Source organism: Sporosarcina sp. P1 (assembly GCF_002743155.1).
In the GTDB taxonomy this organism is placed as follows: domain Bacteria; phylum Bacillota; class Bacilli; order Bacillales_A; family Planococcaceae; genus Sporosarcina; species Sporosarcina ureae_B.
This window is the reverse complement of record NZ_PDYS01000003.1, coordinates 115344-173014: the sequence shown is the minus strand read 5'-3', so window position 1 is coordinate 173014 and position 57671 is coordinate 115344. Positions and strand designations below refer to the sequence as shown.

Below are 57671 nucleotides of genomic sequence, written 5' to 3'. Positions count from 1 at the left end.
AGCATATTGTTCTACATATTCCTTACTCGCTTCACTTTTTTCTTTATAATCATTTAACAGTTCAAATCCTTTTTCACGCATTTCTTCAATATCTTCTTCAGGCAACTGAATGAATTCGATGTTTGGATTATTCATCCATTCAGTCTTTGCTTTTGAACTTTCTACGCCATATGCAATAGCAGATTCATAGCGAACTTTATCTCTTGCCACCTGCACAATCGCCTTCAAATCATCCGGTAACTCTTCCCAAGATTTCGGATTCGCGATCAGCTCTTTATCGGAACTTGGTCCAACATGTAAAGCAGGCTCGATAATATATTTTGATACTTCATCTAATCCCATTTCACCGTTCACCAAATAATCATTAAATTCAGCCGCGTCCACTGTACTCAGTTGCAAACCTGTATAGATTTCAGGTGCAGATAATGAAATAGCAGAGGCACCGAGTTTTCCATAAAATAGACTCGCCACTCCGGCAGCACGAATGTTCTTTCCTTTGAAGTCATCAGCAGAACGGATTGGTACTTGAGACATCAAGATTTCTTCAGGTGCATAATCGAATGCCCCTAAGCTATTAATTCCATGCTTTTCATAGGCTTTATCCATAATGGGCTGTAGCTTTTCCGAACGATAGAAATGTTCTTCAAAGCCTGAAATCGGATCACCAGGAATCGTCCCTCCACCTAAAGCAAAAACAGGATCTTTACCTGTCCAGAAACCTGTATAGACAGCAGCTACATCAACAACACCATTTTTTACCATATCAAATGTTTCATTTGTCGGGAATAAAATATTGGCACCAAACGGCTCAATCACTAAGCGGCCACCTGACATTTCTTCTACTGCTTTGACAAATGGCAATATCGTTCCATCGTACCGTGCAGTTCCTGGTATTTGATGTGTGACCATACGCCACTTATAAACTCTCTGTTCTCCTTTAGGTATTGTTTCATTAAGTTGACAGCCAGTTAAAATCATTAGAAAGATGAGTAGCAAACTAATCAGCGGTAAACCTTTCTTTAACATATTACTCCTCCTTTTGGAATCGCTTACATTCTGATAATTACGTCTAATTATTAGAGTTAATTTATTATAATTACAGTGTGAGTGTAAAGTCAACAATATTTTCTTCTTTACTGTAATCATGATGGATTGGTAGTACTCAATACATTCTTATATTACAAAAGTAATTCCAAACAAAAAACAGTCTCTGAAAATCTGATAATCCAGACTTCCAAGACTGTATGTCCTATAATTTGAATTCATTCTAACACGGGTTACATTATTCAATTTCTAACTTCAATTGATGTAGAAACTGGACCATGAATTCATGTCGTTCTTGTGCCAAACGCACGCCTTCCTTCGTGACCATCAATTCGCTAAGCAATAATAACTTCTCGTGAAAATGCGTAACAGTAGAAGTTTCTTTTTTACGGTATTCAGACTCAGACATATCCTTTCGGGCTTCTTCTTGCTGATCGTAAAGTTTCCTACCACGTGCTCCGCCAAATGCAAATGCCCGTGCAATTCCTACCGCGCCAATGGCATCCAAACGGTCAGCATCTCTGACAATTGCGCCTTCAATTGATGTAATATCTTTTGCGTTACCACCACTGAATGATACACTTTCAATCGCGGACATCACATTATTTGCAATCTGTTGTGTTGCACCTATTTTTTCAAGTAACTCTATCGTAGTGACTTCATGCATCTCTTCATATTTCGCATCTTCCACATCATGCAACAGAACTGCTAAACGCACGACTAGTTCATCAGCACTGGGTTCTGCAGTTAATATTTTCTCTGCATTTTTCATTACACGATCAATATGATCGAGATCATGACTCGCGTCAAATTTCTTATAAATACCTTCAACTTCCGTTCTACATTTCGCTATCATTTCTTGCATTAAATTCCTTCCCCTCTTTTTCATTAGTTATATGAATATACAGCCTAGAAAACCTATCCTTTTATATGTCGAATGAAATTCATTTCATTATTAGCAGAACTTACTGAAGCTCCATATTCTTCACCGTTATAGAGTTTAACATGCATTTCGAAGTTGGGAATACCTATACCGCCTTGTCGTACTATATACTAATTGGACAACGATTCTGATCACAGCTTGTCGAGATAGTCCACGAATTGCATAATACAATGCGTTTACCACCATCTACGTTAACAATCGTGTGAAGAAGGAAAGAAAGCTAGAGTGGCTCCTTTCCTTCTATTGGGATTCAGCATATATTATTTTACATAACTTATCAGATAGCCATAGCCTTTAGCTTCCATTTCTTTTAGCGGTACGAATTCAATCGATGCGCTGTTAATACAGTAACGTAATCCCCCGCGATCTTTTGGTCCATCTTCGAATATATGTCCTAGATGGCTATCCCCTGCACGGCTTCTCACTTCAGTTCGCACCATATTGAAACTTCTATCTATATGTTCCGTCATTACTTCGGGAACGATTGGTTGCGTGAAGCTTGGCCAACCGCACTGTGAGTCATACTTATCAGCACTTGAGAATAGCGGTTCACCTGTTGCGACATCGATATAGATGCCATCTTCAAACGTATTCCAATATTCATTAGAGAATGCCGTTTCTGTATTGTTACCTTGTGTTACTTGATACTGTTCTGTCGTTAACTTCTCTTTTAATTCTTTGTCGCTTGGCTTAGGATAGTTCGCAGCATCAATTACAGATGGAATTTCCTGATCTTCCAATGTATCGAATTCAACATGACAATAGCCATTTGGATTTTTCTCTAGATAATCTTGGTGGTTCTCTTCTGCTAGCGTAAAGCTTGTCAACGGTTCTACTTCCGTGACAATTTCTGCGTCATAGCGTTCCTGTTCGGCAGCAACGACTTCGTCAATAATCGCTTGATCTTCTGGCTTCGCGTAATAAATGCCCGAACGATATTGTGTACCACGGTCATTTCCTTGCTTATTCAAAGAGGTAGGATCAACAATCATGAAAAAGTGCTCCACAATCGTTTTCAAATCTGTATGTTTTGGATCATATTGTACATGAACCGTTTCTGCATGACCGGTTTTGCCCGTAATAACTTGATTGTATGTTGGATTTTCTGTCGTGCCATTTGCAAAGCCCGACGTCACATCATACACGCCATAGACCCGTTCCATATAGGCTTCAACACCCCAGAAACAGCCCCCCGCCAAGTAGATGTCCTGAAGATTATTTTCATCAAATTCTATATCATCATTGGGATTGGCGGGATATACGGTACCTGAAGAAGCAGTCAGTGAACTTGGGCTAGATGAGGAATCTGTTTTACCTATGCCACATCCTGTAAGTAACAAAATACCGAGTAAACCAAGTATCATTTTCAATTTCATAAAATGATCTCCTTTCGTTAATCAATTTGTGACATAGCATCGATAATTTGATCGTTTGATAGGTGGCCTGGCTGTGATCGAACCAAATTCCCTTTCGTATCAATAAAAGCCGATGTTGGATAGCCTTTTACATTGAATTCTTGGGCTAGACTTCCGCCATCATTTAAAAACACCGGCAAAGCATCTACATGTTGAACACCTTTGAACCATCTGATAAATTCATCGTGTTTCTTTTCATTATTAAATCCAGGTGCTACGACAGTCAGCACTTCAAAATCAGTTGAATCTTTAGCCAACGTATTGACTTCATCTAGGCCTGCAAGACAGATCGGACACCAAGAAGCCCAGAACTTTACATACACTTTTCGGCCTTCATAGTCGGCAAGGCTAACGGTTTCCCCTTTAATATCTTGCAAGGTAATGCTATTTGCGCCACTTTCTTTTTCGACAGAAGAACAAGCGCTCATAACAGCAACGATAACTAACAACAAAGCGATTTTTTTCATCATGGTGATTCCTCCTTTTATTGTGGAATATTTACTATGAACCACTTTAAATTATTCGGTATAAGGAATATTCTGTTAATGATTAACAGAACACCAGCAAGACGTATAGTTGCTAAAAGCCGTTTCTATTATTTCGTTCGATCCATTTGAACATGAATGAAGATGGATAACATGAGGATTGCATTTGGCAATAAAAATGAAGCGTTCCGCATCAAAAACCTGATTGGCTATCATTCGATATCCTCTCTTTCTATATATCTATTATAAAATAACCGTTCGATAAAACCTATCGATTAAGATTCGGCCACACTTTAATATGTTCAGCTGCAGACGTTTTTCGACAAAAAAAGATCCTTGTTTATAACTGTTGACAATTTGTCAACAAACATTTATTATTTTGAGAGAAGTAAATATTTTTACCGTCGTTGTAGAAATGGAGGGGTAGTGTCATGTCAGAAGCTAGTCTTGGTCTGTCTGTCGGGCAGTTATTGCGTGAAGTGTTAGAAGAACGTTCATTGTCCATGCGCAAACTAAGCGAACTTACAGATATTGATACTTCAACCATCTCTAGGATCATCAATGACAAGCGCAAAGCAACACTAGACCATCTGGAGAAATTCGCGATAATTTTAGAAATTCCATTAGCCAAGTTACTTCAAGCGGCAGGCTATCCGGTTGATGATAAACAGATGGTACATTCTGCTTATGATGAAACAATTCAACAACTGGTCGAAACATCAGAACTTCTATCTTCGGATATCTCCATTGAAAAAGTTGAACTTCAACTTGCCAGTTATGAAGCATATGTTCAGACCACTGAAGGAAGAGAAAGAATTCTACATGACTTTGATAACAAGTTAAAACTGGCTGGCGGAGTAGGTCCATTCGTCGATCAAATGAAAGATTTATTTGCACGGTTTAAAATGCAAGATGTTGCAAAACGTGATCTAGCCATTATCGGCAGCGCATTATTATACTTTATCATTCCTGTGGATGTCATCCCGGACTACATTTTCGCGGTCGGGTATCTGGATGATGCGATCGCGGTCCAAATTGCTTCAAGCGTACTAACAAAGAATTCATAATCAAATGAATAGGTGTGACATTAATGGAAAACAGAGAAACTGGAAAGCGTCGTAAGAAAAAACTAAAAAGAAAATATAAACGATTAATATTCATGGTATTCACTTTGCTACTATTAGCGGGTGGCGGATACGTCGCAGCACAGTATTCAAACGGCCTTTCGTTTGCGAACGGTGACAAAACAAATGAAATACATACAGAACTAAGCGACAGCAGTAATACTTTTTCTACTAACGATTCTGCTTTTGATGACTTTGAAGGTGGCGAATCTCAATTTGGAGAAATTAACGTATTGTTGATTGGTGATGACGCAAGAGGCGACGAAGATGACACTCGTTCAGACGCTCTGATGATTGGTCACTACGATCAAACAACAAACAAAGTGAAGTTAATTTCTCTGATGCGTGATATATACGTCGACATCCCAGGTCACGGTATGGAAAAGATCAATGCCGCTTATGCACTTGGAGGTCCTGAATTAGTACGACAAACGATCAAGCAGAATTTCGATGTAGATGTCCAATATTATGCGATTGTTAATTTCGAAGGTTTCTCAAAAATCGTCGATGTAATCGCTCCCGACGGTATTGAAGTCGATATTCCATATGAGATGTCACACGGACTAGGTTTAACTCTCTATCCCGGCCAACAAAAATTGAACGGGGAACAATTACTCGGTTACGTACGATTCCGCCACGACATCCACAGTGATTATGGTCGCGTGGAACGGCAACAAGAAGCGTTAGGGAAACTGAAGGATGAAGCGATGAGTTTACAAACACTTGTCAATATACCGAAATTAATGGGCGTTATTGATCCATACATTGATACGAACATCGACAGTAAAACGATCTTTACAATTGCTAAAGGTATGTTGACCGGTGGGAAGAATAACGAAATGGAATCACTGCGCATTCCCGTAGAAGGATCGTTTGGAGATCTACGCACAGAAGTTGGAGCTGTTCTCGAGATTAACTTAGAACAGAACAAACAAGCATTACGAGAGTTTTTATCATTAGAGGATGAATCAGTAGAGGACGAAAGCGAACAAAACGGACACTATGCAGAAGTTCAAACAGAAAATCAAGATCCACAATACTAGAGCGATATAGTTACTCAAAAAAATAAGCTGTTCCAGTCATTCAACCGACCGGAACAGCTTATTTTTACGATACACTACTTATAAAATGATAAACATCATGTAAATATTAAGAAATTCTATGCACAGAATCAGCAAAGTCAAATCTATATTCTTTTTCTATAGTTCACTATTTTCCCGTATGATCTTTAATCAACGCTTAAACATAAAAGTCTTTTATGTACTACCCTGTTGATATGTTCAAGTTTAAGTTGAGGTTAAAATATAATTAGGTGCTATATTAGAACGGCTTATGCCACCGTATGGATAGTCCAATGAGAAGTCCTATTCATACTAGAATATTCGTAATTCTCATGATAAGAAAGCGCGAAATATACAAGACCAGGTTATCATCACTTATAGTGCAACTAAGACAAGGTTGAGATTGATCATTTTATTGATACTAGTCACTTATTTATAACTGAGCTTAAAGGAATGCCAATTTATTTGAACCTTATTCCACTCTGTAAAGTTCTATCTTTATATAGTTCTTGAAATGATTTCACTTGAGAATAATAATATTTGCCAGCGTGTTCCACTCTTTTAACTTGACCAATAGATTCCAAGTAAATTAAATTTGTAATCGTTTGCATAAAGGCAGGTAAAAGTTTTCCATTTGAATATCCTTTATAAACAAGTTGACATGCATCAAATGCAGTCTTTCCTTCTTCCCCTATCGCCTCAAAGGTCTGTCTCCATCTTTTTTGATAATGTACTTTCATTTCTGCCACTCTATCGGGTAAACTAACGATTGCTTTTCCGTGACCCGGTAAAGCAATGCCTGTTTTATAACTAGCAACTTTATCTAATGACATCATATATTCTTGTAATGGATTATCATTAATATGCTTTGATGTCACTAATGGATTCATAGAACGTAAAATATGATCACCTACAAAAATAGTGCCACTTTCTCTTTCATAAAAGCAATAATGATCGATAGCATGACCTGGTGTCCAAATTGCCTCAAACAGACCATCTCCAATCTTTAATAAGGAGCCTGTTTCAAATATATGGTCAGGTTCAAATTGATAAGTGTCCAGTTTATAATACGGTTCAATTTCAGCTTCATCGTCACGATAATGAATGGCCCCATTCCTGATCGCGAAAGACCTCATGGGATTAACGTAATCTTCATCAAATGTTTTGCGAGACTTTAATATTTCTTCATATCCTTTAACAGATAGCCAAATGGGTAAGCCATAATTGAGCTGAAACCAACCAGCTAGACCTAAATGATCAGGATGTGCATGAGTGATAACCACTTTTTCGATTTTCATCCCCTTACAAAGAACCTTTTCCCACAAAGCTTTTGCTTCTTCAGTATTGTCTCCTGTATCTACAATGGTATATCCATTTTCACCTTCTACTAAATAGCTATTGGTATACCCCATATTAAAAGGCATAGGCACCTTTAATCGCAGTATTTTGTTAGCAACTTCCTCTAGCATTTCAAAAACTCCTCTCGCAACCTCAACTTCAAAAACATGTAGTTGTTTATTATCGAGCCATGATTGTACCGCCATCTACCATGATTGTTTGACCGGTAATATAATCAGCATCATTACTTGCAAGAAACACTGCAGTTCTTCCAATATCTTCTTCACAATCCCCTAGACGTTTCAAAGGAATGAGAGACACCATTTTTTGATATGCATTTGGCTGATTTTGTTCCATTTGTGCAACGCCAGGAGAGCTAGCGATTGGAGAAATAAGATTGACAGTAATTCCATGTCGACCCCATTCATTCGCTGCTACTCTCGAAATCCCCCGTATCGCTTCTTTTGCAGCAGCATAAGAAGATTGCCTGCTTAAACCGACCAACCCAGCGCCAGATACAAAATTTATTACTTTTCCTTTTGTTTTTATTAAATATGGTAAGCTATGTTTCATTAATAAAAATGTCGGCCAGAATCCTGTGTCAAATGAGTATTCCATATCCTCTTCAGTCGTTTCTTCCAAAAGAACATTATTGGTGGCGTGTGCATTATTGATCAATACATCCAATTTCCCAAAACGTTCAATGGTTTGATCAATTAGTTTAGGCAATTGTTCTCTATTTCGTAAATCCGCTTGGATATAGAAAGCATCGCATCCTAAATCCAGCAGTTCTTTTTCTGTTTTTCTTCCTTTATCTGCATTTAAGCCAACAAACACAATAGAAGCTCCTTCCTTTGCGAAAGCATGACAAATCCCTCTTCCAATTCCTGAAGAACCACCCGTTATAAAAGCAACTTTTCCTTTTAATTTCATTTTCAACATCCTTCCCGCGACATTTTATTTTGTCAAATTGTTGTATATAAAAGTTATGTTATAATTATGACAGTAACCATAGTATGGAAATGAGGTCATAAATAATGGAAGCACTTTGTCCAGCTGATTTGCTAATTGAAAATGTAACAGTCATTACAATGGATCCGCAATTTCCGAAAGCATTCGGCATCGCTATTGCAAAAGGCAAGATTGTAGGACTTTTGCCATCTTCTTCTAGCTCTTGGCCTTTGACTCCAACAGGGTTGCGCATGAATGGTAATAACTTAGTTATATTACCTGGCCTTATAGATGCACACTGCCATCTTCGGGCATTACTTAGTCAAAATAATGCTGTCTCATGTACTAGCCAAGACGTACGTTCGATAGCGGACATCTTGAAAGCGATTCATTCAAAAACATTACAAGTATCAACTAGTACTTGGATTCGCGCTTTCGGATATGATGTTTCTCAGTTAGATGAAAATCGTCATCCCACCCGCTATGATTTAGATAAAGTTGCGCTAGAACATCCTGTTCGCTTACGCCATGTGACTCGGCATGTATCTATATTAAATAGCGTAGCATTGAATATAGCAGGAATCAGCGCTAACACAGTCGATCCTCCTGGCATACATATCGAAAGAAATTCAGAAACTAACGAGCCAACCGGAATGATTCACGGCGGCGATGCTTGGCTCTCGCAACACATTGTACCTAATGCTACTTATAGTGAACTTCAAAAGGGGGTCCCGAATTTAAAAACCCGCTTGTTAAAATATGGAATTACAGCTGTTCTGGACGCAACACCTACCAATCGTTTGGAAGATGCGAAGTTTTGGTATACCGCACTCCAGAACAATTGGCCCATTACTATTCAATTGATGACTGATTTTGAGCAACATGTTGAAGTTGCTGCTTATATTAAACAAGAACTTCCTTGTTATTTTCGTGAAAAACTAGAAATTGGACATATCAAAATTGTAATGGAAGCCTTGCCTGAGATTGTGCCTACGCTCGATAACTTATCTAAACTTGGCCAAGAAGCATTTGAAAGAGACGGTAGTTCTTTGGCTATTCATGTGGTTGATCCTGAAATGACATGGACAGCCATAGAAGCGATCAGACAAATACAATCTAGATTTCCAAATGCTCACCATCAACATCGTTTCGAACATTTAAGTTTATCCCCTGAAGCATTTCTTCCAGACATTGCAGCTTTAGGAATACGCGTTGTGACGAATCCTAGTCTGATATATGATCATGGAGACCGTTATTTAGCAGATGTTGAAGTTTCAGAACATGAATGGTTATATAGAATGCAAAGCCTTTATGAAGCAGGAATCGCCATGGCTGCGGGATCAGATGCACCAGTTGCTTCACTCAATCCTTGGCTCGGTATCCAAACAGCTTGTACGCGTAAAACTTCCAAACAGCAAGCTGTAAATCCAAAAGAAGCATTGGACCGTTGGAACGCTTTACATCTTTATACAGCAGGTGCAGCGGAAGCAGCGGGATGGAAGAATAAGCGCGGAATGATCAAGCCCGGTTTTCAAGCCGACCTAGTGGCTGTTAATCAAAATCCCCTTACTTATCCTATCGATAAGTTACATTCTATCGCTGTTAAAGCAACATGGATTGCTGGAAAACTTGTATTTTCAGATATTTAAATAAACTTTTTGTGAAACCGCATACATTAAATCGTTTTCTCTAAAGGTTTGCGTTATAATTGAGTAATTAATATACAAGGCATTTTTTTGTAAAAAAGTTAATGGAGTGATGAAATGACAGCAGAGAAACCAGTGCAGCGTTTAAATACAGTTAACAATGCAATTTCCCTTTTGACTATGTTTATTAAACATGATTCAATCGGCCTCGTAGAAATTGAAGACGAAATTGGTATTAGTAAAACCGCTGCTTTTCGTTTAGTCGCAACTATGGCAGATCGCGGTTTGTTAATGAGAGATAAAAAAACGAAGCGCTATCATCCAGGCCCCCTACTATTTCAATTAGTACGGAAGTCAAAAGTAAATGATATTGTATCAATTGCTCAACCATACATACAGGAATTAGCGCAGATTACAAATGAATCTATTTATCTTTCGATTCGAAGTGGCTATAAACATATTTTTTTATCGGGAATATATAGCCCTCAACTTCTTAAAGTAATGATTCCTATCGGAGAAGAAACCGATCTACATATTGGTGCAGCTGGAAACCTACACTTAGCGTATATGTCACCTATAGATGTTGAAAACTATTTTAAGCGTAAAATCTTTGAACCCTTTACACCTAACACAATTACAGATCCGGCACTTTTCAAAGAAAAATTAGTCAACATTCGAAGTATGGGTTTTTCCACCAGTCTCGGAGAAAGAATGCAGGACTCTGGAGCTGTGACAGCCCCCATTTGGGAACATACTGAAGAACCCGTTGCAGCAATAGGAATCTATTTTCCGATGACGCGATTTGATGATCAGAAAAAACAGCATTATATTGAATTAGTTAAAACATATGCACAAAAAATTTCTGAAGAAGTTGTTTTGGGGCGGGACTAAGTGCTTCCGCCTTTTTACTTACTCAGAAACTTCTTGATTTTTTAGCTGCCAGCTACGTTTGAATAGAACGCCTTCTCTAGCAATACCATCAGCTTCTGGCATATCGTTACTCGTTGCGACTAATGTTTTAATCCATCGAGCGTTTTGAGGGTATTGGGTTACTATTTTTTTCATATAGGAGATGGTTTGTTCAACCAATATATCTTTTTCAATGATACCGCTAATCATTCCTATACCAACACCTTCTTCTGCGGTGATTCTTCTGCCGCTGATTGCCAAATCGTGTGCTTGCCCTTGTTTCACAAGGCGGGGCAAGCTTTGCGTTCCGCCTGCAGCGGGTAGCATTCCAATTTGCGCTTCAGGTAGTGAAAGTTTTGTCCCTGGCGAAGCAAAACGAAAATCGAAGAGCATTGCCATTTCCAATCCAGAACCGATGGCAAAACCATGCATGGCGGCCGCTATCGGTTTTTGCATACGACGGATGTCTTCCCATAAATCATGCTGCAATCGGATTCTTTTTTTCTCAATGACCGTCGATGTAGTTCCAAATTCCGTTAAGTCAGCTCCAGCGCAAAATCCACGCCCTGCCCCACAAACAACGATTGCATCAATAGAAGGATCTTCATTCACAATGTGAACATAATGATATAATTGGTCTCGTATTTCTACATTGAATGTATTTAAAGCATCAGGTCTATTCAGCGTTAAAATTGCTATATTTTCATCTTTTTCCATTAAAACCGCACTATTATTCATCTTCCATCCTCCATTCTCACGTCCACGGATAGTATCAAAATTCTTATGTTTATTTCCCCGTAAATTGTGCAGGACGTTTCTCTAAAAAGGCCTGTACGCCTTCCATTCGATCTTCGCTTGTGGATAATAGCATATAGATATCTAATTCCAAACGCAATGCTTGTTCAAATGACAACTCACTGCCCCTTAACAAACATTCCTTCGTATATTGCATAGATAGACTAGATAACTTGGCAAGCTCTTGGGCTTCTTGACATGCCGCTTCCCAAACGGATTGTTTATCTACAATTTTATTGATTAGTCCCAACTGCTTCGCCTCTGATGATTGAATAACTTCTCCACCAAGCAGCATAGACATTGCAGGCCCTTTCCCTATAATACGTGGTAGGCGTTGCGTAATCCCCCCTGTTGGAATTAGGCCGTGTTTAGATTCAGGAACTGAAAAAAAAGCCGTGTCGGATGCATACCTTACATCAGCAACACATGCTAAACTAAGCCCTAGTGAAGAGCATTCTCCTTCAATTGCTACAATAACCGGATGTGGAATACGCGCCCATTGTTCAATTGCATTGTTAGACAGGGCAATAGTTGCATATAGATCATCTTCTATTGTCGGGTTTTCTATTTGAGGGTTCCAACAGCTAAAACTTTTTCCCCGAGCCCCTAGAACAACTACTTTAATATCTTCACGATGTGATAACTCTGTAGCTATTGCTGCCAACTCTTGAGCCATTTCTGCATTTAATACATTTCCATTTTCCCCATTGTTTAGTAAAACTTGGGCAACTTCGTTTTCAATAGATACATCAATAATACAATATTTCATAGCGGTCACCCTTTTTTCTTTTTTTTATTTCATCATTATGTTCACCGAGCAGTGGTGCTGCCAATTTAGAATGTCTCTCCCAGCCTTCACTTTTCCACGGCATTCCTAGTGTTGGTTCCCCTTTTATGCCAATGTAGAAGTCTAATCTTAGATTTCTCACTAAATCGGCTATTGATTGTTCAAAAACTTTTTTATCTGGTGGCTGTGACTTATTCCCTTCTATTATACGGTCTCCTATAAATTGAATGGCTGTTTCATATTGTGATACGTCAATGGTAAACCCTGCTCCATATATGCTTCTAGAGAATAAAGTAGCCCCTAAAGCAAAAGCGCCGTGTATCCCAGCTCCAATATCACTAATCGAAAATCCAGGAAGCCACGGAGTTTCATCTTGATAAAATGTAAGGGAAGCAATGCCAGACATCGCTTCCAAAGTTGGTCCGTATCCCACGAAATCCCTGTAGGGTCCTGTCTGGCCAAATGCAGAAAGTGAGATAATGATGAGTTGTTCATTTCTCTGTCGTAAAACTTCTGACGTCAATCCGAAGTTCTTCATTACACGCGGACTATAGTTTTCAATGAGTACATCGCTTGATTCAATCAAATCCATTAATATTTCTTGATCTGATTCCTTTCGTAAATCAAGTGTAACTCCTTTTTTATTACGATTTAGTTCCCTAAAAAAAGGAGCTTGATTATCTTGATTCGCACGAATGCCGTCTGGACGATGGGGAGCCTCCACTTTAATAACTTCTGCACCTTGATCAGCTAATAGTCGAGAACAGTAAGGACCAGACCACATACTAGTTAAGTCGATAATGCGAAGTTTATTCCAAGATTCAACTGGTGGTTTTGAATATGAAGTTGAACTGTTTAATTGGTGCTTCGAAATTTTAAAAGGAGGTAGAATGTACTTCCCCCCATTTTTATGGGATATAAGTTGTCTATGTTGTAATTGAGGACAGTCATCTAATTCTTCAAAAGTTTGCACTTTCCCAAAAGGCATTCTAAACGCTTGACCAGTTTCAAACAGTTCTTCCTTTGTCATTTTTTTGGACCAACCCAATATCAAACTTTCTATTTCTTCATAGTGATTTAAACGACCATCATTTGTATTCCAATGGGACTTATTTTCCACTCCCATCCATCGTGTGAATAAATCCCATTGCTCATCTACAGGCGCTCCAATAAAAGCATTTCCATCAATGGTTGGAAAGATAGCCATTGGCGCCATATACCGGTGGCGATTTCCTACTCTATGGTGAACTATTTGCGCTGCTTTAAATTTTGAATAAGCACCCTCTAAAGCACTAACCGCGATTATCAATGCGTCTATATAAACTTCCCTACCCTTATCCGTCCAATTTCTTTCTAATAACGCAAACAGGCCAGCTGTGGCTGCATGGGCTCCAACTAAATAAGCAGCTGGATAGCCCCCAATCGTTAGGGGCTCCTTTTCGGGATCTCCTGTGGAAGTTCTCCACCCAGCTATCGCTTGAAGTGATTGTTCTTCGTCAACATCTACTTCTTCGGGAAATTGAATCGTTATACAAACAAGATCTTCTTTTTGATTCAAAATTTGGATCGCTTGCGAACTGAGCTGCTGTCCACATGAGTGGCTATCTTTTATAATTAAATCCCATTTTTGTTCAGAAAGAAGGGAACGAATAGCGGCATCTTTTTTAGATGGATTGGAATAATAAAGTAAATATTTATTATCATCTCTAAAAAGATTCGGATAATAGACTGTACTCACTATTTTTGTAACGGCTGCCCCACTTGAAGCGAATAGTTTACTTGCATAACTTCCGGAAGGGCCATTTGTTACATCTAAAATCCTTAAATCTTTCAACAAATAATGTGTACAGTCATTCCCCATATAGATCACCTCATTATCGCAATCAATTTATACTAAACTTCATTATTTTAATCAGCTGTCGGTAATGAAACTGGTTGTTTTATTTGCATTTCTTGCTCGCAACATTGAACCGCTCCTTCACCTGATTTTGTACATAATATTTCCCCACCACATACTTTACATTCAAATCTTTTTCCTAGTTGATTGGCCATTTTGATTATCTCCTTTTTCATCTTACAGTACTTTAATGCCATTCAATTTTTATATTCACTTCTTTTCTAGCTGCTTCTGACAGCATTTCAAAACAGTTTGGGGTGGTGCTTTTGTAACGATAAATTCACTCTTACAAGTAGCACACATATATTTAGTTCCAACCTTTACGTCCATTATAATTCTCTTCCTTTCCCGTTATAGCATAGGTTTTATACGGTGGTCATTGCTCCAAGTGGCACTGAACCAATAATATTTTCTACTTTTAGCGCGTCAATTTCTTCTTTCGTTAATTTCAATATTTGGCTAAGTACATAATCATTATGTTGACCTAAAATGGGGGTAGGGCTTTTATGTTGAACACGTTCGCCAGAAAACTTTATTGGCCAAGCAGGATATTTATGCGTACCAGTAATATCGTGTGTAACTTCTTGGTACATATCTTGTAAAAAAGGATCGTTTTCCATTTCATTCACATTTAATACAGGACCTGCGTTGACACCTACTGATTGTAATAAATTTGTAGCTTCATAATTTCCAAATTGATGTGTCCAGTTTTCCACCAAAGAATCTAATTCGTCTTGATGTTGACAACGCTCTTCTGCAGTTTGAAAACGTTCTTCTTTTGACCATGTTGGCTCACCAATCGCTTTGCAAAAGTTTTTCCATTCTTCTTCATTTGTAACCGCGATCGCTACCCATGAATCTTCTCCTTTACTCCGATAGATACCATGAGGTGCCATATTAGGTTGACGATTACCCAAACATCCCCAGTTATTTCCATTCAAGGAAACATCCAAAAGAGGTTGACCCACTAAATTGATACACGTTTCAACTTGGGCTACTTCTATGAACTGACCTCTTCCAGTTTTTTCTCTATATTCTAATGCAGACAATAGAGCAAACACTGTATGTGATCCAGAAATAACATCCCCTGTACCTGAAATAATTAGTGGCTTTTCTCCCTCATACCCATTTGTTTGTGCGATCCCTGACAAGATCTCAAAAGTATAGGCAAATCCCGGTTGTTCGCCATAAGGTCCGGTTTTACCGTATGCAGGCATAGAAAGCATAATTATTTTCGGATTGATTTCTTTGATCATTTCATACGTAAGGCCAAATTTCTCCATTACTTTAGAAGTGAAATTCTCAATAACGACATCGCTTTCTTTTAATAGACTTTTGAAAATTTCTATACCTTTAGATTCGTTTAAATTTAATGTGATACCCATTTTGTTCATATTGGCAGCATTAAATTGAGGTCCTAATTCCCACCAGTCTTTCCCGGGTTTAGTTGATACAAATCTAAATCCATCCGGAGCTTGAATCGATTCTACTTTAATAACTTCTGCTCCCTGGGCTCCTAAATATGACGTACAAAATGGACCCGACCACCACATGGAAAGATCTAAAATTCGAATGCCTTCTAATGGTAATGACATGAGTATTTCTCTCCCTTCATATGAAACCACATGTAATATCCATCAACCAAGAAATCAAATAACACCTTTGGCTTTCAGTTTTTGTAGTTTGGATTTAGATAATCCCAATTCTTGATCATAAATTTGATGATTATGTTCACCTAAAAGTGGAGCAGCACTACGAATTGTCCACGGTGTTTCGGACATACGGAAAGGAGCGCCTGGCTGAACGACTTTCCCCATTTCAGGATGATCGACTGAAACGAAGACGTTTCTCTCGACATACTGAGGGAAAGAAAGCATTTCTTCAAATGTGGGGACGGGAATGACAGGAACTTTCCATTCCCTTCCTTTTTCAAGCACTTCTTCTTTCGTATGTTGCATTAACCATTCATCTAGCACTTGCTGGAATTCTTGTTGATGTTGCAAACGATCATACAAGAGAATAAATCGTGGATCTTCCATCCATTCGTACTTTTCAATCATGCAGCAAAAGTCTTGCCAGTGTTGACCAGTCAATAAAGATATTGCGATATTGCCATTTTTGCACCGTTCTATACTCGGTAACATTACAAAACGCTTTGGCGTTTTAACAGGACTGGTAGGATAGGAATCTTGAACTGTGGGATAAGCACGTTGAAGCATGCCAACCTCAACAGTGGAAACGTCTATATGTTCACCTTTATGACTTTTCCGTCTACCTAAAACTGCTGTCATCGTGGAAAACGCTGCAAATGTACCCGAAATATAGTCTAATAATCGAAGTGGACCACCTGCTCTAAGTGGTTGTCTAGTACTCTCACCTATTGAACTTACCCACCCGCTCATCGATTGTGCAATAAGTTCCGTGGCATGATAGTCTCGATATTTACCTGTTTGGCCAAAATTAGAAATTGAAGTCATAATTAGACCAGGGTTTAAGTCACGCAAAGCTTCATAGCCAAGACCTAATTGTTGCATGACACCAGGTTTAAAATTTTCCACAATAATATCTGCTTCAGAGATTATTTTTTTCGCGATTTCAATACCACTTTCAGTTTTCAAGTCTAGTGTTATACCAATTTTATTGTTATTCAAATAATTGAATAATCCACTCTTATTGAGATCAGGTTTATTCCCAGGGAACGGACCCTCTAATCGTGAAGGGTCTCCCAATCCAGGCTGTTCAATCTTTATTACTTTTGCACCCATATCTGCTAGTAACTTTGTACAATAAGGTCCTGTAATATTTTCTGATAAGTCAATAACTGTAAGTCCAGTTAGGGCTTGCTCTTTCATATTATCCCACCCCTGAATCATGTATTTTGTTCAGTTAACCTATTCAATCAATTACGTCTTTATTTTTGAGTTTGTCGATAATCATTCCTTATAACTAGTGACACTCACACGAAATATTAACTTACTTCAGCCAAAGCTTGAAACTCCCACTGAAGTAAATTAAAAGAACTACGCGTTGTACTCCCTTTACGAATGTATTACTTCAGCAACTTTATTAGTCTTAAAAGTTGAAGCGATTTTCTTTAGATGTATAGGCGCTGATCCAAGTTCGACTTCCATGCTTTTAAACCTTCTAAAAGCAAACTGGAGAGGATAATCCATATCGATACCCATACCTCCGTGGAGCTGATGAGTACCTACCAGGACCTTTTGGCCTTCTTTGCATAACCAAGCCTTTGCAACTGCAATCTCTTTTTCAGCGGACATTCCTTCATTTAATCTCCATATAGCTTGTAGTGCAGCCAGCTGACCGCCTTCTACGATTGTATAAATATCAGATAAACGATGTTGGACAGATTGGAAGCTACCAATCGGACGGTTAAATTGTGTTCTTTCTTTTACATAGTCAGTTGTAAGATCTAATGCACGGCGAAGTAAGCCAGCCATTTCAACACATTGCAACGCTGTGGCCAATTGATTTAATTTGTCTACAGCTGCCCATCCTTCATTTTCGTTACCAAGTAGATCATTTTTCGTTAATTGTACATTTTGAAACTCTACTTCAAACAATTTATCAGAACCAATGGATTGAAGTGCTTGTTTCTTAATTGTTGCATCATTTTTAACAAGGAATAGACTGAGTCCTTCTTTACTACCATCTTCTTTATTATCAGTTCGTGCTAACGTTAGAAAATAATCTGCCGTCTCGGCAAATTTCACGAATAACTTTGTACCGTTCAGCGTATACCCATCGCCACTCTTACTCGCTCGGGCTTTTACATAACTCAAATCATAGTGGGCTTGTGATTCGATCATAGCGCCAGTAACAATACTTTTGCCTTCGATGATTTGTGGCAAAAGCGCCTTTTTTTGTTCTTCTGTACCAAAGTTTAAAATTGGTAAGACACCATTAACAAGTGTAGAAACAAATGGTGCGGAAAACATTGCTTTCCCAGCTTCTTCAACGATAATTGATAAATCCATTAAATCGCCATCAATGCCGCCATATTCTTCAGGGACGATTAGTCCTAAAAATCCTAAATCGGCAAGCTCTTGATAGAATGAAGGTGAATATTGTTCTTTACTTTTTTCAAATTCTGTTAAAGATGGCGTTGTGCATTTTTCTTCAAAGAATTTTTTGGCTGTACTTTTAAAAATCACTTGATCTTCCGTCATTGAAAAATCCATAAGCTGGGCACCTCTTCCTTTAATTATTTATCCGTTTAAATTTAACGAGTGCTGTATCTTCGAAAACTTGATCTACTACAGCTTCAACAGGCATTCCAATTTCAATTTCATGTGGCTCGCAATCTACCATATTAGATATAATGCGTACTCCTTCTTCTAACTCAACAAGAATGACCCCGTAAGGCGTTTTAAATCCTGGATGTACAGAACGATGATAAATTACGTAACTATGAATAACACCCTTACCTTCTGATGGTACCCAACCTAAATCGAAACTATGGCAGTTCGAACAGACTACCCGCGGAGGATGTGAATATGTTTGACAATTATTGCATTTCTGTAAGTGGAGTTGTTTTTCCTCTTGCAACAACCTCCAAAATTTTTCTGTATCTTGACTCATCATTGGTTTTGGAGTTGGAACTCCCACTTCGCTATATTTAACCATATACATTACCTCCTTCTCAAAATAAGTCCGCTTGATGGGACACCTAATCCACCTGTTACTAAAGAATATTCGATATCATTGATTTGTGTCGTAGAAGTACCTCTTACTTGGCGAACACCTTCTGCGATTAAGTTCATGCCATGAATGTATCCTTCAGACATAAGTCCACCTGATGTATTAATCGGTAGTTCTCCATCCGGTCTAATACGGTGGCCTCCTTCTATATAATCGACCCCTTCTCCTTTGCCGACAAACCCTAACGCTTCAAGTTGCATTGGCACAAGAGGACTGAATGCATCGTAAAATTGAGCAACATCTATTTCTTTCGGAGTAATACCTGCCATTTCAAAAAGCTTTTTGCCATAGGCTTCCACTTCATGAAGAACCGTGATATCTTCTCGTGCATAAGACGTCATCACTTCTCCATTTGTGGACATCCCTTGGATTGCTCCTGAAATATATGCGGGTTTGTGTCTCAAGTCTTTTGCCAAATCTGCTCGTGTCACAATTATAGCCACGGCGCCATCAGTACTTAGGCAGCAATCATGTCTACGCAATGGTTCAACATTGATTGGAGAGTTCATATATTCATCAAGTGATAAAGAACGACTATGGAAGATTGCTTTTGGATTTCTGTTGGCATTCTCACGATTCACTAATGCAACGTGTGCAAGCTGACCATCTTTAATGCCGTATTTATGGTTATAGCGCTGTGCAAACATTGCAACCCATGAAACTGGCGTGAGTAAGCCATATGGATGATTCATCCCCATATATACATCTTGAGACACCCTTGTTGGTTCAAAGTCTCCATATGTTACAGGTCCGGAAGCATCTCGTATTGAACGGTAGCATACAACCGTATTTGCCATACCTGATTCAATAGCCGCTACGGCATGAGCAATAGTGGCACAGCTTCCTCCTCCACCATATGGCGCTTTACTAAAAAAACTTAAATTTGGAATTCCTAATTGCCTAACGACTTCAATTTGTTCTGCTGTGTCCATAGAATAATTCACCATGCCATCAATATCAGAAACTTTTATCCCTGCATCTTTTACGGCATCTAAAATAGCTTCAAGTGCCATTCGCAATTCGCTACGGCCGCAATTCTGACTGAATTCAGTAGCACCTAGGCCAATAATAGCTGTTTTCTCTTTTGGATTTCCCATTTATACTTACCCCCTGATTGGTAGTGATATAATTACTTTTCCTTTTGCATGATTACCTTGTTTATTTTTACCCAAGTATTCAATTTCAACTAAGTGATCGTCATTTTCTTCGAACTTCTTTGAAACTTTTCCTGTCAGTTCAAGAATGTCACCTGGATAATTAGGTACAGCTAAACGTAATTGAATGCTTTTTAGTTCGCCAGCTGGTCCTGTCCAGTCTGTAATATATTTTCCAATCAAACCGTTCGTCGTCAGTATGTTCATAAAGATATCATCTGCACCTGCTCTTCGTGCAGCATGATAGTCATGATGCACGTCTGAATAATCGCGTGTAGCTGAAATAGCTCCACCTGACACTAGAGCTGCTGTAATTTGTCTTTTATGAACAGGTAATTCATCTCCGACTTTCACATCATTCCAATTAAGAACAACAGGTTTAGTTTCAATCATTTTGCTTCCTCCTTCATTGCTGCAATTGAGTTATAGACTAAAATCGTAAATGTTTGCTGACAAACAACTTCATCATTTTGATTAATGAATTTATAAGCAAAAGTTACAAAGTAACCTGGTCCACGAGCTGTTTGTTTTTCAGCCGAAATTTCTTTCACAGACATAATTTGACTTATTTGATCGCCAGGCTTCATCGGTGTGAAATATTCTTGGTTTTGCTCAGTAGCAACGATCGTTGAATATCCTTCTTCGGCCATCACCTTAAGCAAACTCTCCATCGAGTTCGGATCTCTTTCAGGCTTCGGCCATAAAGGATTCATCGTATATACTTGTACTTGCATAGGCGGTGCGATAACGCCTTCATATTTTGTGTTTTTAGCATATTGAGGATCTGAATATAGTGGATTTGTATCCTCCATCACTTCAGTCCAATGTCTAATCATTTGTTCACAAACTGCATCAACACCTGCTATTCTTTCTGAATCTAAGCCGATATAGCTGTTAAGTACTGCCTCTGCAATAGCCATTAATTCATCCCCCTTAGGTTATATTCGAAAAGTTGAAAACGCATACAATGTTAACTCATACTTTTTTCCATACCGAGCCCAAAACGAGCGACCAAATCACGCATAACGTCATTTGCCCCTCCACCAAACAAGAGGACCAATGCCGCTTTTGTTAGTGGTGTTACTTTACCACCCAACGCTGCATACTTAGAGTCTATATCCAGTTGACCAAACATATTGAGGATTTGCATACAAACGTCGTATGTTTTTTGATTCAACTCTGCAGAAAATACTTTATTCATAGAAGGACGGTAATGTGCCGCTGGTTCATTTTCATGCGCCCATGCTGCACGATAGTTAAGGAGTCGCAAGACTTCGAGATCTACCGTCAAATCTGCAAGACTGTTACGAACCCACTCATTATCTATTACAAGAGAACCATCTATTGTTGTTTCGTTTGCCCATACGATAATTTCTTCTACAGTACGCTCCATTTCAGAGTAAGTAGACAACATTAATCGCTCTAGTGAAAGCTGGGAAGTTATATATTGCCAACCTTTATTTTCTTCTCCTACAATCGCATCTAATGGAACACGGACATTGTCGTAAAACGTTACATTTGTATGTGCCCCGCCACCCATTAATTCCATTGGTGTATAAGAGAATCCTTCTGCTGTTGTTGGTACTAGAAAAATTGAGATTCCTTTATGTTTAGGTGCATTAGAATCTGTTCGAGCAGCTAGCCAAATATAATCAGCAATATGTGCATTCGTTGTAAAAACTTTTTGTCCGTTGATGATATAAGAATCGCCATCACGAATTGCAGTAGTCTCAAGTGCTGCAAGATCGGTACCCGCTTGTGGTTCTGAATAACCAATTGCGATTTCTACTTCGCCTTTTAGAATTTTAGGTAGAAAATAATCTTTCTGCTCCGAGGTTCCAAGTTTCATTAGCGTTGGCCCAACCGTTTCCAATGTAATGAAAGGAATATTAACTCCAGTACGGTTGATCTCTTCTAAGAAAATATACTGTTCTAGCGGAGTTTTGCCCTGACCACCATATTCTTCTGGCCATCCGACACCTAGCCAGCCATCATCTCCAAGATCTTTAATATATTGTTTCCAAAGAGGACCTCCCTCAGGCTTCTCTTTTAATTCTTCTAGCATGTCTTGCGAAATATGACCTTCCAAGTAATTTCGTATTTCATCTTTTAACTGTTGTTGTTCTTCGGTTAAATCAAAACGCATTCTCTTCACCTCATTACATTATTTTTGAATATTTCGTTAACTTACATTAAAACAATTTATTTAGTTATAGTTTTCATTAACAGGAATATACCGTTCCCGAAGTTCTTTTTTTAATATTTTCCCTGTGGAAGTACGTGGTAGACTTTCAACTATGACGATTTCTGAAGGTACTTTAAAACTTGCAAGACGACCTTTGCAAAATTGGATCAATTCCTCTGCGGTTGGATGCGCTTTTAATTCATCTAGCACTATCACAGCCATGATTTCTTCTCCCCATTCCAAACTAGGGATCCCAATAATGGCTACATCAGAAAGCGCAGAATGGGATAATAACACATCTTCAATTTCTGCAGGAGATATATTTTCCCCGCCTCTAATAATCATGTCTGAACTTCTTCCACCTAAAAATAAATAGCCTTCTTCGTCGATCCAACCAACATCTTCTGTATTTACCCAACCGTCAACAAGCGTTTCTTTCGTAGCTTCTTGACGCTTCCAATAACCTTTCATCGATCTCTCAGATCGAACATAGACATTGCCGACGACATTCTCGCCAACAGGTTGTTTTTGATCATCTACCACCATGATATCTACTCCTGGTAAAGGTTTTCCTACAGAAGATAAGCGTTTAATTTTTTTCTCTCTTTCTTCTTTTGATCCTGTGAGCTTATGATCTTCAGGTCCTAATACAGAAACTGTGGAAGTTGTTTCTGTCATGCCGAACGCATTGGCGAAATCAGTCGTTGTTGGAAAAGATTCAATTGCTTTTAAAATAACCGGCAGAGGCATTTGTGCAGCACCGTAAGAAAGACTTTCTAAGCTACTGAGATCTCTATTTCCAAATTCCGGATGATCTAAGACCTGTTTCATCATAGTAGGTACTAAAAATGCTTGCGTTGCTTTTTCTCGTTCGACAGCATACAGCCATTTTCCAGCATCAAATTGGGGCATTAATATTAAGCGACGTCCAGTGTAAATTGAATTACAAATGCTCGTTGCTCCTGCCACATGATAGTTGGGAATGCAGATGACCGAAGATCCCCGGTCACTACCGTCTGCTACTTCTGAATGATTCATAACATAAGTTGTCAGCTGCCCGTGTGTGAGCATGACACCTTTAGGTTTACTAGTCGTTCCACTTGTATAAAGCAAGATTGCCAAATCAGTAGACTCTACATCTTCAAATCCTCCATAACCATCTACTACTTGTCGTTTCAATTCATCATAATTTTTATGTCCTTCAGTGGTTCCTCTAATAGAAATAGTTTCCTGAATGCCGCTATTCTCTATCACCGGATTTATTAATGCACTGTAGCGACTTTCGAAAATCAGAACCTTCACTCCTGCATCTTCGACCATGAAAGCCAGCTCTTCAGCTTTAGCCCGGTAATTGATCGGTACTATGACAGCACCTAGTTGGAACGCAGCATAAAACACTTCAATTACTTCTGGACAGTTAGTGGTGATTAGTCCGATTCTATCTCCCTTTGATATTCCAAGCGATGATAAGAAAGCGGCCGCACGACTAGATTGTTCAGTTAATTGACCATAAGTTAACCGCTCTTCGTCGAAAGTAATGATTTCTTGTTCAGATACTATACTTGAAGCGATTTCTAGTAATAAATAAGCATTCATTAGTACTTCCCCCCTTCTAGTTTTGTCATCGGAAATTGCTGTTCTTTTAAAAATTTAGCAATAGCTAGATTTACTATAAAGAAAGTCGTGTTAATAAGTACTGCTTTCTAAATTCTTCAAAATAACCATTGCATTGCTTATATAGTAATATACAATTGCTTATATGGCAATACTGAATTTTCCAAACTTTCAGAGTAGTGTTACCGAAAAGTCTATGAGCAGGCTGATTTGATTGATTGATTGATGGGTTTCTTAGGCTTGGTTTATGGGGTATAATTCAATTAGTGGAGGGATTGCATATGCAAAAGAAAAAAGTAGACAGGCGAGTTGTGAGAACCAAAAAAGTTATGAAAGATTCCCTAATTTCACTTCTTAACGAAAAGGATCTATCCCTTATTACAATAACAGATATAGTAGATCGTTCCGATGTAAATCGTTCGACTTTTTATGCACATTTTCAAGATAAAGAAGACTTTATTGATTGTTTAATAGACGAGTTGATTCAAGGATTGATTGATACTTTTCAACACACATCGGTTGAGGATAAAAACGTCGATAGTTTTCCATATCGCTTTACAATAGAAGCCATGTTCACTTATATATATATCAATTCTAATTACTTTAAAGTTTTACTTCTTACAACAAAAGTTCCCCGTTTTACGCCAGAGTTATATGCACGATTGTATAAATACTCTTTGTCGCATATAAAAAAACTACCCGAAACTGAAACGAAATTAGATGTACATGTTGGCTTGTATGCCAATTATTTATCATCTACATTTATCAGTTTTGTTCATTATTGGTTAGTAGATCGAGAACAAAAATATTCTCCAGAATATATTTCAAACGAATTTATTAAAGTTATTATTTCAAATCCACTGGCTACTTATATAAAAGAGAGTACTTCTGACTTATAGGTTTTCAGGTCGGATATTTCTTTTCTATTTCCAACACTGTTACAGTCATTCATCCTTTATAAAAAACTTTCCAGACATATAAGAAGAATCTGTTGTATTTCCGCCATTTAAAGGAAAACTAGTGATTGTGTTTCTAGTTTTCGCCCTCTATAATTTATTAATATCCATTTTTCGAAAATATCTATTGCGAATATCGCAATAGGAGAAAGGAATAGCGCTAGCAGTTAAACGAAATAATGAAAGCGTTTACAACACATGGATTATGTTTCTGTTTATTGTTAGAACTACGCTTATACAAAAAAAATATTGGGGGAAGTAAAATGGACGTAACTGTAACTAAAGCAAGTAAGACAACAAAAGAACAATGGATACAATATCTCGCATTAGTATTTAGTGCCTTTATTGCAGTTGAAGCTATGGCTTTCCAAGCACCTGCTGTACCTGTTATTTCTATGCATTTTCAAATCCCTTCTCATTTAGCAGGCCTTATTGTTTTATCGTTTTATATTATGTCGGCTACCCTCTATCCAATAACGGGCAGGTTGGCAGATAAATATGGACGTAAAAAAGTACTACTAATAGGCATGCTCATTTTCGCAATTTCTGAATTTGCTGCAGCGGTTAGCCCAACGTTTTCTTTTTTAATTGTAGCTAGAATGTTCCAAGGCGTTGGTGTAGCTTGTATTTTCCCGATCGTCATTGCATTTATCGGTGTAATCTTCCAAGAGGATAAACGGGGGATGGCATCTGGAGTTTTCAACTCTGTCCAAGCGATTGGTGCTATGTTAGGCGCAGGACTTGCTGGGTTTTTAATCAAAGTTTATGGTTGGCCCGTCATTTATTGGGTTAGTGGCGGCTTAGCTACACTTGGTTTTATTGTTATTTTAATCTTCGTTAAAGAGTCAAAAGGTGTTGTAACAGGTAAATTAGATTACTTAGGCAGTATGATGCTGTTTATTATTGCGGGGACTATTTTATCTGTCTCTACACTAGTTGGACAGTTTGGATTTACGTCTCCAATTACACTCATTACTTTAGGAGCGGGTCTGCTAACTATTTTCCTTCTCTGGATATATAGCAACCGAATTGCAAACCCCATTATAGAATTATCTTTATTAAAGAAGAAAGCTTTTGCAATAATCATTTTGATTTATTTAATTTATACAGCTGCTATGCAATTGTTGCTATATTCAATGAGCTTCTTCCTCACTTTGCGTCCTGACGGTGATGTTGCTCATAGTGGATTATTTTTCATGTTCAACTCTGGTGCAGCAGTAATTGGTGGTTTAATTGTAGGTAAGTTGGCCGATAAATTGAACAACAAAAAGCTATTAATTGCTACTTTCACATTCCCATTAGTCGCAATGATTTTATTTACAAGAATCGATGCATTTACACCTATTTCTACAATCCTGTTGATAGCAGCGTTTTTCGGTATCGGTGCCGCGACGGCCATTATTATCAAATTCGCTTTACAAAATATACCTTCTACAAAATATGGATCCGGTTCTGGGTTATTGGCTATTGTCCGGGATTTTGGAGCTCCACTTGGTTCCACAACAGGTATAGTAATGTTCTCTCATTTTAATAGCAATGCAAAAACCTCATCTTTAGTACAACAAGCAACAGATGCTGGCGTATCCCCAGAGTTAATGGGTGCAGTAGAACAGGCTGCCGTTACAAATGGCGCAACAATTAGTGAAGCCTTAGCTACTGAACTAACTACGTTAGGTATAAAATTTGAAGATCTAATATCAACAGCTCTCGGACAAGGAGCAACTGAAGCTGTTCAAAATCTATCATACACAGTGGCTGGTTTCTTCGTTGTAATTCTGTTACTAGTCATGATGATTCCACAGAAGAAAGAAACCGCCACTGTGATTGCAGCTATTCCTCTTGATGAGAGTTTGAAAACAAATTAATCTTATAATACACACTAAAAAACGAATGATTGTAAACGTTTCACTTCAACGTTTACAATCATTCGTTTTATTTTAATTGAGTTCCGTTTTCACTCTGTTACGTCCCAGAAGGGATTCGAACCCCCGACCTACGCCTTAGGAGGGCGTTGCTCTATCCAGCTGAGCTACTAGGACATGATAGAAATGAGAAACACTTCGATCCATATGCTGATTCAAAGTGTTCTCATGCTTATGATTAATCGTTAGCTGTACCATCATAATCGTCATTAAACCATAATTGCTCTTCATCGTCAACATCGCCATTATAGTTGATCAAAATCTCTTCTCCAGCTTTAATATCTTTGTATGCAAAGAAATCAAATGTATGATGATCAAAATTAATATCATAGGTCGCATTTGGTTCATAGGAATGATTAAATAACATTCCGTAGCCAAGCAGGACAGCCGTATGGTTTTCTCCATATTCGAAAGCATAGTCAGCTAGAACGGTTTTTTCAATATGTTGATGTTGTTCATTTGGATAGGAAATCACTGGCGCCTCGTGTAACAGCTGCCCTTTTTTGATATCGCATTTCGCGAATACGCCCCTATTGAATTCCCCTTCGCCAATTGGAGAAAGTTTTACTTCTATCACATCTTTCACCTACTCGCCTGTAAATTATACTTGGCAAGTATACCATTAATTCAACCAAATTGCTGATTTCTTTTCTTAAACTAGAAGCTAAACTCTATCCTTCTGGGAATAGAGTTTAGCTTTCATTGTGTAACGAAAAGTCTTTATCCACTTCCTGCTTATCATAATCAAGAATCCAGTCAGTATATTGTTCATAGAGAAAGCGAATGGACTCCCTATCAGACGCTATGATATCACACCCGCGATCGTCATATAGGTGATAAATAATATTCTTTGATTGATTAATAAAAAATATATCATAACCACTTCCAGAATTCTGTTTTAAAATTGTTGTGGGACTGTCGAAATCTTCGTAACAAATCGCTTTCAGCAATTGTTTATATCGAATATCCTGTCTCTTACAAGAAAGTGAAAAACGATGCGTTACAAGCTTTTCTTCCTCATCACCATGGAAATTAGGAATCGTAGAAAATCGTAATGTATATAGCAATTGTTTTCGTTTTACATACTTGGAATAGACATTCAACGGTTTTTTACGTAGAAAATGATTGGTTGTATGAACATCTGTGACTAGTATAATTTCATCTTCGTCTTCAAATACCGCTTCGAATAAAGTACTGGAGCGATGGAATGCTTGTTTTAAAAAATCTGGTTCATCAAATGCAATAGATGCTGAAATTTCAAAGCGTATAGCGCTTTTAGTTTCGTAAAATAGAGCAGGAGCCAGTTCAATCCCAGAGAAATTTTCCGCTAAATATAATTCTAAAGCTTTCATTATTTCACTCTCCAGTATACATGCCTTACTTGACAGCTAATGCGATATCTCTCAGTTCTTTCAGCGCTCCATCAAGATTTCTTGCAAGAAGCTTGGTATCCTCTTCATCACGGCTAAAACTGGAAAAGTTTACTATCAATCGATTCTTCAATAAGACATAAAAAATTCCATAGCCATCTTCTACTACTGGTCCAAACACACAACTTTTGACTTGTGGATGTGTCATATTACTAGTGGAAATAAAATCATGATGCATCTTTAAATAGCCGGGATCAGAAAATAGTGCAGGTGTTTTTTCAATCCCAAGTTCATCTCCAAACATGAAAAAAATTTGTTGTAATCCAAATAGATGTCTTTCCACACCAAACCCTTTTCGTGCTTTATTTAAACGAACGGAATGTGCAGTACTTGCATTTTGCATTAATCGATATACTAGCCGAGGTTCTAGTTGTTCCTCTACTATCGCTTTAGCCAATGTTAAGTTTTCCGTACATGAAGGACGTATGCATTCGGTTCTTCCTTCCTTGAAAGAACGCATCGACACCGCTTCATATGTGCTGTGCATCGTAGAAAAAGTCCTATATTGGGCTACTTGTAGCGCCATATGGAAAAATGAATCCGGACTGAATCCAAGTTGTTTTATTTCATCGATACCAAACGCATCAAAGTTTTGTACTTGAATAAAATAATTTTGAATGGTTTTTTTATTTTCTATTTCCAAAGTACGGAGCTCTTCCAGTAACTCAGCCGAGAGTAGCCAGTCTAGCCTTTTCGCTTTTGGAAGCTCTTCTGTTTCCATGCTTTCCATATTAGTTGAAGTGAGCTGATCTTGTACATATTGTATTACCGCAAAAATCGTAGTTCCATCCACTGCCGAATGCTCCACACAGTAACCTAGCTCACCCGCTTTAGTAATGACGATTTGCAATGTCTTATCAAAGTATTTATTTTTGCCGCTCAGTAATAGATTTTGTATCGCTTCATCAGAATTTGCACTTTCTTTATCTATAGATAGTACAACTAGTGAATTCGCTATGCTTTGCAAACTTTCAGCATTGACTTTAGTTACTGAAAGTTGGCGATAAATATCCGCTGATTTATTTCTAATTGCAGTAGTGAATATCCCTACATTATTTCCTTTCAGTTCGTTTAATGAGAGGATCTCTTCAATTACATTAGATAATGCCTCACTGGAATAAATCATACCTCGTTGATTGGTTACAGGAATTGAGTAGATGTTGCCATTAGTCAACAGGCTAATATGATTCTCTACTTTCGAATATTCCGCGACGTAATGTCTATCCCGGTGAACTTTAGGAATTCGAACTGATCGGAAGATGTTAGGGTATTGGCTCATGTCGAGCGGAATACCCCGAATTATTTCAGGTGCGGCTTTTTCATCCATGATCGAATGATAAAACTCCGCTACGAAGCGACTCACTTTGCCAGCTAACTCTGCTATTGTCAGTACTTGATACTGTTGATTGTCGAGTAAAATATTAAAATTACTGCTTGTATGTAACGGGTCGCGAGATGCCAGATATACATTATCCCAAAAAGGTTTTAGCCAACTGCCTGCAAAATCTTCTTGCCAAATCTGAAGCTTTTCTTGAAGTATTTGCGCTTCCCCGCTTTCTTCAAAAAACTGTTGAATTATTTTCTTTGTCTCTTTGAATTCATCTTCACTAACTAATGCTTCAATCGCTTCTAGCAGTTTATGTTTTGTATCTACGAGCTTAGGAATCGGTACTCGGGGTAAATGTTCTTGGAATTTGAATGTCATCAATAGTAAGAGGAAACCCCTTTCGATTATATTGCCTACACTTTTTTACATAATATTAATATTTTTATATTGGATGATATATAACTATACTATACAGAATATCACAAAAAAGAATCTCCCATCTTATTTAATGGAAGATTCTTATCTTAATCGAGAATTCGCTTACTTATAATGAACACCTAATCCACCGGGAAAAAACTAGACATTATACTTCCAGTGCTCGTTTTTTCTTAATACTAATTAGAGCACCTATTACTACAATGGCCACTAAAACTCCCCAGAAAATCAGTTTCCATTCAGTTGAATGTGGAAAATCAAGTGGTAAGAACCCTAATTTTTCATGTGCTAATGTAAGGACGGTCAACTTGACTCCTACCCATCCGACAATAACGAAAGCAGTTGTCTCTAATTGCGGATAATTAGCTAGCAACTGGACGAACTTATGAGCAGCGAATCGCATAATGACGAGTCCGACTAACCCACCGGCCAACATGACGCTAAACTGACCTCCGTTAATTCCACCTATCACCATATCTCCTAATGGAGGCAATGTGATGGCCAACGCCACTGCAGCAAGCATTGAATCCACCGCGAAAGCTATATCTGCTAATTCTACTTTTAATACGGTCATCCAAAAACCAGAACCCTTAGTCGCTTCCGGTTCAATGGAATGTTCTTTTACCTTTTTCTGATCGTAAATATGTTTGATTGCGATAAACAGTAAGTACGCCGCCCCGAGCGCTTGGATCTGCCATACATTCACTAATAATGTGATCATGAAAAGCGCTGCGAATCGGAATACAAATGCTCCGATTAATCCATAGAACAAAGCTTTCTTTTGTTGCATTTTTGGCAAGTGTTTAACCATAACTGCCATAACTACTGCATTATCTGCAGCTAATAATCCTTCCAACACGACCAATACTAACAAAACCCATGCATACTCCAATAAAATTGCTTCCATTCATCGTCCTCCTCAGATTTTTGCCAACAAAAAAAGACCATTGCCTAATAAAAGGCAAAGGTCTCGCTAAGCAAAATTTTGCTATTACAACCGATGGTATTAAACCATGTACTGACGATTGCAAAATAGGTTTCCCTATAGCTACTCCCCTTTGACAAAAAGTCAAAGTCTATTAAGTTGTACTTGTAGTTTAGCACGTGAATAGTCAATTGGAAAGTAATATACCACTTAACGAAAATAAACAATCATTTTTTCTATATAACATGAAAGCTAATAGGTAGATTATGTAAAGGAATATCAGGTATCATATAAATACAATATAAAAAGTGAGGTTACATACTATATGAATAAAAAACAATTGTGGTGGTCTGGAGCTAGTGCAGCCGTATTACTAATAGCGCTAATTATCGCCATTGTGAGCAATAAAGAAACATCAGAAACTACAATAGACAAGCCAGCGTTAACAGAAACTTTGATACAAGACAAATCAACGGTGCAAGCTGATGAACCTAAACTCACAGAAGATCCCAAGAAGGAACAACATGAAATAAATGAAACTGAAAAAGATGTAAGTGAACCTGAAAAACCAATAAAAGAACAGTCGACGAAACCGTCTACAGGGCAATCCACCACTGGTCAAGATGCATCTTCGGCGCAGTCATCAAAAACCATACCCAAGCCAGCTAAACCAGAAAAACAAACTATCCCGTCAACTACGACTCCTATAACGGACGGTACGTATCAGGTAGGAACCGACATCGCCCAAGGAGAATACCTAGTTTTCTCTAACGGTATTACACTGCTGGAAAATACAAAAGATCAATCAGGAAATCCCGAAAGTATTGTATTTAACGTTGCACTGGATGGACGTTCCCACACTTATGTAACATTACGCGAAGGAGAATATTTTACATTAAAAGGTGGAGAAATGTATCCTGCAGCTTCCGCACCTAGTATAAAACCAGCAAATGGAATATATAAGGACGGCCAATACAAAGTGGGTACCGATCTCCCCGCTGGCTCTTATACTTTGTTGGCAGATGATCAAAGCGATATAGGTTTTTATGAAATTAGTAAAAATAGCCGACAGGATATGATGGATCTTCTCGTAAGTGACGTAGTTGAAGGTGAAACGTCTATCGACATAACGAACGGTCAATATTTGACAATCCGAAATGCCTATTTAGAAGTACAATAAATAGAACACACAAAACCTATGCGGTTTTGTGTGTTCTTTCATTTTGACGTTTCAACGGTCGATTGTAGCTTGAGGATTAATCTGCCAAGTCCGCAACCAAACGCCTTAGTAAAACAATAGTTTCTCTTCTTAAGACTTGTGCGGTTTCGATTTTTAACTCATCTATTTGACCGAACGATGATGTACGAATACTATTCACCCAATGTGTGAGGTACTCAATAACCTTTACTTTATCTACATTTTTTCTCAGTAGACTAGTACCGTTTGCGCTAAGATAATGATAGAAACTACCAAGCGTGACATAGTGGTAGTACTCTTCACTTCCGACTTCGACAGAGGTTAGTCCTGATTCAGGCATCGCTACATCTATTAAAGGCATCGTCTGTTTGGTTGCTCTATTACTAACTAGAACATGCCCTATGAACTCTTCCACTGCCTTTACATAATCAGCTATAATAAAAGTGGCTTTTTGACTGGACTGTTGAATATCCGGCTGAAAGTCATTTTCCAATTCACGCCATTTCACTTCAGCAATCGTTAAGAGTCGTTTCACTTCGTTGGATTTCAACAAACGAGGCCATTGTTTTCCCGCTCTATCAAAGCGTTCTTTCTCTTCCTCACTGAAAATCAGCGTACTATGAGAATGAAGTGATGTAAAGGTCTCTTCCAGCAGTGTCAATGCCTGTTTATAATTGATTGGTTCTAGATCATATTGCTCAGACTTTTGTATGATTGCTTCCACATTTGGAGATAAATCATTTAAGTAGAACTCAGTCAGAAAATCATCTAATTGAATCAAGGCATCTGAAATCATAATTTCGCGGTATTCGATTCCTACAGTAGGTACCAAAGATAGAACACGGTTTCTTAACTTCATGCCTTCATTGCCTAATTCCCAGCCGATCAATAAATTCAAGGCTGGTTCTTTTGTGTTGCCTTCTTCTGACGTTAATGTCTTATCCGCTTTATAAAAGCAAATCATTGCGTTCAGTAAATTTCTTAATATGGCGTCTTGATCTTCAAATGGTAATTCAGAAAACTTCGCTGTACACATTTCTTCAATTCCACATTCATAAAAGAAAAAATTGAAATCAGCTTGTATAAAGGAATCTTCATGAATCTTTCCACCATGTTGCTCTTCAATAACATTTTTCATTCGTAATATGTATTCAGAAATCTTCGTTAGTTGAGAAACGATATCCCCTTTATATTTTTCGATGCGATATTGAATTGCTTGCAAATCACCGTGCAGAACATGAACCGCGTGGTAATCAAATGCGGACTTAGAAAGGTTCACCAAGCTAATGACAGTTGGAATATCATTCAAGTCAAATAGATCTTTGAATGTAATATAGAATTCCAGACCAATACTGTGCATCTCTTTGTATTTCATCATATGAATCAAGCGTTCACAAAAATTTCGCTTTGTTGCAAAGTCAATCATTGTACCATTATGAACCACTTGTAAAAACAGATCGTATAGATTCATGATGGTCTTTTTCGTCACGCTCTCCAAAATATCCGGATCACGCGTTTTATCCATCAGTACACTAAGTTCATTAAAGTACCTAGCAAGCGTCTGCATATGATCAGCACGTGTATTATTCATTGTTGCGCATAACGGATATATTTTTGAATTGAACAGCTGCCAAGATTCCGCGACATGTCCTTCGTTATTAAAGAAATAGAACCAAAGATGGTATCGCCAATCCCCTTTTGCCCTTGTATCCTGATCCAGCTCAAACGGATCGAAATCTTCACCATAAGCTAGCGCTAGTAATGTTTCATTGTATTGACTCGCTAGTGTAATCTCACTTTCATACAAGTCAGATAGTTCCACAAGTAATGCGTATCGTTCATCTTCCCTACATGCATCCATTACTTTTGTAAAGGAAGGATGGTCGATGACATGACAAACATCTAAGTGACGCCCTTTAAGCAACCACTGACGCAACATATAATCCAAAAACTCTTCTGAATCTAAATAAGCCCCAAAATGCCGGGCTGAAAATTCCTGATAAATATCCAAACTATTTCCCCCTTAACATCTGCCAACGTGTTGATCTGTACGAATAACAAACTTCATTTTAAGAATAATAAAGTTTGAGCTATCCTTATCATATCGCGATTACCCTTTTTTCTCTACCTAGAATTACAGTTTCAAAAAATGAACATCAACGGTTATCTACATATATTTTTTTTAAAGACAAATATATAGAGCATTTCCTTGAGATAGGAAATGCTCTATATCTTTAAACTTTTTTATTATAACTTGTTAAATTAACCGTCTGCAGTTGAAATGTCTTTTTTTCTAATCTACTGGACTTACAGTATCTTCATCCATTTTGTATTCTAATATATCGCCTGGCTGACACTCTAAAGCCTTACAAATCGCATCCAAAGTCGATAGTCGAATCGCTTTCGCCTTTCCATTTTTCAGTATTGAAATGTTTGCCATTGTAATTCCAACACGCTCGGAAAGTTCTGTAACACTCATTTTTCTTTTGGCCAACATCACATCGATATTGATTATAATCACCATGTCATTCACCTCTGCTCAGACTATTAAATCATTTTCCTCTTTTATATCTATCGCTTCTTTTAAAAGCCTATGGAGAACAGCAGCAAAGACTGCAATCACCATGGAAGCAAAAATAGGAATCATTCCAACTATTACAAGACCAGGGGCGTCGTCTATCTCTGCCATGATAAAAACGAATGGAAAGGCCACTACATATAAGCTGCTAATTATGATCGCACAGTATTTGATTTTCTTTAAAGCCCTAACAGATAACTCAGAGAAAGCTTGGTTCTCATCAATAAAGTTTAGTAGTTTAAAGGTTTGGTACAATGCAAAATAAAATGGAATCACGGAAATATAGATGACTAGTAAAATACTATATACCGCATAAGCAAAATTCCACCCTCTTTCCGTAGCTTCCTTTGCTTCAATTGCTAACTGCGGTAACAAAAATATACACAAAGCAAGAACTGGAATACCAATTAAAATGACGGCTATCTTTAAAAATAGTGTTGTTCCTCGTTTCATAAAAAGCACCTCACTTAACTTCTATAGTGTAAATTACACTTTACCATGTAATTTATCGTTTATCAATAAATATACATTGAAAAACAATCCACTTTTATTGATAAGTATGTATGGTAACTTCTTGTAAGCTTTCAACATAGACAAAAAGTCAGAAACCAGATATTTATTCAAGAAGCTTACATATACTATGATTTCAACAAAAAAGCTGACCCCATTTATATGTAATAAACGGGGTCAGTACTTTACTGTTTAGTAGTATGGCTATAAAAATTAGATAAAACGTTTATACTATCAGTTTCGCAACTGATTATAATTTATCTCGCAATTAAATTACTCTGGTAAGTTCAACTGCCAAGAAATACCGAACTGATCATTCAGCCATCCGAATTTTTTACTGAACCCATAGTTATTTAAAGGCATGAGCGCTGTACCGTTTTGCATCATTTTTTCATAAAGACTGTCAATTTCTTTTTCAGTATCACACGTTAGATAAATAGAAAAAGATGGTGTAAACGTAAACTCATGATCAATATGGCTGTCGATGCACATGAACTCTTGTCCCTTTATAGAAAACACTGCTTGTATAACTGTACCTTCTTCACCAGGTCCTTCAACTCCATATCGCGTAATGCTTTTAATTTCTGAGTCCTCGATGAGTGAAGTGTAGTATTTCATAGCTTCTTCCGCAGTACCGCCTTGAAACATTAAAAATGGTTTTACGTCCTTCATGTATAACTTCCCTTTCTTTAAATAAACTTTATTTTCGCTTCCCTATTGCAACGACATTTACTATCCTTTGTAGCTAACTTTACCTGTTTCAACTAATTCCTTAAGTCCTATAAACATATAATTCCAGCCAACTTCACTGCCATCATGCATTTCTTTACGGGCTGTTTCGATTTCGGACTCTGTCCAATTCACTTCTTGAGCCACATGAATCAATTGTGTGAATGTCATCTCGCAGCCTTGCTCGAGCTCTTTAAGATCAACTGTTATTGTATCTTCTAAATCGCTCATTTCTGGCATCCAGATAAATCGCTATTAATACGTTGCGTCTTCATTGTTTAAACTCAATTGCCAAATTACACCGAATTTATCCGTGACACTACCATAAAGTTTTGCCCAGAAAGTCTCTTGGAGCTCCATCCCAACTGTTCCATCTTCTTTGAGTTTTTCGTAAATCATTTTTAACTTTTCCGCTTCGTCACATTGGTAAGCTAGGCTTATATTGTTGCCCAGCGTAAAGGGAGAACCAGGGAACGTATCTGAAAACATCACAGTACTTCCTTCAATAGCTAAACGCGTATGCATAATTAAGTTTTTGGCTTCTTCTGGAAGAGGGTATTTTGGATTTGGAGATTGATCTCCAAAAGTCATAATATCAGGTTTTTCTGTTTCAAAAACCTCTGTGTAAAATTCAACAGCTTGACGGCAATTTCCATTAAACGTTAAATAAATATCGACAGCCATACTCCATCACTCCTTTAAAATAATCAAAACTAATTTCATTGATCTTCAAATAAACCAATTAACATCATTACAAAACATCTCTGTAGTTTAAGATCATATTCCCCGCAAAACAACCTAATTATTTTGCGTTTTTATCTGGTTGATGAAGTCCAAAAATATTACCCTCGGCATCCAAATAATAGCCTTGCCAAGCCATTCCTGGCAACGCGTATTTGGGTAAGACAACACTACCTCCGCCACCAAGAATTTTCACTTCAGTCGAATCATAATCATCGACTCCCATAGTACAAGCATAGCCATTTAGTGGTTGGTTACGTTCGGGACGCGGACCTTGACGTTGCATCAAGGCTCCATCCACTCCAAGCTCACTATCACCAGTCACTGTTCCGTAATAAGGCATTCCTGCATACTCACTCCAGTCCTGAAAAGTCCATCCGAATACATCTCCATAAAACTTTTGTGCCCTTTCCATGTCGTCTACGTGAATTTCAAAGTGAACTACTCTTCCCATCCTTTTCCTCCTTCTGTTTATTCAATTCTTTTTTCATACACAACATGTTTCACTATGTATATTCAATCATTCTCATTTTCAATTTGTCTGTAGTATGTCTTCCTCGTGTGCCTTCTATCCCTCACTACTCTTAAAGGGTACTATTTCGCAAATTGTCTTACCAGTAAAATCGCTTTACTAATGAATTAAGATGGCTCTCTAAAGACTCGATTGCTAGTTTAAGAGCAACTAGTCCATGTTTATTTATTTTATTGAGAACTACAACTCGTTGCATTTTCTTTCTTTTTTCAATAATGGAACGAGATCTTTCACACTATCTTTAGCTGTCAAAATAATGTCTATATCATATGATTTAACATGTTAACATTACTAATTGAAGTGTCATACAAAAAGCACGGTAGACATTGACTTAACAATGTTACCATGCTTTTTTAATTCGTATCTAGATTTCACTTTATTACGTCCCAAAAGGACATGAGAAAATGCGATAGTTTGCGCACTGTGTGTGTATATTTTGTATACCAATTCCAATGAAATATAAACTTACTTAATTAGACACTTGAATATTTAATTAAAAGCCTCTCTCGGTGACAAAGAGCCAATCACCTTCCATCACACCGGATAAACCGGATGCTTACGGTCTGTAAACTGGATATATTTCGTCGCATACGCTTCGTAACGCGTAATCAGCTCAACGCGCAGTGAATCTGCCGGGATGATGCCGTCAATAATCATTTCGGAAGCTAAATGGTAAATATCAATATCTTCTTTGTATTCGTTGCGTTTCTCTTCAATATAAGCTGCACGCTCTTCTTCAGGTAGCGCGGCGATTTTATTTGCGTAGACTGCGTTGATCGCTGCGTCCGGCCCCATGACCGCGATGGAAGCGGATGGTAGTGCTAAACACGCGTCCGGTTCAAATGCCGGGCCTGCCATGGCGTATAACCCTGCGCCGTATGCTTTGCGGACAATGACGGAAATTTTTGGTACTGTCGCTTCTGACATCGCAGAAATCATTTTCGCCCCGTGGCGGATGATGCCTGCGCGTTCTACTTTAGTACCAATCATGAATCCAGGCACGTCGACTAAGAATAGCAGCGGAATGTGGAATGCGTCGCAAAGGTTGATGAACTTTGCCGCTTTGTCGGCAGAGTCGTGGAATAGCACGCCACCTTTAACGCGCGGTTGGTTCGCGATAATACCGACTGCTTTTCCGTCGATGCGCGCAAGGCCAGTAATGAGCTCGCCTGCAAACAGTTTCTTAATCTCGAAAAATGAATCTTCATCGATAATTCCTTTGATCAAGTCGTGCATATTAAACGGAGCATTTTCATTTTTTGGAATGATTTCTTCCAGCGCCTTATCCAGCTGTTTCGGCGCCACTGCATCACGTACAGGTGGCTTCTCCGAGTAGTTTGCCGGGAAATACGATAAGTATCTCCGCGCAGCTGTGATTGCGTCTTCTTCGCTTTTTGCGAGCACATCGCCGCATCCCGAAGTTGAGCAGTGCATGCGCGCTCCGCCCATTTCTTCGAGCGTTACTTTTTCACCGATGACCATTTCCGCCATGCGCGGTGAGCCAAGGTACATCGAAGCATTTTTGTCTACCATAATGACGATATCGCAAAACGCCGGGATATATGCGCCACCAGCAGCTGACGGCCCGAACAAGACGCAGATTTGCGGAATGCGGCCGGATAATTTTACTTGGTTGTAGAAAATTTTACCTGCACCGCGACGACCCGGGAACATTTCGACTTGATCCGTAATCCGTGCGCCTGCTGAATCGACTAAATAAACGAGCGGCACATTTAATTTTTCAGCAGTTTCTTGGATGCGGATAATTTTTTCCACTGTCCGTGCGCCCCATGAGCCTGCTTTGATAGTGGAATCATTCGCCATGACGCAAACAACTTGGCCGTTAATCTTCCCCATTCCTGTTACAACACCGTCAGCAGGAAGATCGCCCGCCATGCAGTTCGCGAATTGGCCGTCTTCGATTTCAAGATCTGAATCGAATAATAATTTCAAGCGATCCCGGACGAACATTTTCCCTTGTTCCGCATTTTTCTCATGGTATTTCTGCGCACCACCTTTTTCAATCTGCTCTACTCTTTCATTCAATGCTTGCTGCAAAGATTTCGTATCTGTTGTCATAGTCTTGCCTCCCTAATGATCATTCATCATTCGCCAGTATATACAGGCTTGCGTTTTTCCTTGAAAGCCTGTAGTCCTTCGAGTCGGTCTTTTGAAGGAATTGTCACTTCATAAGCGTTCTGTTCGATTGCGAGCCCAGTCTGTAGTTCGACGTCATAGCCGTGGTCGATCGCGAACTTCGCCTGCGTAACTGCCAGCGGGCCGTTCGCTGCGATTTGTCTCCCGACAGTAAGCGCTTTATTCATCAACTGATCAGACGCCACCATATATTCAGCCAGCCCGATTTCCAATGCTTCTGTCGCTTCAACTCTACGCGCTGTGAAAATCAGCTCTTTTGCCCGTCCTTTGCCGATCAATCTCGGAAGACGCTGCGTACCGCCGGCTCCCGGAATAATGCCGAGCGAAGTTTCCGTCAATCCGAACTTTGCCGTCTCTGCTACAATGCGGATGTCGCATGCTAGCGCCAGTTCTGTCCCGCCGCCGAGCGCAACGCCGTTGACTGCGGCGATGACCGGCTGTGGCAATGATTCAACGCTGTTAATCGTCTGGCGGATTAATGAAACTGTCTTGCGTACATCAACTAGATTCATTCCTGCGCGTTCTTTTAAATCAGCACCCGCACAAAAAGCTTTTTCGCCGGTACCGGTTATAATTACAGCGCGGATTTCCCGGTCATAGCGACATTCCAGCAACGCATCGTAGAGCCCGTTCAGCATCTCGACTGATAATGCATTCGCCGCTTCCGGACGATTCAATAAAATGACCGCAATTCCGTCGCTGCGCTTCTCTAATACTACTTTATTACCCATTCATTCACGTCCTTCACTTATCATGCGCACCGGCAGCTTGCAAGTTTTTACTTGGAAGCGCCTTGCCGATTTTTTCTTGAATAAACGCGGATGCTGCTAAAATTTTCTTTTCATCGACGCCGGTATGAATACCCATACCATGCAGCATATACAATACATCGTCTGTCGCCGCGTTGCCTGAAGCACCTGGTGCGTAGGGACAGCCGCCGAGCCCGCCAGCCGAACTATCGAATATCGTAATGCCCATATCAAGCGACGCTAGGACATTGGCTAAAGCTGTCCCGTGCGTATCATGAAAATGCATCGCCAATTTGTCTGCCGGAAAACGTTTCAATAGCACGTCAAGTACTTCTTGGACTTGTCGCGGATTCGCAACGCCGATCGTATCGCCTAGCGACAATTCGTCAATACCCATGTCAAACAGCGACTCCGACACACGGACGACCGCTTCCATATCTACCACGCCTTCATACGGACAGCCGAACACAGTAGACACATAGCCTCTCGTCTTCTTGCCTGCTGCATTCGCGTCTTGGACAATTTCTTTTAATACAGGTAGTGTCTCCGCGATCGTTTTATTAATATTTTTCAAATTATGCGTTTCGCTCGCCGACATAAACACCGCCGCTTCATCGATATCCGCTGCAAAAGCCCGTTCAAGTCCTTGGCGGTTCGGGACGAGTGCCGAGTAAGAGACCCCAGGCTCCCGATTAATGCCCGCCATCACGTCATTTGCGTCCGCAAGCGCTGGAATCCATTTCGGATTGACGAAAGACGTCACTTCAATCGATGTCAGGCCGCTTTTAGAGAGCTCATTAATCCAGACGATTTTGTCTTCTGTCGGAATGAAGATTTTTTCGTTCTGCAGTCCGTCGCGCGGCCCGACTTCTTTAATCGTAATCGTTTCAGGCCATTTCATCGTTTCATCTCCTTCAACAGAAATTATTCAATGACTGCGATGACGTCTCCTTCGTTGACGAATTCGCCTTCGTTCACTTTTACTTCTTTTACGACACCGTCAAAATCAGTAGCAATCGGTATTTCCATTTTCATCGATTCCAAAATGGCGATGTCTTGGTCTTCTTCTACTTCGTCTCCTGCTTTCACGAGTACTTTCCAAACGTTTCCTGCCATGCTTGCTGTAATTTCTGTCATAAAAATTCCTCCCAGAGTCATTTCGTTTGTTTCTGTTTTTTCTTCTTCGTCAAATATTTTTCCACAAATTCCGTCGTCGTATCCCCAAAACGGAATGCTTCATGCGCTGCTACTTCCCGGAGCATCGGAATATTTGTCTTGATGCCTTCGATATGGTAATTCGAAAGCGCTTCTTGCAGCCGGTCAATCGCTTCGTCGCGGTCTTTACCTTTGATGACTAGTTTCGCGATCATCGGGTCGTAAAACGGTGTGACGACTGACTCGCCATGGACTGCCAATTCATGGCGGATACCTGGTCCTTCAGGCAGCTCCAGTTTCGTAATTATCCCCGGTGAAGGGAAAAAAGTTTTCGGATCTTCTGCGTAAATCCGCACCTCAATTGCGTGGCCTTCGCGTTTGACGTCTTCCTGCGTAAATGAAAGTGTTTTCCCCGCTGCAATATCAAGCTGCTCCTTCACTAAGTCAAGCCCCGTAATTTCTTCCGTAATCGGGTGCTCTACTTGCAGCCGTGTATTCATTTCAAGAAAGTAGAAGTTTTGATCTGCGTCGACTAAAAACTCAATTGTACCGGCGTTTTTATAGCCGATGGACTTCGCCGCTTTAACTGCCGCTTCGCCCATTTTTCTTCGTGTCTCTTCTGAAATGAAGGAAGACGGCGCTTCTTCCACGACTTTTTGGTGGCGGCGCTGAATTGAGCATTCGCGTTCCCATAAGTATACTGTATTTCCTTGATTGTCGGCCAAAATCTGGATTTCAATATGGCGCGGCTTTTCAACAAATTTTTCAATATACATCGCGCCATCTCCGAAGAAATCAGCCGCTCGTTTTTGATTGCCTTCGAACGCTTTGCTGATTTCGTCGGCGCTGTAGACGACTTGCATACCGATTCCGCCACCACCTGCAGACGCCTTCAGCATAACCGGATAACCGATGCTCTCCGCCGCTTCGATCGCTTCTTCCGCATCTGCAAGCGAACGAGTGACACCCGGCACGACTGGAACACCGGCTTTTTCCATCGCCTCGCGTGCCGCAATTTTACTACCCATTTCGGAAATAACAGTAGGAGAAGGCCCGATGAATACGAATCCTTCTTCTTCACATCGGCGCGCAAATTCGGCATTTTCAGAAAGCAGACCATAGCCTGGGTGGATTGCTTCTGCTTTCGACTGATGCGCCGCTTCCAGAATTTTATCGATTTTCATATAACTTTCCGTTACTCGCGGTCCACCGAGCAAATATGCTTCATCTGCTTGCTTGATGTGGACAGCTTCCGCATCCGCTTCCGAATAGACACCGACCGTTTTAATGCCGAGCGCTCTGCATGTACGCATGATACGAGCCGCTATTTCCCCACGGTTCGCAATCAAAATCTTGTTAAACATGACGTTCACCCTTTCAATTTTTCATGTAATCAAGCTTTCATGTACATCAATTTAGGATATGAGGAGGCCGTCCGCGTAAAGACCGGCTCCGCTTTTCATTTATTTCCCCACAGTTTTCGCTTCGATGACGCTCTGAAGTTCGGCAACTGTTGACGGATCTTCAAGTCCTGTCACATCACCTGCTACCTTGCCTGTTGTAACGATTTCTTTAATCAAGCGGCGCATAATTTTTCCGCTCACCGTTTTCGGTAGAGAGTCGGTTATGACGATTTCTTTTGGCTGGGCGATTTTTCCGATCTGGCGGACGATGTTCTCTTTAATCCGCTCTACGACTTCCTGCCCGTCTGCTACATTTTCAGAAAGGCGAACGAAAACGAAAGGGACTTCTCCTTTAATTTCATCCGGCACCCCAATGACTGCGCATTCCGCCACGCCCGCACATTCAAGCACGGCGCTTTCCATTTCCATTGTGCTCAAACGGTGGCCTGCGACGTTGAACGCATCGTCGGAACGGCCGACTACCCAAATATAGCCGTCTTCGTCGATCAGCGCGAGATCGCTTGCGTAGTAGCTGCCGTCGACTTGGCTGTAGTATGAACCGTAGTAGCGTTCCGGCTCTCTCCAAATCGTCCGACATAGCATCGGGAATGGCTTTTTAATGATCAAGTTGCCGAGCTGCCCGGCTTTCACGGATTCGCCGGCTTCATTGACGACATCGAACACCGCACCTAAAAACTGCGTGCCGGAAGAGCCCGGTTTCATCGGTGTCAACCATGCTGCTCCTGCAATAGGCGAGCCAGCTGTTTCGGTCTGCCCCCACGTATTGTTAATATAGACTTTTTTCTTGCCGAGCACTTCATATGTCCAGTGCCACGTCTCCGCATCGAATGGCTCGCCGACAAGTGCGATTACGTCAAGACATGATAAGTCAAACTGCTCGATCGGCTTCTCGCCCATGCTTTTCAACATACGCAGTGCTGTCGGAGCGGTAAATAATTTATTGACACGATATTTTTCAATGATTTGATAAAAACGTGTCTTCTCGGGATAATCAATCGCACCTTCGTAAACGACTGTCGTGACCCCATTCGCAAGAGATCCGACGATGCCCCAAATATGCATCGTCAACCAGCCGATATCCGCTGTACACCAAAATACGTCGTCATCTCGATGGTCAAGATGGTATTTCGCGTAGACATAGTTCTGGACGACGAATGCCGTCCCTGAATGCACGATCCCTTTTGGCTTGCCCGTCGTGCCGCTCGTATAGAAAACGATTCCGCTTTCGTTTGCTTCAAGGCGCTCCGGTTCGCAATGGATGCTCGCTTTTTCCGTCAGCTCATGCCACCAGTAATCGCGGCCTTCCTGCATATCGATATTGATGCCCATGCGATTAACAACGATGATCGCTTCAACTGAAGAAGTAGACGGCGCCACTTGATCGACTTTTTCTTTCAAGCGGATTTCTTTGCCACGACGCACTGTCGCATCCGCTGTGATGATGACTTTTGGTTCAAAGCTTGCTAACCGATCGGACAAAGAACGCTCGGAATAGCCCGAAAAGACTGCGTTGTAAATCGCCCCGACGCGGAAACACGCGAGTACCGCGATGACGGCTTCCGCCAAGTTCGGCAGATAAATCGCGACACAATCGCCTTTTTTTACACCGAATGACCGAAGCACATTGGAAAAACGATTCACTTCCGCAAGAAGCATCGAATACGTGTAAAACTTCGAATCGCCGTTCTCACTTTCCCAAATGAGCGCTGTCCGGTTACCGGCGCCGTTATGTATATGCCGGTCGAGTAAATTGATGCTCGGATTCGTAACACCGTCAACGAAAAACTTGAAATCAGGGAGCGTGCCGCTGATCGTCTCTGTCCACGGTTCATACCATTCGAGCTCACGAGCCTGCTGATCCCAAAACGCAGCCGGATCTTCCTGGGATTGCTGGAGAAGTTCTTGAAAAGCTTCTGCGCTGCCGATCGAAGTCGAGCGCGTCTTTTCTTCACTAGGATAAATAAGTTTACTATTCGCCGCTACTTGTAAAACTCGTTCAATATCCATTCAATCGCTCCTTTGTCAATTCATTAAAACCCATTTAAAAATCAGCAGCCGATCTGTTTCGCAATGACCATGCGCTGGACTTCGGACGTGCCTTCACCGATTTCTAAAAGTTTGGCATCGCGGAAGAAACGCTCAACTTGGTATTCTTTAATATAGCCGTAGCCGCCGTGAACCTGCACTGCTTGATCACAAACGCGCATGCACATTTCAGAAGCGAATAATTTTGCAAACGCCGCTTCTTTTTTGAATGAGCGGCCTTGATCTTTCAGCCATGCTGCTTTATATACCATATTACGTGCTAGTTCGATATTCATCGCCATATCCGCGAGTTTGAACTGAATCGCCTGGAAGTTTGAAATGCTCCTACCGAACTGCTTGCGCTCCTGCGCGTAATTCAGTGACCTCTCGTACGCTCCCTGCGCTATGCCGACAGCCATCGCACCGATGCCGATCCGTCCTCCGTCAAGCGTCGCCAAAAATTGTTTGTAACCGTTTCCAATTTCGCCAAGCAGATTTTCTTTTGGCACACGGACGTTTTCCAAAATCAATTCCGTCGTGTTTGAGGAATGAAGTCCCATTTTTTCATAGTTTGCAATGACCGTAAACCCTGGTGCATCAGTCGGCACGATAAATGCACTGATGCCGTTCGTTCCTTTTGAGCGGTCTGTAATCGCCGTCACAGCAAGATGTTTCGCATAGCTCGCATTCGTAATGAAACATTTCGAACCGTTAATGACCCACTCATCACCTTCAAGAACAGCTGTCGTTTCTGTACCACCCGCATCAGATCCTGCATTGGGCTCCGTCAATCCAAACGCTCCGAACGAATCACCCGTACAAATCGGTGTCAAATACTTCTCCTTCTGCTCCGGTGTGCCGAATAAATGAAGTGGCGCTCCGCCAAGTGAAATATGCGCAGAATACGTAATTCCTGTCGATGCGCAGACACGGCTCAATTCTTCCGTGACAATAGCAAAACTTGTCGTATCCGCTCCGCCACCGCCGTACTCTTCTGGGAAAGGCAACCCCATCAAGCCGAGCTCCGAAAACTTTTCAAAAATCTCTTTTGGAAATTCTCCTGTACGATCGCGTTCATCCGCACCCGGCGCCACTTCCGCATCCGCAAACTCGCGAACGAGCTTGCGCACCATTTGTTGTTCATCCGTCAAATCAAAATTCATATCCAATACCCTCCATTCTTCTTTTACATTCCGTCATTGCCGTATATCGTCCTACCAACACCCAGATTGCAAACGCTTTCATTTGTCCGTGTATTTTAAACCGGACTGCTTTCATTTTATTTCCAATTCATCTATAATTATAAACAATAAAAATAATCAAATCTATGTATGATTTTCCGAAAGAATTTGTGTGTTTTACACAAAAACGCAAAATACTATGGAGTTAGGATGATAGATTATGCAAGACACGTTAACTCACCGACAGCTCAAATCCCTTGTTCATGTTTCTACTGTGATTAACTCTTCATTAGATATCGAAACGATTTTTGATTTAATTATAGGTGAAGCAATTTCCGCAGTAGACGCAGCAGGAGGCGGTTCGATTTGGGTTTTCGACCAACAAAAACAGCGCCTGGTGGCCAAATCAGCGCATGGTTTGTTTTATCCACAAATCTTTAAATCGATTGAATTAAGCAGCAGCGAATCGATGACGGGCATGACGTTTCAAGCGGAAAAGGGGCTAGTGTTTAAAAACGAAGAAGAAATCAAACAGGCGCTCGATACACTCACTCCTTGCAACCGGACACTGCTCGACGAATCTATTTCCAATAATTTTCATTTCACTTCAGTCATTTCATCACCAATTTTATTGAAAGGAATTTGCATCGGTGTCATTACGCTTGATTCATTCGATAAATCGCTTCATTTCAAAAAAGAGGATATGCAGCTGTTAGAAGCGATTGCCCAGCAAGCCGCCATCGCGCTCGAAAAATCGAATATTTATCATAAAGAGAAAAAGACCGTCCAGCTGCTGTCCCGCTCGATCGAAACGCAGCGCAACATCGCCAATCTCGTCGTCAACGGAGAAGGTATCCAGTCCATTATCGATTATATTTATAAAACGATCGGCGAGCATATTTTCTTATTCGATGAAATAGGCGAACTGACCGCTTCTGCCTGCCGTGTACCTGTTTCAGAAGAGCTGAAGTGCGAACTGCTAAGCTTTGCGAAACAGAACGACCAGTCACTCAACAGCCCGTACAGTGTCTCCGAAATCACGCTAGGTATCGAAAACTATCAATTCATCGCGCTGCCGTTGCAATCGAAAATGAAGCCGCTCGGTACGCTCATTATCGTCTCAAAAGACCCAATCGGAGAAGCCGAAATCAACGCGCTCGAACATATCTGCACGGTCATCACGCTCGAGCTCGTCAAAGAACAAGCTGTCTACGAAACACAGCAACATCTACAGAATGAATTCATGACAAAAATTTTATCCGGCCAGGCAATCGATGAAACATTAATGAAACAAGCAAAAAATCTACAATTCGACTTGAACCGCAATTACATTGCCGTCATTGTCAGTGTCGAAAACAAAGACAAATTGCTGCGCGAAGCTATCAGCGAAAACGTCATTAACAATCTACTCCATATGACAAATAATAGCTTCCTGACAAAGAACTCGCAAGGCACCGCGCTCATCGATCCAAACAAGCTCGCGGCCTTACTTTCCTATCCTGCCAAGCTACAAACAGAAAATCCAGCTGGCAGCATAAAACAACTCGCCCTGTACTTGCAACAGGAAATCGAAAAAACATACAGCGAACTCGACATCACTATCGGCATCGGCAGAATGAAACCAAACCTTGCCACTGCCCACGAATCATTCAAAGAAGCTGAAAAATGCATCACATTCATAAAAAACTACCATTTCGAAGAGCACGCCCTGTCCTACACAGACCTTGGTATCCAACGCTTCATCTTACAGAATTCAGAAGAAGAACTACTCGATTACGTCCACGAAGTCATCGGCCCGCTCATTCAATACGAACGAGCCCGGAAAGGGGATTTGCTGCAAACACTACTTACCTATTTGCGTCAAAACCAAAACATCAAACGAACTGCCGTCGCCCTACACGTCCACACGAACACGCTGAATTATCGACTGAAACGTATTGAAGAAATACTTTCAACGGACCTGACAGATGGCCAGCAATTATTTAACATTCAGCTAGCAGGGACTATTTACCATTATATAAAACGGTGACAAGGGAGGGGTCCCTTGTCACCGTTTTCATCTGAAGAGCTGGGCTGCATAAATTCCCTGTTCCCTCACAAAATGCAGTTTGTAAGCATAAACATTTTCAAAGGTAAAATCTATATGGGGGATTATGCACGGCAATGCCCGCGTGGGGGGACTTTTAAATACTAATTGCCGTTTTACCTCACAATAAAAAGCGCTGTAAACGTTATCTTTCAACGTTTACAGCGCTATTTACATTATCTTCTAATACATTTTCATGACGTCCCGGGCAGACGAAATTAAACGCTGCATAGGTTTAATAGTTCCTCTCTTACTGATAGTTTTAATCTAACATTTCTCTCTTAAAAATTGTCGACTTCCAAGCCAATAAAATGTGCAAAACAAATTCTATTAAAACTTTCACAAATCCAATCACTTGTCATAGAATCTCCCCTTAAAGGTACTTTTATCTTTACATTTTTGGGCCACCTGCAACATAAAGAACTTGCCCTGAAATAAATGAGGCCTGTTTACTCGCAAAGAAACAGACTGCATGCGCTGCATCCTTTGGTAATCCGACACGCTTCACTGGTATTTGGCTTCTTTTTTCTTCCTTCAGTTGTTCATAGTTGACTCCACTTTTTTCCGCAATTGACTTCGTCATCTCCGTCTCTATAAACCCTAGAATAACTGTATTCACAGTTATATTATATTGACCAAGTTCCAATGCAAATTTTTTCGTAAACCACTGGATTCCGGCCTTTGTTATAGTATAATTTGCCTGTCCATCATTTTCCATAGCAGATGCCAAAGATAGATTAATGATACGACCATATGAATTATCAACCATAAGCTCCTGGGCATATTTACTACAAAGAAACACTCCTTTTAAATGAACATTCGTTAGGTGCTTCCAATCGTCTATGTTCATTTTATAAAGTAGTTCATAAGAGATCGTTTCATCGTTATTCACTAAAATATCTACTTTTCCATAGCTTTCTTTTATTACATTAAACACTTTAGCCAAATCAAATTCATTTGTAGTCTCGACAATAAACTTCTCGTAAGAAATATGTAACGCTTTAAATTCGTCGCAGGATTCGTTTAAAGCGAATTCATCCGAATCCAAAAGGTATACGTGTGCTCCTTCAAGGCCTAATTTTCTCGCTATTTCCTTGCCTATACCGCTTCCTGCTCCAGTAATAACCGCAACTTGATCATCGAAATTAGCCAAAGCTCGACACCTTTTTCTTTAGTATTTTTCTTGTATAATTACATACAATATTGTCATGTGTGTCCATCATTTCTGGGTAATATCATTCTTTAAATTTATTTTAACTCTTCTAGCTCAGCCTACCACTCTTACCATTTTCAATCCTAATTTTCAGTATCAACCTCGACTTTTATTTCCTTTTACTATGTATATGCATTAGCATTGCATTAAAATATCACACGCATGAAAACTGAATAATCTTAAATTAAACTCGAGCACAAAAAATCCTTTATAATGGTTGGGAGGTAGTAACCTATCCAAATCCAAAATAAAGGATTACACGTATGGATAAGATTACACGAAAAACAGCATTTGAGCAATGTGTTGGACTGATTTCTAATGAATTATTTGCAGATCAAGTGCAAGCCCATTGTCTTTATTACTATATAAAGAAGCTACACATAGCTTAATTGGTTTCGTTTTTTCTTCGAAAGCAAAACTACTAAAAAAGGGAAATAGAGTATTGAGATTTTTTACGGTGCTAGTAATCTAGTTTAGCCCGTATATTTCTAAATAATACGTCTCTGTTGTTCCAAACACTTTTATCTCCACAGGCCCACTTGCAAGATCAAAACTCAGCTTCCACTATTTATCGCTAAAAAAACAAAGCCAGAGAACTTTTGCTTTCTTACTCAATATATTCCTAAAACATCCTTATAAACCTAGTTCTTTCGCAATAATAACTTTCATTATTTCATTGGATCCTGCATAAATCGGAGCTACTGCAACATCACGATAAAGACGGGCAATTTCATACTCCTCCATATATCCGTATCCACCGTGAAGTTGCATACATTCCGGTGCCATTTTTCTTGCATTATCTGAAATCCACCATTTAGCCATAGACACTTGAGAATAAACATTTTGTCCTTCTAAATGCTTTACTATTAAATCATCAATAAATGTTCGACCAAGTTGAACTTGCGTCGCCATTTCCGCTAATTTAAATTGAGTGTTTTGGAATTTACTAATAGTCTGTCCAAACGCCTCTCGCTCTTTTACATATTCAAGCGTTACACTTAGCATCTGTTCCGCTAAAACTTGAGAATTTAATGCAGCAATAATTCTTTCTTGTTGCAATTCCTCCATTAAGTGGTAGAATCCTTTCCCTTCCTCACCAAGTAGATTCGAAGCTGGTACCCTTACATCTTCAAAAACTAGCTCTGACGTATCTTGACTATGAAGCCCAACCTTATCTAGTTTCCTACCACGAGAAAATCCAGGCATATTGCTTTCTACTAAAAACAAACTAATCCCTTTATGCCCAGGAATCGCCTTTGGATCTGTTTTACAAACAACAACAATCAAATCCGATAGAATACCGTTTGAAATAAATGTTTTTTGACCGTTTATAATATAGCTGTCTCCATCTTTAATCGCCGTTGTACTGATCGATGCCAAATCAGATCCTGCGCCCGGTTCAGTCATAGCTATCGCACTAATCGTATCCCCACTCATTAAACCTGGAAAATACTTTTTCTTTTGCTTCTCTGTTCCAAAATTTTTGATATAAGGAGCTACAATGCTACTGTGAACGACAATTCCTCCTAATCCCGATCCAATGCGCCTTAATTCTTCGCTTAAAATTACCGAAAAAATAAAGTCGGCACCCATACCTCCATATTTTTCATCTACCCATGGACAGAGAAAACCTTGTTCACCCATCTTTCTCCAAAATGTTTGTGGGACAAGACGATCTTTTTCCCATTGATCAAAATAAGGTACAGCTTCTTTTTCTAAAAACCTTCGAAGTGAATCTCGAAACATAATATGTTGCTCAGAAAAATAAGATCGATTTTTACTTTTGGCTGCCGAATTAGTTTTTGTCATTTTTATACCTCCATGTATTTTTATGCTTTCTTAACCGCATATTCATCCGGGTTGAGGATAAAATTCGCTCCATTTTCCGTAATCTTACCATTTTTCACTGCGATTTTTTCTTACGTGTCGAATGAACGTTTAAAAAGTACCTAAATGCTCATTAAAATCCCTCTCTTGCAACTTCAAAACTTCTTCAATTGACCCAACGCTTGGAAATACCCTTCTTTCAACGTTTCCACAACTTTTTCAATAGATTCAATTTCCCCGATTGCTCCAACACCTTGCCCGGCACCTCAAATGTTTTTCCATGATTTTGGCTCGTTTTCCCTCTAACCTGTGTTGAAATCGCGTTTCTTCTGTAAATTTTCCAGATTGAGACCAGCATTCAGAATGCTCGGAATCAAATAATTCCCATTCTCGCCCGAAATGGCATCGGTGTAGATGATATCCTCCGACGTCGATTCAATAAGCATTTCCTTATACACATCGTTCGCCATGGTCTCTTCCGCCGCGATGAACTTTGTTCCCATATAGGCGAAATCCGCACCTAACGCTTGAACGGTGACAATGTCTTGTCCGTTTGAAATGCATCCCGTCACAATAGTAAGCCCTTTCCAAAATTTTCGCACTTCCGAAACGAATGCGAACAGATTGAAAGTACCTCCGTGGCCACCCGCGCCATTGCAGACGAGGATGAGCCCATTCACTCCCGATTCCGCTGCTTTCTGGGCATGCTTGATGTAAATGACATCCGATAAGACAACGCCCCCGTATTGATAGACGATTCCCACAAATTCTTCCGGATTTCCAAGCGATGTAATGACAATTGGAGACTCGTATTTTCGAATTGCCTCCAGATCGGCATCCAACCGTTTATTCGTCTTATGGACGATTAGGTTGACATCCCAAGTGGAAATAGGGGCCGCCGGATAATTTAGCTTGGAATCCAATGCTTTCCGAATCGTTTCGAAACATTCCTCCAGCTCATCGGAAGTCCGTGCGTTCAATAACGAGAAAGTTCCGATAATCCGCGCTTTACATGCTTCAATGACCGATTGAGGGCTTGAGACGAGGAACATCGGCGCCATGATAACCGAGATGTCCGTCTGACCAATGTGCGCTTTTTTCTTCTCCTCCGTCATTTTCATTCACTAAAAACCTCCTAACGTCTTTTGTGAATGGTAAACTTCGCCGTCACCTTTATTTCCCCATTTTCATTTGATGCAATCGACTCACAAAGCCATGAATCATCCGTTTCTCCAACAATCTGTCCATTGACAACGATTTTCTCGCCCGGCTTCGTCATCGCATTAAAGCGGACCGTGAAGTTTTCCAGACAGTTCGAAGGGAACCAGTCGACAATCGCTTGTCCGATAAACCCCATGATCATCATGCCATGTGCAATGACACCGCCAAGTCCCACTTTTTCTGCAAACGGAACGACAGTATGAATCGGATTAAAATCGCCCGACGCCCCTGCATAGCGCACAATTTGTGTATGTGTGACCTCTTCCTTTTGGATTGTTTCAAACTGATGACCAACCATCAAAGCAATCGCCTCCTAATGTCTTTCAATGATCGTAGAGCGGCCAATCAACACCAATTCGCCATGTTGATTCAAAAACTCCTTTTTCAGTACAATGAAATTCATGGTCGCTTTCGCAAAAGCTTTTTCGACGACCGTATGAACAATAATTTCATCTCCAACTTTCAACGTTCCTACATACTCGTAACTTTGCTCGCCGTGCAGCACTTTGGAAAGATTCAAATCAAGCACTTTGGAAATGGAAGTTGGATCGCCCCAAAATTCGATGACGGTTGAAAATGTCGGCGGCACTGCATCCCCGTTCAAATAACTTTCTTTTTGATCACCCAAAGCAATGGCAAGTTCCTTAATTTTCCCTTTTTCAATTGTATAAGTAAACGCCTCGATTTTTGTATTTTTGATCTGTTCTAAACGTGATTCGGTTCGGGTCAAGTGGAATCCCTCCTTTTTTCATAGTGCAGCAATGACAATTGCCCATCAATTATAGACGGCTTTCCGTTTCTCAAAAAAAGCTTGTACACCTTCTTTGAAATCTTCGGATTCAACACACAAGCACTGCGAAGATATTTCCAACTCAAAGGTTTGCTCTAATTCATTTAACACATTGAAGTTGGCCATCTTTTTAATGAGTCCCATCGAAAGTCGTGGATTCTCTGCCATTTTTTTTGCCGCTACTAACGCTTCATCGAACACTACATTATCTTCGAATACACGATTGACCACTCCAACCCGCTCCATTTCATGGGCACTCACTTTTTCCCCTAGAAGCATCATTTCCATGGCCTTTTGTCGCCCGACTAATTCAGGGAGGAAATACATTGCACCTAAATCGGGCACAACACCAATTTTGATAAAACTTTGAATGAAGACCGAAGATTTCGCGGCGAAAATCATATCGCAAGAAAGTGCCAAGCTGAAGCCTGCTCCCGCAGCAGCCCCATGGACAACCGCAAGAACCGGTTTTTGTAGACGAAGGATGCTTTTGATGAGTTCCTGACTTTTTTCCATTCTCTCTTTAGTTTCTTTGGGATTCAAATGTTGAAGAGCCTTCAAATCCCCACCCGCTGAAAACACTTCTCCTCTTGCCGCCAATACGATTGATCGAATCGAACAATCGTCACCAGCCGCAAGAAAAAAATGCTTCAATTCTTCTCGCATTTCTTCCATTAGTGCATTTCGTATTTCAGGCTTATTCATTGAAACGATACAGACACTTCCATCCATTTGGATGTCAATTGTTTGATAATCCGGATACCGCATTGAAACACCTCATTGTTTTTGTCAATCTTTTTGCTTTCATGGTTTTCGATACATCGTCACAACGACTGCGCCACCAAGTCCAAGATTATGTTGTAGCGCAACTCTTGCATTATCCACTTGCCGTTTTCCTGTCACCCCTCTGAGTTGCCAAACAAGTTCCGTACACTGGGCTAGACCGGTCGCTCCGATTGGATGGCCTTTTGACATCAAACCGCCGGAAGGGTTAACGACGAATTTTCCACCATACGTATTGTCTCCATCATTGATGAACTTTTCCGCTTCGCCTTCTTCACACAATCCAAGCCCTTCGTAAGTGATTACTTCATTCGGGGTGAAGCAGTCATGCAATTCGACGACATCTACCTCTTCCACTCCGATTCCGGATTGCTCAAACACTTGACGGGCCGCTCTTCTTGTCATGTCCGCGCCTACTAAATTCATGGCGCCTGTTGTGAAAGTCAGTTCCGTGTCCGTCGCCATGGATTGGGCGATAATTTCCACGGCATTTTCATGGCCGTGCTTTTTTGCAAAGTCTTCGCTGCAAATGATTACGGCTGCCGCACCACATGAAGGCGGGCATGCATGGTATCTCGTCAAATATGGCGGAAAAATCATCGGAGAGTTTTGTACTTCTTCAAAGGTTAACGGATTGTCGAACATCGAATAAGGATTGTGGATGGCGTGGCTTCGAGTTTTCACCGCGACTTTGGAAAAAATGTCCGGATTTGCCCCGTACTTTTCGATGTATTCCATCCCACCGGAACCGAACATTCGGGCTGCACGCGGAGATTCCAAAGAATAACCGGGTCTCAATTCTTCCAACCGATCAACAAATGCCTGCATCGGCGTCATTCGATCTGAATACACAGAGGAAAGCGCCCCCGGCTTCATCTCTTCAAAACCGAAGGCAAGTGCACATTCTACAATGCCATTTTCAACAGCTTGCCTTGCTAAAAAGATTGCCGTCGAGCCGGACGAACAGTTATTGTTGACATTGAATATCGGGATGCCGCTTAACCCGACTTTATACAAAGCTGCTTGTCCCGACGTACTATCTCCATAAACATAACTGGCAAAGGCGTGTTCAATTTCTTTGAAATCGATTCCCGCATCTTTGACTGCTCCTTTAATCGCTTTCGATGCCATCACTTCATACGGTTCCTGCATGCCTGGCTTCACAAACTTCACCATATCTACGCCGATCACTTTGACTTTTCTTTTCACATTCAAATCCCCCTTTTTTCATATCGTCTTTTTCACATGTCTTCACACTTCGCCTTTGTTCATTATGAGAAAGTCTAAATAGCAACATTCTGTCACCGTTCAGCCCTTATTTCAACAGTTCCTCCTGTATCAATTGCCGTTTCATAGTTTTCCCAACAGCCGTTTTCGGAAGGGAATCACGAAATTCTATAATTCGTGGCACCTTATACGTTGCAAGTCTTTCTTTGCAAAATGCTATGATTTCTTCAGTCGAAAGTTGGTGCCCCTCTTTCCGTACAATGACACATTTAACCGTTTCCCCGCGATAAGAATCCGGGATACCAAGCACACACGCTTCCAAGACAGACGGATGTTCATAAACGACATTTTCCACTTCAATCGGATAAATGTTATATCCGCTCGCAATGATCAAATCTTTTTTTCTACCGACAATAAAGAAATAGCCCTCGTCATCCATCACCGCGATATCGCCCGTCGCCATCCATCCGTCGATCAATACTTGCGCGGTTTCATCTGGATTGTTCCAGTATCCTTTCATCACTTGCGGTCCTTTGATCAGCAGTTCCCCTTCTTCGCCTACGGGGACTTCCACATTGCTATCTTCCAGCTTGACGATTTTGCAATCAACGCTCGGGATTGGAATCCCGATACTGCCCGTCTTCTTTTTCGTTCGCGGGTTCCGATGGGTGACAAGCACCTCCGACATCCCATACCCTTCCATAATTTGTGCACCGGAACGTTCCTCGAATTCTTTGATTACTTCTACTGGTAACGGTGCTGAACCACACGTACATACTTTCAAGCTCTTCAAATCTTCATCGACGATTTCATCACTGTTCAATAAAGCAATATAAATTGTAGGTGCACCAATAAATACAGTAGGTGCGTATTTCTGTAGCAGCTCTTTTACTTTTGGGATATTGAATCGCCTCATAACGATGTACGTCCCACCCAATGCAATTGTCAGATTTAGATAGCCGACCCCCATGATGTGGGTCATCGGCGTATTACCGAGTGTAACCTCTTCTTTTTCTTTTAAAGAGTAGAATACACGATTTTGAATGACATACCCAACAATATTGTAATGCGTCAACATGACCCCTTTGGGATGGCCCGTCGTACCGCCTGTGTATTGAATAATGGCGACATCCTCCGTCGGATGAATCGGAACATTCGGCAATTGGACACTCGCTGTCGCCTCATCATGAAAGCAGACTTTTTGAAAAAGATTCCTATCCGCACCGAAAACAATTTGTTCGATTTTCCTCTGTAATTCGATGGCCTTCAATTTAGAAACCTGGGCATCGTCACATACAATCCATTTTGCTTCACTATCATTCAAGATGTGGGAAAGTTCGCTCGACTGGTATAGGATATTCACTTGGACTTGCGTGCAACCAATCCTTTGAAGTGCAAAGTAGCACACGGCGTATTCCGCAGAATTCGGCAACATGACCGCGACGTGATCACCTTTCCCCATGCCTTGCTTATGAAAATACTTTGCAAGGCGCCCCGTGGCTGCCTGTAGTTCCGAATAGGTCATTACAAGTTCTTCATCAATGATGGCGATTGATGATGGCGATTTGTTAACCGCCTTTTCAAAAGAATCGTAAATAGACACATCCGTTGGAATTTCCACTTCATAAGGAATCCCTTCCGGATAGACAACGTGCCATTTTCTTCTCATTTTTCCGCGCCCCTTTCCACTACCATTTTAAGTATTCCGGTTTGGCGATATGTTCTCTAATAAATGCGTCAACAAATTGCGTACAAACTCCACCTTCCTTCAACAACTGTTGTAAATGCTTATAAATACCAATAACTTCATTCTTTAGACGTAAAATCGAGCCTTCTCTTTGTTCTTTCCGATAAAAAATACCTTGTTCGATCAATTGATTTGGAGAGATTCCATTACGGATACAACGAGAAATTTTCTCATGTCGCCTTTCAATGACGTTTAAAAAATCGATGACTTTCTCGTTATACTCCTTTTTGGAAACAATTCCTTTGTGATGCCCCGTTACAAAATATTTCGCATCAAGATCCCCAACTTTCTTTGCGGATGTGATGAAATCGGCAATATCGGATTCCAATTCATTATAAAAAGGACCAAAGGATGTCAAGTCGATATCCCCTACATAGACGATGCCGTATTTTTCAATATACGGAACCGTATAGCCCTCCGAATGGCCTGGGGCATGGATAAACTGCACGTCCATGCCCGCTATTTCAACTGGTTCATTCAGTGGGTATTTCCGATTTGGCTTTATTGTCCGTTTTCCAACAGCCTTATCTCCGAAATGCCTGTTTTTCTGTTGCTTCAACCAAGCCTGAAACGTCTCTTCATCTTGAACTGCTAACATTCCGTCCGCATGTGAAAGGGTATAAATATCAGAAACTTTTTCAAAATCAAACGGATTGATATGCACGTCAGCTTCAGGAAAAAACGACACGCCCCACACGTGATCGATATGATGATGGGTCAAGTAAATATCACGTAC

The 57671-nt window shown here is 40.1% G+C and carries 54 protein-coding genes and 1 tRNA gene (2 of these 55 cut by a window edge); 8 read left to right on the top strand and 47 right to left on the bottom strand.

All coding sequences use genetic code 11. From position 1 onward, the window contains the following. The 4 genes from dctP to CSV73_RS05655 all read right to left on the bottom strand — a co-directional run. Window positions 1-1026, bottom strand: partial view of a TRAP transporter substrate-binding protein DctP gene (gene dctP, locus CSV73_RS05670; protein WP_158232289.1) — the 5' portion only. The gene continues 60 nt to the left of window position 1, outside the view; only the first 1026 of its 1086 coding nucleotides appear in the window; the start codon lies at window positions 1024-1026; the stop codon falls past the left edge of the window. 256 nt (window positions 1027-1282) lie between these two features. Then, the gene (locus CSV73_RS05665) at window positions 1283-1909 is read right to left on the bottom strand and encodes an HD domain-containing protein (RefSeq protein ID WP_099626816.1); all 627 of its coding nucleotides are present in this window, start codon (window positions 1907-1909) and stop codon (window positions 1283-1285) included. A gap of 338 nt (window positions 1910-2247) precedes the next feature. Then, complete coding sequence (gene msrB / locus CSV73_RS05660) at window positions 2248-3363, bottom strand: peptide-methionine (R)-S-oxide reductase MsrB (RefSeq protein ID WP_085131077.1); 1116 nt, start codon at window positions 3361-3363, stop codon at window positions 2248-2250. A gap of 17 nt (window positions 3364-3380) precedes the next feature. Beyond that, window positions 3381-3872: a redoxin domain-containing protein gene (locus tag CSV73_RS05655; RefSeq protein ID WP_099626815.1), complete on the bottom strand. Its 492-nt coding sequence runs from the start codon at window positions 3870-3872 to the stop codon at window positions 3381-3383. A gap of 446 nt (window positions 3873-4318) precedes the next feature. Here CSV73_RS05655 and CSV73_RS05650 point away from each other — a divergent pair, with 446 nt between their 5' ends. Together CSV73_RS05650 and CSV73_RS05645 are read left to right on the top strand one after the other, a co-directional pair. Beyond that, a complete protein-coding gene (locus CSV73_RS05650) occupies window positions 4319-4954 on the top strand; it encodes a DUF1232 domain-containing protein (RefSeq protein WP_099626814.1) in 636 nt (211 codons plus the stop codon). Window positions 4955-4977: 23 nt separating this feature from the next. Beyond that, a complete protein-coding gene (locus CSV73_RS05645; RefSeq protein WP_085131080.1) occupies window positions 4978-6054 on the top strand; it encodes an LCP family protein in 1077 nt (358 codons plus the stop codon). A 479-nt stretch (window positions 6055-6533) separates the two neighbouring features. Here the strand turns inward: CSV73_RS05645 and CSV73_RS05640 are convergent, their stop codons facing one another. Both CSV73_RS05640 and CSV73_RS05635 read right to left on the bottom strand, forming a co-directional pair. Next, a complete protein-coding gene (locus CSV73_RS05640; protein WP_158232288.1) occupies window positions 6534-7541 on the bottom strand; it encodes an MBL fold metallo-hydrolase in 1008 nt (335 codons plus the stop codon). Window positions 7542-7590: 49 nt separating this feature from the next. Continuing rightward, the gene (locus CSV73_RS05635; RefSeq protein WP_085131082.1) at window positions 7591-8343 is read right to left on the bottom strand and encodes an SDR family NAD(P)-dependent oxidoreductase; all 753 of its coding nucleotides are present in this window, start codon (window positions 8341-8343) and stop codon (window positions 7591-7593) included. 104 nt (window positions 8344-8447) lie between these two features. Between CSV73_RS05635 and CSV73_RS05630 the strand changes: the two genes are divergently transcribed. Both CSV73_RS05630 and CSV73_RS05625 read left to right on the top strand, forming a co-directional pair. Continuing rightward, window positions 8448-10010 carry an amidohydrolase gene (locus CSV73_RS05630; RefSeq protein ID WP_085131083.1) on the top strand — a complete coding sequence of 521 codons (1563 nt, stop codon included), beginning with the start codon at window positions 8448-8450 and terminating at the stop codon, window positions 10008-10010. A 114-nt stretch (window positions 10011-10124) separates the two neighbouring features. Then, window positions 10125-10898, top strand: a complete 774-nt coding sequence (locus tag CSV73_RS05625; protein WP_085131084.1) for an IclR family transcriptional regulator — start codon at window positions 10125-10127, stop codon at window positions 10896-10898. Window positions 10899-10916: 18 nt separating this feature from the next. Here the strand turns inward: CSV73_RS05625 and CSV73_RS05620 are convergent, their stop codons facing one another. From CSV73_RS05620 to CSV73_RS05560, 13 genes are all read right to left on the bottom strand, one after another. After that, window positions 10917-11654: an enoyl-CoA hydratase/isomerase family protein gene (locus tag CSV73_RS05620; protein ID WP_085131085.1), complete on the bottom strand. Its 738-nt coding sequence runs from the start codon at window positions 11652-11654 to the stop codon at window positions 10917-10919. 49 nt (window positions 11655-11703) lie between these two features. Then, complete coding sequence (locus CSV73_RS05615) at window positions 11704-12480, bottom strand: enoyl-CoA hydratase/isomerase family protein (RefSeq protein ID WP_085131086.1); 777 nt, start codon at window positions 12478-12480, stop codon at window positions 11704-11706. After that, the gene (locus tag CSV73_RS05610; protein ID WP_158232287.1) at window positions 12461-14335 is read right to left on the bottom strand and encodes a CaiB/BaiF CoA-transferase family protein; all 1875 of its coding nucleotides are present in this window, start codon (window positions 14333-14335) and stop codon (window positions 12461-12463) included. The genes CSV73_RS05615 and CSV73_RS05610 overlap by 20 nt, the downstream gene beginning before the upstream one ends. 71 nt (window positions 14336-14406) lie before the next feature. Further along, window positions 14407-14550 (bottom strand): desulfoferrodoxin, encoded by a 144-nt coding sequence (locus CSV73_RS05605; protein ID WP_099626813.1) that lies wholly within the window; start codon window positions 14548-14550, stop codon window positions 14407-14409. Window positions 14551-14760: 210 nt separating this feature from the next. Next, window positions 14761-15990, bottom strand: a complete 1230-nt coding sequence (locus CSV73_RS05600) for a CaiB/BaiF CoA transferase family protein (RefSeq protein ID WP_085131088.1) — start codon at window positions 15988-15990, stop codon at window positions 14761-14763. Between the two features lie 54 nt (window positions 15991-16044). Further along, complete coding sequence (locus CSV73_RS05595) at window positions 16045-17247, bottom strand: CaiB/BaiF CoA transferase family protein (RefSeq protein WP_158232286.1); 1203 nt, start codon at window positions 17245-17247, stop codon at window positions 16045-16047. A 186-nt stretch (window positions 17248-17433) separates the two neighbouring features. Then, the gene (locus tag CSV73_RS05590; protein ID WP_085131090.1) at window positions 17434-18594 is read right to left on the bottom strand and encodes an acyl-CoA dehydrogenase family protein; all 1161 of its coding nucleotides are present in this window, start codon (window positions 18592-18594) and stop codon (window positions 17434-17436) included. A 19-nt stretch (window positions 18595-18613) separates the two neighbouring features. Further along, on the bottom strand, window positions 18614-19039 hold the full coding sequence (locus tag CSV73_RS05585) for a Zn-ribbon domain-containing OB-fold protein (protein ID WP_158232285.1): 426 nt from the start codon (window positions 19037-19039) through the stop codon (window positions 18614-18616). 5 nt (window positions 19040-19044) lie between these two features. Further along, window positions 19045-20211, bottom strand: a complete 1167-nt coding sequence (locus CSV73_RS05580; protein WP_085131092.1) for a thiolase C-terminal domain-containing protein — start codon at window positions 20209-20211, stop codon at window positions 19045-19047. Between the two features lie 6 nt (window positions 20212-20217). Then, window positions 20218-20661 (bottom strand): hotdog family protein, encoded by a 444-nt coding sequence (locus CSV73_RS05575; RefSeq protein WP_085131093.1) that lies wholly within the window; start codon window positions 20659-20661, stop codon window positions 20218-20220. Then, the gene (locus CSV73_RS05570) at window positions 20658-21188 is read right to left on the bottom strand and encodes an FAS1-like dehydratase domain-containing protein (protein WP_085131094.1); all 531 of its coding nucleotides are present in this window, start codon (window positions 21186-21188) and stop codon (window positions 20658-20660) included. The genes CSV73_RS05575 and CSV73_RS05570 overlap by 4 nt, the downstream gene beginning before the upstream one ends. Window positions 21189-21238: 50 nt before the next feature. Beyond that, a complete protein-coding gene (locus CSV73_RS05565) occupies window positions 21239-22414 on the bottom strand; it encodes an acyl-CoA dehydrogenase family protein (RefSeq protein WP_085131095.1) in 1176 nt (391 codons plus the stop codon). Window positions 22415-22474: 60 nt separating this feature from the next. Continuing rightward, on the bottom strand, window positions 22475-24049 hold the full coding sequence (locus tag CSV73_RS05560; protein ID WP_099626812.1) for a class I adenylate-forming enzyme family protein: 1575 nt from the start codon (window positions 24047-24049) through the stop codon (window positions 22475-22477). Between the two features lie 299 nt (window positions 24050-24348). Here CSV73_RS05560 and CSV73_RS05555 point away from each other — a divergent pair, with 299 nt between their 5' ends. Both CSV73_RS05555 and CSV73_RS05550 read left to right on the top strand, forming a co-directional pair. After that, window positions 24349-24966, top strand: coding sequence for a TetR/AcrR family transcriptional regulator (locus CSV73_RS05555; protein ID WP_085131097.1), 618 nt, complete (start codon window positions 24349-24351; stop codon window positions 24964-24966). 320 nt (window positions 24967-25286) lie between these two features. Beyond that, window positions 25287-26888, top strand: a complete 1602-nt coding sequence (locus CSV73_RS05550) for an MFS transporter (RefSeq protein WP_158232284.1) — start codon at window positions 25287-25289, stop codon at window positions 26886-26888. Window positions 26889-26988: 100 nt separating this feature from the next. Here CSV73_RS05550 and CSV73_RS05545 read toward each other — a convergent pair. The 5 genes from CSV73_RS05545 to CSV73_RS05525 all read right to left on the bottom strand — a co-directional run bounded on the left by CSV73_RS05545 (window position 26989) and on the right by CSV73_RS05525 (window position 31044). Beyond that, window positions 26989-27062 (bottom strand) — tRNA-Arg (locus CSV73_RS05545). A 61-nt stretch (window positions 27063-27123) separates the two neighbouring features. Beyond that, entirely contained in the window at window positions 27124-27522 is a 399-nt protein-coding gene (locus CSV73_RS05540; RefSeq protein ID WP_085131099.1) for an SET domain-containing protein, read from the bottom strand. A 115-nt stretch (window positions 27523-27637) separates the two neighbouring features. Continuing rightward, window positions 27638-28297 carry a DUF3885 domain-containing protein gene (locus CSV73_RS05535; protein WP_085131100.1) on the bottom strand — a complete coding sequence of 220 codons (660 nt, stop codon included), beginning with the start codon at window positions 28295-28297 and terminating at the stop codon, window positions 27638-27640. Between the two features lie 25 nt (window positions 28298-28322). Then, window positions 28323-30080 carry a choline/carnitine O-acyltransferase gene (locus CSV73_RS05530; protein WP_099626811.1) on the bottom strand — a complete coding sequence of 586 codons (1758 nt, stop codon included), beginning with the start codon at window positions 30078-30080 and terminating at the stop codon, window positions 28323-28325. 205 nt (window positions 30081-30285) lie between these two features. After that, entirely contained in the window at window positions 30286-31044 is a 759-nt protein-coding gene (locus CSV73_RS05525) for a TerC family protein (RefSeq protein ID WP_085131102.1), read from the bottom strand. 343 nt (window positions 31045-31387) lie between these two features. Between CSV73_RS05525 and CSV73_RS05520 the strand changes: the two genes are divergently transcribed. After that, complete coding sequence (locus CSV73_RS05520) at window positions 31388-32242, top strand: hypothetical protein (RefSeq protein WP_085131103.1); 855 nt, start codon at window positions 31388-31390, stop codon at window positions 32240-32242. Window positions 32243-32318: 76 nt separating this feature from the next. On the opposite strand, the gene CSV73_RS05515 is transcribed toward CSV73_RS05520, so the two are convergent. From CSV73_RS05515 to CSV73_RS05450, 14 genes are all read right to left on the bottom strand, one after another. Further along, entirely contained in the window at window positions 32319-34271 is a 1953-nt protein-coding gene (locus tag CSV73_RS05515; RefSeq protein ID WP_085131104.1) for a hypothetical protein, read from the bottom strand. Between the two features lie 282 nt (window positions 34272-34553). Continuing rightward, window positions 34554-34784, bottom strand: coding sequence for a helix-turn-helix domain-containing protein (locus tag CSV73_RS05510; protein ID WP_083032017.1), 231 nt, complete (start codon window positions 34782-34784; stop codon window positions 34554-34556). Between the two features lie 15 nt (window positions 34785-34799). Then, a complete protein-coding gene (locus tag CSV73_RS05505) occupies window positions 34800-35291 on the bottom strand; it encodes a DUF2975 domain-containing protein (protein ID WP_085131105.1) in 492 nt (163 codons plus the stop codon). A gap of 330 nt (window positions 35292-35621) precedes the next feature. Beyond that, the gene (locus CSV73_RS05500) at window positions 35622-36020 is read right to left on the bottom strand and encodes a VOC family protein (protein ID WP_085131106.1); all 399 of its coding nucleotides are present in this window, start codon (window positions 36018-36020) and stop codon (window positions 35622-35624) included. Window positions 36021-36080: 60 nt separating this feature from the next. After that, window positions 36081-36308, bottom strand: a complete 228-nt coding sequence (locus tag CSV73_RS05495; protein WP_085131107.1) for an SRPBCC family protein — start codon at window positions 36306-36308, stop codon at window positions 36081-36083. A 24-nt stretch (window positions 36309-36332) separates the two neighbouring features. Beyond that, window positions 36333-36761: a VOC family protein gene (locus tag CSV73_RS05490; protein ID WP_085131108.1), complete on the bottom strand. Its 429-nt coding sequence runs from the start codon at window positions 36759-36761 to the stop codon at window positions 36333-36335. Window positions 36762-36879: 118 nt separating this feature from the next. Continuing rightward, the gene (locus tag CSV73_RS05485; RefSeq protein ID WP_085131109.1) at window positions 36880-37272 is read right to left on the bottom strand and encodes a VOC family protein; all 393 of its coding nucleotides are present in this window, start codon (window positions 37270-37272) and stop codon (window positions 36880-36882) included. A 612-nt stretch (window positions 37273-37884) separates the two neighbouring features. Then, complete coding sequence (locus CSV73_RS05480; protein ID WP_085131110.1) at window positions 37885-39429, bottom strand: acyl-CoA carboxylase subunit beta; 1545 nt, start codon at window positions 39427-39429, stop codon at window positions 37885-37887. A gap of 26 nt (window positions 39430-39455) precedes the next feature. Next, on the bottom strand, window positions 39456-40238 hold the full coding sequence (locus CSV73_RS05475) for an enoyl-CoA hydratase (protein WP_085131111.1): 783 nt from the start codon (window positions 40236-40238) through the stop codon (window positions 39456-39458). Window positions 40239-40251: 13 nt separating this feature from the next. Further along, window positions 40252-41157, bottom strand: coding sequence for a hydroxymethylglutaryl-CoA lyase (locus tag CSV73_RS05470; protein WP_085131112.1), 906 nt, complete (start codon window positions 41155-41157; stop codon window positions 40252-40254). Window positions 41158-41180: 23 nt separating this feature from the next. Beyond that, on the bottom strand, window positions 41181-41393 hold the full coding sequence (locus CSV73_RS05465; RefSeq protein ID WP_232319192.1) for an acetyl-CoA carboxylase biotin carboxyl carrier protein subunit: 213 nt from the start codon (window positions 41391-41393) through the stop codon (window positions 41181-41183). Window positions 41394-41410: 17 nt separating this feature from the next. Beyond that, window positions 41411-42775, bottom strand: a complete 1365-nt coding sequence (locus tag CSV73_RS05460; protein WP_085131114.1) for an acetyl-CoA carboxylase biotin carboxylase subunit — start codon at window positions 42773-42775, stop codon at window positions 41411-41413. Window positions 42776-42874: 99 nt separating this feature from the next. After that, window positions 42875-44842, bottom strand: coding sequence for an acetate--CoA ligase (locus CSV73_RS05455; RefSeq protein WP_085131115.1), 1968 nt, complete (start codon window positions 44840-44842; stop codon window positions 42875-42877). 41 nt (window positions 44843-44883) lie between these two features. Further along, on the bottom strand, window positions 44884-46023 hold the full coding sequence (locus CSV73_RS05450) for an acyl-CoA dehydrogenase (protein WP_085131116.1): 1140 nt from the start codon (window positions 46021-46023) through the stop codon (window positions 44884-44886). A gap of 238 nt (window positions 46024-46261) precedes the next feature. Here CSV73_RS05450 and CSV73_RS05445 point away from each other — a divergent pair, with 238 nt between their 5' ends. Continuing rightward, window positions 46262-48070: a helix-turn-helix domain-containing protein gene (locus CSV73_RS05445; RefSeq protein WP_085131117.1), complete on the top strand. Its 1809-nt coding sequence runs from the start codon at window positions 46262-46264 to the stop codon at window positions 48068-48070. Window positions 48071-48518: 448 nt separating this feature from the next. Here the strand turns inward: CSV73_RS05445 and CSV73_RS05440 are convergent, their stop codons facing one another. The 9 genes from CSV73_RS05440 to CSV73_RS05400 all read right to left on the bottom strand — a co-directional run. Continuing rightward, window positions 48519-49280: an SDR family NAD(P)-dependent oxidoreductase gene (locus CSV73_RS05440; RefSeq protein ID WP_085131118.1), complete on the bottom strand. Its 762-nt coding sequence runs from the start codon at window positions 49278-49280 to the stop codon at window positions 48519-48521. A 693-nt stretch (window positions 49281-49973) separates the two neighbouring features. After that, on the bottom strand, window positions 49974-51149 hold the full coding sequence (locus CSV73_RS05435) for an acyl-CoA dehydrogenase family protein (protein WP_085131119.1): 1176 nt from the start codon (window positions 51147-51149) through the stop codon (window positions 49974-49976). A gap of 320 nt (window positions 51150-51469) precedes the next feature. Beyond that, window positions 51470-52288: an NAD(P)H-dependent flavin oxidoreductase gene (locus CSV73_RS05430; RefSeq protein ID WP_332308451.1), complete on the bottom strand. Its 819-nt coding sequence runs from the start codon at window positions 52286-52288 to the stop codon at window positions 51470-51472. 14 nt (window positions 52289-52302) lie between these two features. Beyond that, window positions 52303-52686: a MaoC/PaaZ C-terminal domain-containing protein gene (locus CSV73_RS05425; protein ID WP_099626810.1), complete on the bottom strand. Its 384-nt coding sequence runs from the start codon at window positions 52684-52686 to the stop codon at window positions 52303-52305. Window positions 52687-52701: 15 nt separating this feature from the next. Next, on the bottom strand, window positions 52702-53118 hold the full coding sequence (locus CSV73_RS05420) for an FAS1-like dehydratase domain-containing protein (RefSeq protein WP_085131121.1): 417 nt from the start codon (window positions 53116-53118) through the stop codon (window positions 52702-52704). 45 nt (window positions 53119-53163) lie between these two features. After that, a complete protein-coding gene (locus CSV73_RS05415; RefSeq protein ID WP_085131122.1) occupies window positions 53164-53946 on the bottom strand; it encodes an enoyl-CoA hydratase/isomerase family protein in 783 nt (260 codons plus the stop codon). Window positions 53947-53982: 36 nt separating this feature from the next. Beyond that, entirely contained in the window at window positions 53983-55170 is a 1188-nt protein-coding gene (locus CSV73_RS05410; protein WP_085131123.1) for a lipid-transfer protein, read from the bottom strand. 106 nt (window positions 55171-55276) lie between these two features. Further along, window positions 55277-56857 carry a long-chain-fatty-acid--CoA ligase gene (locus CSV73_RS05405; protein ID WP_085131124.1) on the bottom strand — a complete coding sequence of 527 codons (1581 nt, stop codon included), beginning with the start codon at window positions 56855-56857 and terminating at the stop codon, window positions 55277-55279. Window positions 56858-56876: 19 nt separating this feature from the next. Beyond that, on the bottom strand, window positions 56877-57671 hold the 3' portion of the coding sequence (locus CSV73_RS05400) for an MBL fold metallo-hydrolase (protein ID WP_085131125.1). It continues 156 nt past the right edge of the window; the window shows 795 of its 951 coding nt (coding positions 157-951); its start codon lies off the right edge, out of view; it ends in the stop codon at window positions 56877-56879.

Excerpts from the sequence above, each read along its gene's own strand:
- CSV73_RS05665 (WP_099626816.1), bottom strand. The coding sequence starts at position 1,909 with ATGCAAGAAATGATAGCGAAATGTAGAACGGAAGTTGAAGGTATTTAT.
- msrB (WP_085131077.1), bottom strand. The coding sequence starts at position 3,363 with ATGAAATTGAAAATGATACTTGGTTTACTCGGTATTTTGTTACTTACA.
- CSV73_RS05655 (WP_099626815.1), bottom strand. The coding sequence starts at position 3,872 with ATGATGAAAAAAATCGCTTTGTTGTTAGTTATCGTTGCTGTTATGAGC.
- CSV73_RS05650 (WP_099626814.1), top strand. The coding sequence starts at position 4,319 with ATGTCAGAAGCTAGTCTTGGTCTGTCTGTCGGGCAGTTATTGCGTGAA.
- CSV73_RS05645 (WP_085131080.1), top strand. The coding sequence starts at position 4,978 with ATGGAAAACAGAGAAACTGGAAAGCGTCGTAAGAAAAAACTAAAAAGA.
- CSV73_RS05640 (WP_158232288.1), bottom strand. The coding sequence starts at position 7,541 with ATGCTAGAGGAAGTTGCTAACAAAATACTGCGATTAAAGGTGCCTATG.
- CSV73_RS05635 (WP_085131082.1), bottom strand. The coding sequence starts at position 8,343 with ATGAAATTAAAAGGAAAAGTTGCTTTTATAACGGGTGGTTCTTCAGGA.
- CSV73_RS05630 (WP_085131083.1), top strand. The coding sequence starts at position 8,448 with ATGGAAGCACTTTGTCCAGCTGATTTGCTAATTGAAAATGTAACAGTC.
- CSV73_RS05625 (WP_085131084.1), top strand. The coding sequence starts at position 10,125 with ATGACAGCAGAGAAACCAGTGCAGCGTTTAAATACAGTTAACAATGCA.
- CSV73_RS05620 (WP_085131085.1), bottom strand. The coding sequence starts at position 11,654 with ATGAATAATAGTGCGGTTTTAATGGAAAAAGATGAAAATATAGCAATT.
- CSV73_RS05615 (WP_085131086.1), bottom strand. The coding sequence starts at position 12,480 with ATGAAATATTGTATTATTGATGTATCTATTGAAAACGAAGTTGCCCAA.
- CSV73_RS05605 (WP_099626813.1), bottom strand. The coding sequence starts at position 14,550 with ATGGCCAATCAACTAGGAAAAAGATTTGAATGTAAAGTATGTGGTGGG.
- CSV73_RS05600 (WP_085131088.1), bottom strand. The coding sequence starts at position 15,990 with ATGTCATTACCATTAGAAGGCATTCGAATTTTAGATCTTTCCATGTGG.
- CSV73_RS05595 (WP_158232286.1), bottom strand. The coding sequence starts at position 17,247 with ATGAAAGAGCAAGCCCTAACTGGACTTACAGTTATTGACTTATCAGAA.
- CSV73_RS05590 (WP_085131090.1), bottom strand. The coding sequence starts at position 18,594 with ATGGATTTTTCAATGACGGAAGATCAAGTGATTTTTAAAAGTACAGCC.
- CSV73_RS05585 (WP_158232285.1), bottom strand. The coding sequence starts at position 19,039 with ATGGTTAAATATAGCGAAGTGGGAGTTCCAACTCCAAAACCAATGATG.
- CSV73_RS05580 (WP_085131092.1), bottom strand. The coding sequence starts at position 20,211 with ATGGGAAATCCAAAAGAGAAAACAGCTATTATTGGCCTAGGTGCTACT.
- CSV73_RS05575 (WP_085131093.1), bottom strand. The coding sequence starts at position 20,661 with ATGATTGAAACTAAACCTGTTGTTCTTAATTGGAATGATGTGAAAGTC.
- CSV73_RS05570 (WP_085131094.1), bottom strand. The coding sequence starts at position 21,188 with ATGGCTATTGCAGAGGCAGTACTTAACAGCTATATCGGCTTAGATTCA.
- CSV73_RS05565 (WP_085131095.1), bottom strand. The coding sequence starts at position 22,414 with ATGCGTTTTGATTTAACCGAAGAACAACAACAGTTAAAAGATGAAATA.
- CSV73_RS05560 (WP_099626812.1), bottom strand. The coding sequence starts at position 24,049 with ATGAATGCTTATTTATTACTAGAAATCGCTTCAAGTATAGTATCTGAA.
- CSV73_RS05555 (WP_085131097.1), top strand. The coding sequence starts at position 24,349 with ATGCAAAAGAAAAAAGTAGACAGGCGAGTTGTGAGAACCAAAAAAGTT.
- CSV73_RS05550 (WP_158232284.1), top strand. The coding sequence starts at position 25,287 with ATGGACGTAACTGTAACTAAAGCAAGTAAGACAACAAAAGAACAATGG.
- CSV73_RS05535 (WP_085131100.1), bottom strand. The coding sequence starts at position 28,297 with ATGAAAGCTTTAGAATTATATTTAGCGGAAAATTTCTCTGGGATTGAA.
- CSV73_RS05530 (WP_099626811.1), bottom strand. The coding sequence starts at position 30,080 with ATGACATTCAAATTCCAAGAACATTTACCCCGAGTACCGATTCCTAAG.
- CSV73_RS05525 (WP_085131102.1), bottom strand. The coding sequence starts at position 31,044 with ATGGAAGCAATTTTATTGGAGTATGCATGGGTTTTGTTAGTATTGGTC.
- CSV73_RS05520 (WP_085131103.1), top strand. The coding sequence starts at position 31,388 with ATGAATAAAAAACAATTGTGGTGGTCTGGAGCTAGTGCAGCCGTATTA.
- CSV73_RS05510 (WP_083032017.1), bottom strand. The coding sequence starts at position 34,784 with ATGGTGATTATAATCAATATCGATGTGATGTTGGCCAAAAGAAAAATG.
- CSV73_RS05505 (WP_085131105.1), bottom strand. The coding sequence starts at position 35,291 with ATGAAACGAGGAACAACACTATTTTTAAAGATAGCCGTCATTTTAATT.
- CSV73_RS05500 (WP_085131106.1), bottom strand. The coding sequence starts at position 36,020 with ATGAAGGACGTAAAACCATTTTTAATGTTTCAAGGCGGTACTGCGGAA.
- CSV73_RS05495 (WP_085131107.1), bottom strand. The coding sequence starts at position 36,308 with ATGAGCGATTTAGAAGATACAATAACAGTTGATCTTAAAGAGCTCGAG.
- CSV73_RS05490 (WP_085131108.1), bottom strand. The coding sequence starts at position 36,761 with ATGGCTGTCGATATTTATTTAACGTTTAATGGAAATTGCCGTCAAGCT.
- CSV73_RS05485 (WP_085131109.1), bottom strand. The coding sequence starts at position 37,272 with ATGGGAAGAGTAGTTCACTTTGAAATTCACGTAGACGACATGGAAAGG.
- CSV73_RS05480 (WP_085131110.1), bottom strand. The coding sequence starts at position 39,429 with ATGACAACAGATACGAAATCTTTGCAGCAAGCATTGAATGAAAGAGTA.
- CSV73_RS05475 (WP_085131111.1), bottom strand. The coding sequence starts at position 40,238 with ATGGGTAATAAAGTAGTATTAGAGAAGCGCAGCGACGGAATTGCGGTC.
- CSV73_RS05470 (WP_085131112.1), bottom strand. The coding sequence starts at position 41,157 with ATGAAATGGCCTGAAACGATTACGATTAAAGAAGTCGGGCCGCGCGAC.
- CSV73_RS05465 (WP_232319192.1), bottom strand. The coding sequence starts at position 41,393 with ATGACAGAAATTACAGCAAGCATGGCAGGAAACGTTTGGAAAGTACTC.
- CSV73_RS05460 (WP_085131114.1), bottom strand. The coding sequence starts at position 42,775 with ATGTTTAACAAGATTTTGATTGCGAACCGTGGGGAAATAGCGGCTCGT.
- CSV73_RS05455 (WP_085131115.1), bottom strand. The coding sequence starts at position 44,842 with ATGGATATTGAACGAGTTTTACAAGTAGCGGCGAATAGTAAACTTATT.
- CSV73_RS05450 (WP_085131116.1), bottom strand. The coding sequence starts at position 46,023 with ATGAATTTTGATTTGACGGATGAACAACAAATGGTGCGCAAGCTCGTT.
- CSV73_RS05445 (WP_085131117.1), top strand. The coding sequence starts at position 46,262 with ATGCAAGACACGTTAACTCACCGACAGCTCAAATCCCTTGTTCATGTT.
- CSV73_RS05435 (WP_085131119.1), bottom strand. The coding sequence starts at position 51,149 with ATGACAAAAACTAATTCGGCAGCCAAAAGTAAAAATCGATCTTATTTT.
- CSV73_RS05430 (WP_332308451.1), bottom strand. The coding sequence starts at position 52,288 with ATGAAAATGACGGAGGAGAAGAAAAAAGCGCACATTGGTCAGACGGAC.
- CSV73_RS05425 (WP_099626810.1), bottom strand. The coding sequence starts at position 52,686 with ATGGTTGGTCATCAGTTTGAAACAATCCAAAAGGAAGAGGTCACACAT.
- CSV73_RS05415 (WP_085131122.1), bottom strand. The coding sequence starts at position 53,946 with ATGCGGTATCCGGATTATCAAACAATTGACATCCAAATGGATGGAAGT.
- CSV73_RS05405 (WP_085131124.1), bottom strand. The coding sequence starts at position 56,857 with ATGAGAAGAAAATGGCACGTTGTCTATCCGGAAGGGATTCCTTATGAA.